Genomic DNA, 57,160 nt, shown 5'->3' on the forward strand with positions numbered 1-57,160 from the left:
CCGGGCCCAAGCTCCCCAGCGGTCTCGAGAACCTAGGTGGCAACGGGCTCGCAGACGGCGCGGGAGGGTCCGCTAGCGGACCCTCCCGCAAACGCGCTTATGCATCATTATCAAGATACAAGGTGGCAGCCCGCCGCCATCAAGCGACTTGCGGGCCGTTGGCCAACAATGGTCTCCAGATGAGGTCGAGCCGCTCGACGGTCGTATCGGTCAATTCGTACATCTCGGAAAGCGAAGCCTCCGTCGCTTTGACCAGATCGCGACCGCCCTCGGTGCCGAGAAAGCGTCCGGAGTGCGTATACTGAAACTTCCACCCAGCTTGCGGAATTGACTCTGCGGCGCGGATCGAAATCCACCAATCACCCCAGACCGTCAGGGCCACGATCTGCCGTTTGCGCACCTTGAATGTAACTTCCACCCGCTCTTCGGTCTTTCCATCGCGAAGCTCGATGAAGCGCTCAATTATCGGAGTTGCGTTACGATGCTTGAGCGCTTTTCCACGGCGTTTAAGGCTATCAAGCACGTCCAATAGGAATGGGCAGTCTGACCTTTCGAGCATCTCGCCTTTTAGCAAAAAAGGTTCAGTGCGCTAGCAGCCAACAGTTAAAGCTCAACACTCCACCACACTGACCGCCAGCCCGCCCTTCGACGTTTCCTTATATTTATCGCGCATGTCGCGGCCGGTCTGCAGCATCGTCGCGATCACCGTATCGAGGCTGACGACATGGGTGCCGTCGCCGATCATCGCGATGCGGCTCGCGTCGATCGCCTTGATCGCGCCCATCGCGTTGCGCTCGATGCACGGGATCTGGACCAGCCCGCCGATCGGATCGCAGGTGAGGCCGAGGTTGTGCTCCATGCCGATCTCAGCGGCATTTTCGACCTGCGCGTTGGTGCCGCCGAGCGCCGCGGTCAGCCCCGCGGCGGCCATCGAGCAGGCGACGCCGACCTCGCCTTGGCAGCCGACCTCGGCGCCCGAGATGCTGGCGTTGCGCTTGTAGAGCGCGCCGACCGCGCCCGCGGCGAGCAGGAAGGTGCGCACCCCCGCCGCGTCGCCGCGATAGCTGCGCCGGTAATAGCGGATCACCGCCGGGATGATCCCCGCCGCGCCATTGGTGGGCGCGGTGACGACCTTGCCGCCCGCGGCATTTTCCTCGTTCACCGCCATCGCCCACAGGTTGATCCAGTCCATCATCGCCATCGGGTCGGACAGGTTCGCTTCGTGCCGTTCGCGGATGTCGGCGGCGATCTGCGGCGCGCGGCGCTTGACCTTGAGGCCGCCGGGCAGCGTGCCGGTGCTGCAACAGCCCGCATCGATCGAGGCGTCCATCGCCGCGGCGATCTGGTCGAGCCCCGCCTCGACCTGTTCGGGGCTGCGGTGCACCAGCTCGTTGTCGAGCATCATTTCGGCGAAACTCTTGCCCGACGCCGCGCCCATGTTGAGGAGGTCGGCGCCCGAGGTGAAGGCGAAAGGCAGCGCCACTTCGTCCTCGGTCCCGCGGCTATTGCGCCCCGCCTCCTCCTCGTCGACGACGAAACCGCCGCCGATCGAGAAATACATGCGCTTGGCCAGTATCTCTCCGTCACCATCGCGCACGGTGAAGCTCAAGGCGTTGCTATGAAAAGGCTGGCGCTGCTTCATCTGGAAATGCAGGTCGCGCGCCGGCTGAAAGCGGACGCGCTGGCGGCCGAGCAGATAAAGAAAGCCCTCATTCTCGGCGCGGTCCCAATGCGCCTTGATCGCGGCGAGGCTGGTTTCGGCCGGGATTTCGCCCGCCAGCCCGGCGACCACTGCGGTATCGGCCGCGTGCCCCTTCCCCGTCAGCGCAAGCGAGCCATAGAGATCGGCCTCGACATGCGCCGCCTTGCCGAGCAGGCCGCGTTCGTCGAGCCAGACGGTGAAGCGCAGCGCCGCAACCATCGGTCCGACAGTATGCGAGCTCGATGGCCCGACACCGATTTTGAAAAGTTCGAAGAGGCTGATCGTCATGCCGCGCCTATAGGCGAGGAAATAGTCTTATGACAGAAGCCAATGCCTTGACGTCTAAAGCCGTGTCCCCCCGCGAAGGCGGGGGTCCATCATCCGTGGGCGAAAAATAGCACCGACCGGAGATGGGTCCCCGCATTCGCGGGGACGCACGGCCTTTTCTTTGACAGGAAATTACGCCGGATAAGTCCAAGCACCGTCGCGCGCCAGATTCTCAGCGGCGAAATCCCAGTTGAGCAGCTCGTCGACCACCGCGTCGACGTAGGCCGGACGCAGATTCTTGCGGTCGATGTAATAGGCATGTTCCCACACGTCGATGACGAGCAGCGGCTTGATACCCGCGGTCACTTCGGTGCCGGCGTCATGCGTGTCGGTGACCGACAGATTGCCGTCCTTGGCGACCAGCCACGCCCAGCCCGAGGCGAAATGGTTGACCGCCGTGTCCTTCAGCTTCTTCTTGAGATCGTCGAGCGACCCAAAGTCGCGGTCGATCGCCGCGGCGAGATCGCCCGACGGGGCGGTCTTGGTCGGTGACAGGCAGTTCCAGTAGAAAGCGTGGTTCCACGACTGGGCGCTGTTGTTGAACAGCCCCTTGTTGCCCGACCCTTCGGCATGGTGGATGATTTCTTCCAGGCTCTTGCCGGCGAGGTCGGTGCCTTCGATCGCGGCATTGGTCTTGTCGACATAGGCCTTGTGATGCTTGCCATGATGCGTCGCGAGCGTGTCGGCCGAAATATGCGGCGCCAGCGCGTCCTCGGCATAGGGCAGCGGCGGAAAAGCGATTGTCATGGCAGTCTCCTTTTTTGGTGTTCGGGGGTGTAACTCGGTATGTTTGACGCGAGTTGCAACCCCGTGACGACGAATTCTGGCGTTATTTTTACGTCACCATGCCGCGCAGCGTCGCGATCCGGTCGGCTTCCTCCGCCGGCTTGTCGCGCCGGATGCGCGCGATGCGCGGGAAACGCATCGCCAGCCCCGATTTGTGGCGCTTCGATGCGTGGATCGAATCGAAGGCGACCTCGAGCACCAGCGTCTTTTCGACCTCGCGGACCGGGCCGAAGCGATCGACCGTGTTGTCGCGCACGAACTTGTCGAGCCACTTCAGCTCCTCGTCGGTGAAGCCCGAATAGGCCTTGCCCACCGGCAGCAATTCGCCCGTCTCGGTCCAGCAGCCGAAGGTATAATCCGAATAGAAGCTGGCGCGGCGCCCGTTGCCGCGCTGCGCATACATCATCACGCAATCGGCGCTCAGCGGATCGCGCTTCCATTTATACCACAGCCCCGCCCGCCGCCCGGCGACATAGGGGGCATCGCGCCGCTTGAGCATCACTCCTTCGATCGCGGCGTCGCGCGCGCCGGCGCGCAGATCGGCGAGCGCATTGAAATCCGCCGCCGCGATCAGCGGCGACAGGTCGAAATGGCTGGCGGCCAGCCGCGGCACGAAGGCCTCCAGTTGGCGCCGCCGTTCGGACCACGGCAGCCCGCGCAGATCGTCGCCGGCAACGGCCAGCAGGTCATAGACGCGCACGAAAGCCGGATAATCGGCGAGCATCTTTTTCGAGACGGTCTTGCGCCCGAGCCGCTGTTGCAGCGCATTGAAACTCGCCGCCCCACCCTGTGTTTCTGGGCCGCCCTGAACCTCGCCGCGCACCAGCAACTCGCCGTCGATCACCGCCTCCCGATCGAAGGCCGCGACCAGTTCGGGGAAAGCACTGCTGATCTCCTCGCCGCCGCGGCTGTAAATACGCGTCGCGCCGGCGGCATGGACGATCTGGACGCGGATGCCGTCCCACTTCCATTCGGCGGCGAAGTCGGCGAGGTCGACAACCTCTTCCTCGAGCGGGTGCGCGAGCATGAAGGGCCGGAAAAAGGCGACGTCGGCAAGGTCGGGACGCGGCGCCCGTCCCTCACCCCAGGCGAACAGCGGCGCATAGGGCGGCGGGATCGCGTGCCATAGCTCCTCGACATCGTCGACCGGCACCCCGAACGCCTGCGCGAACGCCTGCTTCGCGAGCCGCGCCGACACCCCGACGCGCATTCCGCCCAAGGCCAGTTTGAGCAGCGCATAACGCCCGTCGGCGTCGAGCCGGTCGAGCAATGCGGCGACGACCGCGGGCGCATCGCTGCGGCTTGCGGCGGCCAGCGCATCGACGGCTTCGGATATGCTGAGATCCGCACTCTTGCCGGGCGCATCGGGCCACAACAGCGCCGCCGTCTCCGCCGTATCGCCAACAAAATGTCGCGACAGCCGGAACAGCTCTTCATCCACGCGCGTCGCGAGCAGCGTCCGCACCGTCCCCGCCTTCACCGCCGAAAAGTCGAGCGCCTCGGTCAACGCCGCGAGCGCCCAGCCGCGATCGGGATCGGGCGTATGCTTCAGATAATCGACGATCAACGCCAGCTTGCTGTTGCGCGAGCGCGTGTAGATCAGCCGGTCGATCAGGGCGGCGAAGCGCTTCACACTTCCTCCTCCAGGTCGCGGCCGACGAGGTGCAGCGCGCGCGCCTTGCGCTGGGTGAGTTCGCACCAGCGCAAGAGGCCGTCCTCGCTGCCGTGGGTGATCCAGCTCTCCTTGGGGTTCACTTCGGCGATCGTGGCCGTCAGTTCGTCCCAGTCGGCATGGTCGGAGATGACGAGCGGCAGTTCGACCATCCGTTGCCGCGCGCGCTGGCGCACCCGCATCCAGCCCGACGCCATCGCGGTGACGGGATCGGGGAGCCGCCGCGACCAGCGGTCGTTGAGCGCAGACGGCGGGGCAATGACGATCTGCCCCGCCATCGCCGCCTTGTCGGTTTCGGATACCAGCCGCAATTCGCCCAGATCGACGCCGTGCGCAGCATAGAGCGCGCACATACGTTCGAGCGCGCCGTGAATATAGATCGGCGCATCCCAGCCCGCGCCGCGCAGTTCGGCGATCACCCGCTGCGCCTTGCCGAGCGCATAGGCGCCGACGAGTATCGCGCGGTCGGGCTCGGCACGCACCGCGCCGATCAGCTTGGCGATCTCGTCCCCAGTCGGCGGGTGCCGGAACACCGGCAGGCCAAAGGTCGCCTCGGTCACGAAGATATCGCACGGCACCACCTCGAACGGTGCGCAGGTCGGGTCGGCGCGGCGCTTGTAATCGCCGGTGACGACGATCCGCTCGCCGCGATACTCCATCAATATCTGCGCGCTGCCGAGCACATGGCCGGCGGGATGGAAGCTGAACCGCACCCCGCCGCGCTCGAACCCGTCGCCATAGGCAAAGGCCTGATTGTGGGTCGCCTCGGCATCGACGCCATAGCGCAGCACCATGATCGCGAGCGTCTCCGGCGTCGCGAAGACCGCGCCATGCCCGCTGCGCGCATGATCGGCGTGGCCGTGGGTGACCGCTGCGCGCGCAACGGGGCGCGACGGATCGATCCACAAGTCAGCGGGCTTCACATAGATACCGCTCGGGTGCGGCTCGATCCAGCTAGCGCCGGGCATCAGACAGCCAGCTTTCGCGCGCGGATCAGGTCGGCGACGAACATGTCGCGCTCCTTCGCCGCGCGTTCGCGGTCGGGCAGGCGGAGCAGGAACGACGGATGGACCGTCGCGATCAGCTTCGTGCCGTCCTCCAGGTCATGCACCGACCCGCGCATCGACGCGATCGTCGCGCTTCGCCCCGTCACCCCTCGCAGCGCGCTGCCGCCCAGCGTCACGATCACGTCGGGCCGGACCAGCGCGCGCTCCTTGTCGAGCCACCAGCGGCAGATATCGATCTCGGCAGCCGTCGGATTCTGGTGCAGCCTTCGCTTGCCGCGCGGTTCGAATTTGAAATGTTTGACCGCGTTGGTCAGAAACAGCCGCCGCCGGTCCATGCCCGCTTCGTCGAGCGCTTCGTTCAGCACCTGCCCTGCCGGGCCGACGAAGGGCCGTCCCTGCAAATCCTCCTGATCGCCGGGCTGTTCGCCGACCAGCATGATCCGCGCCGTCGCCGGTCCCTCGCCCGCGACCGCCTGCGTCGCGTCGCAATAGAGCGGACAGCGCGTGCAGCGATCGAGCGCACGCGCGATCGTGTCGAGCGTATCAAGGGCTTCGGTCGAGGCGTCGTCGTCGGTCACGCGTTTGCGCCATTTCTCCGTTCGCGCATTCGCAGCCGAAACGGCCACCGCGCGCATCCGTTCCACGCGCGCCTCGGCGCCTGCCAGCAACGGCGCGATATCCTGCGCCTCGGGCAGGTTGTGCCAGTATTTTTTCGGCATTTCGGCGCGCATCGCGGCGATCTTGACGCGCGCGGGGTTGAAGATCGCGCCATAATAGGTGCGCCACTGATCCTCGACCACATCGCTCTCCGGCACTTCGTCCCGCGTCCCGCCGGGACCGTAACGCAGCGCCTCGTCCTCCCAGATCGCACGCGCGTCGGGGGTTACGATCGCCCAGTCCATGCCGGTGAAGCGGCGCTGGAAAAAGGGGGCGGTCAGCCGCAGGATGCGGTGCGCGGGCTCGAACCACGCGGCGAAGCGCTCGCGCTCGCCATCCTCGCCCAGCCGCCGGAACCGCACGAAGGCGTGCATCTTGTGAACATCGCGGCGGATCGCCTTGTCGGCCTTCATCAGCCAGTCGACATCGGCGTCGGTGCGCCGTTCAAGCAGCCGACGGTCTTGCAACGCGCGCCAAAGCACACGGTAAAGACGTGCGGGCACCGCAGCATCGCGGTAACAGATCACCCGCTCGGCGATCGCAACCAGTTCGCGCGGCAGGCTGAGCGCGCCGGACGGCGGTGGTACCGCTGCGGCCTCGCCGAACAGCGATGCGCCCTCGCCGCCGCCGCGCCAGCTGATGTCCTCGGGCGCAATCCCGTCCGCCAGCAGGCTGCGCGCCGCGCGGCGCCATTCGCCGAAATCGCCGGGCGTTTCGAGGACGACCTCCCTCACAGCGCCAGCGTCAGTTGTTCCGCGGGCGGCGCGAAGCGGGCGCGCAGGTCGGCGCTGTCGGTGAGCTTGCCCGGCCGCCAGTCGGGCGTGACGATGAAGGGCAGCAGCTTTTTGACCGACGCCGTCAGCTTGGCGAGGTCGCCGAGCCGCACCTTGCCCAGCCGCCGCGCCGCCACGATGCGGTCGACCGCGCGCGTGCCAAGACCGGGCACGCGGAGCAGCAGTTCGCGCGGCGCCCGGTTGATGTCGACGGGAAAGCTCTCGCGCTGCTGAAGCGCCCACGCAAGCTTGGGATCGATCGCCAGGTCGAGCATGCCGCAGCGCCCGCCCGCCATGATTTCGGCGCGCTCGAAGCCATAGAAGCGCAGCAGCCAGTCCGCCTGATACAGGCGGTGCTCACGCAGCAGCGGCGGGCGCACGGGGGGCAGGTCGCTGCTCGCGTCGGGAATGGGGCTATAGGCCGAATAATAGACGCGGCGCAGCCGATAGCCCGAATAGAGGTTCGTCGCCGCGTGCAGAATGTCGTCGTCGCGCGCGCCGTCGGCGCCGACGATCATCTGCGTCGACTGCCCGGCAGGCGCAAAGCGCGGCGGCGGTGCCTTGCCGATCAGCCGCCCCTTCGCGGCGTCGAGGACGTCGGCCTCGCGCGTGCGCACCGATGCCATCGTCTTGCGGATGACGCCGGGCTTCTTTTCGGGCGCAAAGCTCGCCAGTCCTGCCTCGGTCGGCAGTTCGACATTGGTCGACAGCCGGTCGGCATAGATGCCGGCAAGCGCGATCAGCGCGGGATCGGCGCCCGCGATCGTCTTCAAATGGATATAGCCCTGAAAGCGATGCTCCTCGCGCAGCAGCCGCGCGACCTCGACCAGCTGCTCCATCGTATAATCTTCGGACCGGATGATCCCCGACGACAGGAACAGCCCCTCGATATAGTTGCGCTTGTAGAAATCGAGCGTCAGCCGCACGACCTCCCGCGGATCGAAACGCGCGCGCGCGACATTGCTCGACGCCCGGTTGATGCAGAAGCGGCAGTCATAAACGCAGAAATTGGTCAGCAGGATTTTGAGTAGCGAAATGCAGCGGCCGTCCGGCGCATAGCTGTGGCATATGCCCATGCCTTCGGTCGATCCGATGCCCTTGGTCGCGGTCGAATCGCGCCGCACCGTTCCCGAGGAGGCGCAGGAGGCATCATATTTCGCCGCATCGGCGAGGATCGCGAGCTTTTGCAGAATCGATTTTCCCGACATGCCACCCGTTTAACACGAGAACATTTAAGGAACAAATCGCCTCGTCGCGTTTCAGGCTTCGCGCCATTTGGCGGGCAGCGCGATTTCGACCCGCAGGCCCTCGGGGTTCCAGTGCCGCGTAATCGTGCCCCCCAAATTGTTCCGGACGCTGCGTTCCATCAGCAGCGTGCCAAAGCTGGTGCGATCGGGCGGACCGATCGGCGCATCGCCGCCGCTTTCGGTCCAGTCGAGCCGGAACAGGCGCGGCTCGCTGCCTTCGGGGTCTTGGCTCCAGCTGACATCGACCTGCCCGCGCGCGCCGGTCAACGCGCCATGCTTGACCGCATTGGTTGCCAGCTCGTTGAACAGCAGCGCCATCGCCACCAGCGCATTTTCGGGAAGCAGCAGGTCGGGGCCCGACCAGCGCACGCGCGGAAAGGCAGCTTCGACCTCGCGCATCAGCGCGTGTATCGATCCGGTCATGAAATTTGCGCCGAGCAGGACGTTCTGCGCACGGTTAAGCGCGTCGAGCCGGCTGCTGATCCGCTCGACATAATCGTCAACATCGCGCGCCGAATTTTTGGTGAGCGAAATGATTGCGCCGACCGTCGCGAACAGGTTGCGCATCCGGTGGTGCAGCTCGCGCATCAGCAGCGTCGCATTTTCCTGGCGGCTCTTCTGTTCGGTAATGTCGGCGCTGATCCCGGTCAGAATGGCATCGTCGCGGCGCACATCCCAGTCCCCGCGCGCCGCGATCCAACGCACACCGCGTTCGGGATGGTCGATGCGGTACTCCATCGAATAGGGCGCGCCGCTGTCGACAGAGGCATAGAGCACGCGGCGCACCGCGTCGCGATCCTCGGGATGGACGCGCGCGAAAAACCCCTCGCCGGTCCTCAATGCGGTTTCGAAATCGGCGCCCCATAGCTCGGCGGTGGCCCCGCGCCATTTGAGCTCGTCGGTGCGCGGGTCGAACTGCCAGGTCGCAATGCACGAAAAGTCGAGCGCGCGTTCCAGCATGTGCCGTGCCTCGTCGCGCTCCATCACGGTGCGCCGCAGGTCTGCCTCGGCCATGATGATCGCCGCCAGATCCTCGAGCCGTTCGCGCTCGCGGTCAGCAAAATCGACGCGCGGCCGCCGGTCGATGATGCACAAAGTCCCCAGTACCGCGCCATTATAGGCGCGCAGCGGCACACCGGCATAAAACCGGATCAGCGGCTCGCCGGTGACGAGCGGATTGCTGCGAAATCGGGTGTCCTCCAGCGTGTCGGCGATAATCATCGGCCGCTCGCTCTTCACCACCTTTTCGCAAAAGCTGATCTCGCGCGGCGTTTCGGGGACGTCGAGGCCATAGGAGGATTTGAACCATTGCCGGCAATCGTCGACCAGCGACACGAGCGCGATCGGGGTGTCGAACAAGTCGGCGGCAAGTTTGGTGACGCGGTCGAACGCCGGTTCGGGCGCGGTGTCCAATATCCGGTATTCGCGAAGCGTTTCGAGTCGGCGGCGTTCGCGCTCGCGCATGTCCCTCGAACCCCCTTCGTCGCCCCCGTCGGCCAAAGCCCGCCCTCCGTCTTTTCCCGCCGCGCTCTTCTCCGAAGCGCCCTCGCTCGATGCCGTCGCATCGATTGCCGTGGTGGGGCGCTGTGCCATGAATCTGGTCCCTGCAAAAGCTTGTGAATGAGCGCGCAAGAAAAAGACCATCTTTCTGCTACTTACGCGGCGATCCGGTAGCGTCCCGGCAGACTCTACGCATCAGGCGCGTGGTGGTTGCAGAAAATGGGGGTGCTTTTTTGCCTCAATGCGGGAACCTGCCTCCGCGGGGCGCGTATGATCGGTTCAAAGAGGGAGGTTCCTGCATGAGCTTGGGCGAAGAAATCCGTGGCCATCTGCCGTTCCTGCGCCGCTATGCGCGCGCGCTCACGGGCAGTCAGCAACATGGCGACAATTTCGTCCACACCACGCTGGAAGTCATCGTCGCGGCGCCCCAGGAATTTCGCACCTGTCCCGATACGCGTATCGACCTCTACCGCAGCTTTCACCGCATCTGGGAAAGCGCCTATATCGACGATGGCGAAGGCAGCGACGCCGAACTCGACCCGGTGCTACGCGCCGCGAACGACCGGCTGCGCCGGATCACCCCTCTCGGCCGTCAGATCCTCCTCCTTACCGCGCTCGAAGGCTTCTCGGCCGACGAGGCCGCGGCGATCACCGGCACCGACATCCCCACCGTGGAAACGCTGCTCGCCGAAGCGGTCGGCGACCTCGACCGCGAATCGCGCACCTCGGTCCTGATTATCGAGGACGAGCCGCTGATCGCGATGGAGCTTGAACAGATCGTCCGCGAACTCGGCCACGAGGTCGCCGGAATCGCGACAACGCACGACGATGCGGTCGCGGCGTTCGAACGCACCGAGGCCGGCCTAGTCCTCGCCGACATCCAGCTTGCCGACGGATCGTCGGGGATCGACGCGGTACAGGACATTTTGGCGATCGCCCCCGTCCCGGCGATCTTCATCACCGCCTTTCCCGAACGCCTGCTCACCGGCAACCGCGTCGAGCCGACCTTCCTGATCTCCAAGCCCTTCCGCCAGAACATGGTCCGCGCCGCGATCAGCCAGAGCCTGCTCTTCACCCCCCAACTCGCGGCATAAGGCTTCGTTGGCCTCTGGGTCGGAGGAACGGCTCGAGGGGCGGCGCTCCAGACCGAACCGCCCTCTAAGCCCTTCGCTTCCGATGTGCCGGCAATCCGGCAAACGACCATTCTCGGAAGTTTACCCGCAAGTTGAGGTTCGTCATAAGCTGCAGCTCGTTATGACAATCCACGAGCATATCCCCACCCTGAAAACAGAACATCTCGATCTGCGAGGTCCGAGAAGCGAGGATTTCCCGGTTTATCGTGATTTCTTTGCAGATGCCGCGGCATCGCACTTCTACGGGGGGCCGATGGAAGCGGACCGCGCCTGGCGTGTGCTTGCAACGGACTTGGGCCATTGGTCACTGCGTGGATATGGCCGCTGGTCGGTTGTAGAGCGCGCGAGTGGATTAATGATCGGCGGGTGCGGACTTTGGTGGCCTGAAGGCTATCCGAGATCGGAGCTGACGTGGTGGATTGTTCCATCGGCCCGCCGAAACGGCTATGCGCTGGAGGCTTCGCGTGCAGCCATTGCATTTGGATATGATATGCTGGGTTGGGACTTGGTCGAGACCCACATGAATGATGATAACGTCGCGGCGCGAGCGCTTGTCCAAAAACTTGGTGGCACAAAAATCTTGCGCGAAAAGTTTCCCGACGGACTGGAACGAGACATTTTCGGTCTACCGCGTCCACATTGAGGGCAATTCGCGAGTAAAGTGCGTCGTCCACTCCCAAACCGCCACGCAGGCGCCGTCAATCCGGCGAGGTTCCCCCGCCTGTCAGTTGGTCGACGCTGCCCATGATCGTCGCGAAGGCTTCGCTCGGGGGCAGCGGGTCTTCGCTGCGCAGCGGCATCTCGCCGCCGTCGAGGATCGCCTGCAAGGCGGCCCGGGCGCGCGAGACGCGGCTTTTCATCGTGCCGACCGCGACGCCGCAGATGTCGGCGCCTTCCTCATAGGATAATTGCCCTGCGCCGATAAGGATCAGCGCCTCGCGCTGGTCGACGGGCAGCATCATCAGCGCGCGCTGCACGTCCGACAGGTGCAGGCTGTCGTCCTGATCGTCGGGCGCGACGAGCAGGCGCTCGGCGGCGAGTTCGTCATATTCGGCGGTGAATTTCTTGCGCCGCATCTGCGACAGGAAACAGTTGCGCAGGATGACGAAGGCCCAGCTCTTCATGCTCGACGGCCCCGGAATATAGCTTGCGCGCGCCTTCCATGCCTTCAGCATCGTCTCCTGCACCAGATCGTCGGCCAGGTCGGCGTTGCCGGTCAGGCTGCGGCCGAAGGCGCGCAGATGCGGCAGCATCGCCGCCAGCTCCTGCTTGAAGCTGGCGTCGTCGAGCGGTCGGGGCGTGTCGTCGCTGATAATCGGGCCTTTATCTGGGCAATCTCTCGATGCGTATGACACCGGGCTTAGCGCGTTGAAACGTCGATGGAAAGCGGCGATCCCCGCCGCAATGGCTCAGGCGGGAACCGCGGCCGCCGGCCGGCGACGTCCAAGCGCAATGAAATTGGCCATCATCTGTTCGTCGACGGGGTCGAGCCGGCCGTTGGCGGCCAGCCGCCTCAGACTGTCCTCATGCCCGTCGAAATTGGGTTCGTAGAGCATCGACCAGTCGCCGAATTCGCGGTGGTCGATGTCGCGCCGCCGCACCTCGACCATACCGCTGTGACGGCGGTCGTCGCGGATCGCGGCGAGGCACGCCTCGACCTTGTCGCCCGGACCTTCCAGCAATTGCATGAAATTATGCCCGTTGAAGATCAGGGCGCCGGTCAGCGCGTCGCGAGCATTGTTGCGGCGTGCCGTACCCAGAATATCGGCAATGTCGTCGGGCGTTATCAGCGGGTCCGCAACGCTGACATAAATAATCGATCGCAAGTCACGTGACTCCCGGCTTCCCCATTCAAGGAGCGTTGTGACCCCATCCGCAAACCCCTGCGGGCCTGCCCTGCCTGCTTAGGGCGCGTGTGGCACCTTGGCAACGCATTCGTCGCAAAATCGAAATTGCCGGGAACCAGCGGCGATCTTCCTCGTTGCTTCGGCATGGCTACGCATGGTGACAACAGGATCAACGGCAAGCCGCCCCACCCGGCGGAGGAAGCCGAAGTCGTGCGCCGCACGAATGGCAGCTTTCCGGGGACGGACAGCGACCAGTGGCATCGCACGCTGACCGGTCGGCAGTCGCCCGAGCCGGTGAGTGCGAAGCTGCGCATGATCTATGGCAGCGTCGTCGCCGAAAAGCTTCCCGACCAGATGCTCGATCTTTTGGCCCAACTCGATCAGAAAAGCCCTAAACTCTGATGACCCGCCCTGCTGCTGCGCCGCGTTCGCAGGAAAATCACAGCCTGTCGGACGGCGAATTCAAGGCGCTTCTCGCTGGCGTCATCCCGCATCTGCGCGCTTATGGGCGCAGCCTGTCGGGCAATCCCGATTTGGCCGACGATCTGACGCAAGACACGATGGTCAAGGCGTGGGCGTCGCGTGCGCGCTTCGAACGCGGCACTTCGATCAAGGCGTGGACCTTCGTCATCCTGCGCAACACCTTCCTTTCGCAGATGCGCCGCAACAAATTTCACGGCGAATATGACGAAACAACCGTCGAACGCACGCTGTCGACCCCGGCGTCGCAGGAAGATTCGGGCGAGATGGCGGATCTCCAGCGCGCGCTGATGGAATTGCCGCAGGACCAGCGCGAGGCGCTGATCCTCGTCGGTGCCGGCGGTCTGTCCTATGAGGAAGCGGCGCAGATTTGCGACTGCGCGCTCGGCACGATGAAAAGCCGCGTCTCGCGCGCGCGCACCGCGCTCGAAGAAATCATGGATCGCGGTCAATTCTCGCAGCGCCGCTCGGACGCGGTTCCGGCGAGCGAGGCGATGGATGCGATCATGGACAGCGTCGAGGAAATCACCGCGCGCCGCGAAGCCGCGAACCGCTAACGCGCCGCACATCCTCTCGACTTTTCCGGGCGAGCGCGCCAGACTGGCCGCCCACCTCCCCAGCAAAGCGAGCCTTTTCATGCAGAAAATCCCCGCCCTTGCGCTATCGGCCGCACTGGCCGTCGCCGCCTGTTCGACCGGAACCCCCAGCAACGCGGCCACCGACAGCGCCGCGCTCGACACGTCGGGTGCGCAGCTCGCGACCGCGCTCGCCGATGCGCCCTTCACGGTGCAGGAGGCAGCGGCCTTCAACGAGCCCTGGGCGATGACCTTCCTGCCCGGAACGCGCCTCGCGCTCGTCACCGAAAAGTCGGGCAAACTCAAACTCTGGGAAGAAGGCGGCGCCGCGCGCGATGTCGCGGGGACACCCCCGGTTCTCTACGCCGGTCAGGGCGGGCTCGGCGATGTAATCGTCGCCCCCGATTTCGCGCAGAGCGGTACCATTTACCTGAGCTGGGCCGAAGCCGGCCCCGGCGACACCGCCGGCGCGGTGGTCGGCCGGGCGAAGCTGGTCCAGGGCGCCGCGCCGCGCCTCGACGGGCTGGAAGTGATCTGGAAACAGGACCCCAAAGTGCCCGGCCGCGGCCATTATTCGCACCGCCTCGCCTTCTCGCCCGATGGCCGATATTTGTTCATCGGTTCGGGCGAACGGCAGAAGTTCGATCCGGCGCAGGACATGAAGGCCAATCTCGGCAAGATCCTGCGCCTGAACCCCGACGGCAGCGTCCCCGCCGACAACCCCTTTGCCGCTGAGGGCGGCGTGACCGCGCAAATCTGGTCGCTCGGCCATCGCAACATCCTGGGCCTCGCGTTCGACGGGACGGGCCGGCTCTGGAACCAGGAAATGGGGCCGAAGGGCGGCGACGAGGTCAATCTGGTCGCGGCAAAGGCCAATTACGGCTATCCGATCGTGTCGAACGGCGATCATTATGACGGCCGCGACATTCCCGACCATCCGACCCGCCCCGAATTTGCCGCGCCGAAGCTGTGGTGGAACCCCTCGGTGTCGCCCGCGGGGCTCGTCTGGTACGGCGGCGACGCCTATCCCGGCTGGAAGAACAGCCTGTTGATGGGCGCGCTGTCGGGCGAGGGGCTGATCCGCATGGCGATCGACGGCGACACGCTGCACAAGTCCGATCGCTGGGACTTCGGCGCCCGTATCCGCGAGGTCGAGGTGCGCGACGACGGCAGCGTCTGGCTGCTGACCGACGGCAAGAACGGCAAGCTGCTGAAGCTGGTCCCGAAGGCCTGACTGCCGCGCCGACGATGATCCGCAGCTATCTCTCGAGGCGCGCCCTTTGGCCGGCGCGCGTGCCCGACCCCGAGGCCCCGCCGCGGCTGGCGCTGCTCTGGCGTGAGGCGGGATCGCTGCTGCGCGCGCTCGGCGGACGCGTCCGGCCGATGCCGCCCGAACCCAATCCCGACAGCGCCCACCCGCCGGTGATGGTGCTGCCGGGCTTTCTGTCGGGCGACTGGTCGACGAAGGCGCTGCGCGCCGACCTGCGCCGCGCGGGCTTTCGCTGCTATGCCTGGGGCCTCGGCTTCAACCGCGGCGCGACCGCCGACATCATCGACCGTATCGATGCGCGCGTCGAATGGATCATCGCGCGCACCGGGCGGCCGCCCGCACTCGTCGGCTGGAGCCTCGGCGGCATCTATGCGCGCGAATATGCCAAGCATCACCCACACAAGGTCGCGCGCGTCGTCACGCTCGGTTCGCCCTTTTCAGGCAGCCGCCGCGCCAATCGCGCCTGGCGGCTCTATCATCTGATCGCGCGCCACCCGGTCGACAATCCCCCCATCGACTTCCACCCGGCGCCGCGCCCGGAAATGCCGACCTTTGCCTTATGGTCCAAGCATGACGGCGTCGTCGCGGTGAACAGCGCGCGCGGCCTGCCGCACGAAAGCGACCGGCAGATCGAGGTCGAATGCGCACATATGGGCTTTGCCTATGCCCCGACCTCGGTCGCCGCAATTGCCAAGGCGTTAACCGAAGAGATAGGCTGATGTGTGATAGGCCGGCGACAGAGCTAGCCAAAGGAATGCACCGATGCTGACGATCTTTGCGACACTCGCGCTCGCGATGCAGGGCGCCGCCGCGCCCGCCGCCTGTCCGCCCGCGGTCGTCACGGGCAACGCGCAGAGCGCCCGCGTCGCCGTTTATCGCTCGCCCAGCCTGGCCGCGCGCAAGACCGACCGGCTGCGCGCGGGAACGCGCGTCCTGGTGTGCGGCGAACAGGGCGGCTGGGCGTGGGTCGCCTATGCCAGCCGCCGCAACAGTTGCGTTCCCGCGCGCGGGGCGACCTGCGCTACCGGCTGGGTCGACCGCCGCCGTCTTGCCGCGCTCGGATCCTGATCGAACCGGCCCTCAGCACCCTCAGCACCCTCAGCAAACATCGATCCGCTCGCCCGGCGCCGCGCGCCACACGAACAGCGCGCGCCCGGGGCGCCGTCCCGCGGTCCCCGTCGGTACGAAGCCGACCGCGCGCAGCAAAGCTTCGGACCGCGCATTGCCCGGCCGGCATTCGGCGACGACCGTCGCGCCGCGCCGTGCCGCCGCAATCTCGCGCACCGTCGCACCGACCGCTTCGCGCGCCAGCCCTTGCCCGCGCGCGCGCGCCGCAAGCCAGTATCCGACCTCATATTCGCCCGCGCCGCGGCGGTGGACGCCGATGACCCCGGCGAGCCCCGCCGCGTCGCGCACGGCGTGGAAGACATCGTCGCCGCGCGACCGCGCGATCAGCGCGGCGGCTTCGTCCTTGGTGAAGGGTTCGGGCAGGAAATGGACCTGCGACGTCACCGACGCATCGGTGATCGCCCAGAGGTCGGCGGCATCATCGGCGACCAGCCGGTCGATGCGGCATCGCGGGGTGGTGAGGCGGATCAAAGTCTCTGTCATCGCAAAGCGTCTCTTCTAAAAGGCGCGCCGTGACAGAGGGGGTGCGGTTTCATGATGATGACCATTCGCCTTCCGACACGGCGGCCATGGTCATGATGAATGATGCCATGCCGCTCCTTAGGTAAAGGAGCGCCAATACGCCTTGAATCGAAGGGATCGGTCGTTGGTCATCGCAGCGGTGCCTATCAGGCGCCGGCGCCGCGATCAAGCGCGCGATCAGCCCGCGCGCTGCGCCGCGAGCAGATAGTTCAGCGCTTCGCTGCCGCCGAGCTTGAACCCGCGCGCTGCCGATGGCGCGAGGCCGGTGCGATCGACGACTTCAAGCCCCGCCGCCGCGAGGAGCGCGGTCAATTCTTCGGGCTTCAGAAACTGGCCCCAGTCGTGCGTGCCGCGCGGCACGGCGCCGATCCGCTCGGCCGCCTCGACGAGCAGCAGCTTCGACAGGGCGGTGCGATTGGGGGTCGACAGGATCATCAGTCCGCCGGGCGCCAGGCGCGCGGCAAGTTCGGCGATGAAGGCCGCCGGATCGGCCACATGCTCGACCACCTCCATCGAGGTGACGAGGTCGAAGGTCGCGGGCGGCAGTGCCGCCAGTTCGCCCGCATGATAGTCGATTCCCAGCCCCTGCCCGGCCGCATGCGCGCGCGCCGCGGCGATATTTTCGGGTGCGGCATCAACCCCCGTCACCGCCGCCCCCATCCGCGCAAGCGGTTCTGCAAGCAGGCCCGCACCGCATCCGACGTCGAGCGCGCGCTTGCCGGCGAGCGGCTTCAGATCGCGGCTGTCGGTCAGCCAATGCGCGTCGATCCGGTCGCGAATATAGGACAGGCGCACCGGGTTGAGCTTGTGCAGCATGGCGGACGAGCCGTGCGGATCCCACCAGTCGGCGGCGAGCGCGCCGAAATGGGCGGCTTCGTGCGGATTGATTGTCGTAGCGCTCATAGAGCGCGATTTGGCACCCCGCCCGGCGCGGCACAAGACTTATCGGGATAGAATAATCGTTCGGCGGATACCGGCGCTCCTGTTGCGAACGGACAAGAAAAAATATCCTGATGGTATAATCTGTCGGCCTTGCCATCGCGCTCCCCCTTCCCTAACAGCGCGGTCGCCGCGGAAATCCTTGGAAGTTGCGGCCGAAACCAGTTTGCGAAAAGGCGGGACGAGATGGCACGGATCGTGATGAAATTCGGAGGCACGTCGATGGCGGGCACCGAGCGGATTCGCACCGTCGCGAAACTGGTCGCGCGCGAAGTGGCACAGGGCAACGAGGTGGCCGTCGTCGTCTCGGCGATGGCTGGCGAGACCGACCGGCTCGTCAATTTCTGCCGCGAGGCGAACCCGCGTTACGACCCGGCGGAATATGATGTCGTGGTAGCGGCGGGCGAACAGATCACGTCGGGTCTGCTCGCGCTCACGCTGCAGGCGATGGGCGTTCCCGCGCGCAGCTGGCTCGGCTGGCAGCTCCCCATCCGCACCGAAGAGGCGCATGCCCGCGCCCGCATCCTCGATATCGAAACGGGCGCGCTGCTCGCCGCGATGGGCCGCGGCGAAGTCGCGGTGATCCCGGGCTTTCAGGGGATGATGGACGATGGTCGCATCTCGACCCTGGGGCGCGGCGGATCGGACACCAGCGCTGTCGCGGTCGCCGCGGCGGTCGAGGCCGATCGCTGTGACATCTACACCGATGTCGACGGCGTCTATACCACCGACCCGCGCATCGTCGCGCGCGCCCGGAAGCTCGATTATGTCACCTATGAAGAAATGCTCGAACTCGCGAGCGTCGGCGCCAAGGTGCTCCAGACGCGCTCGGTCGGCCTCGCGATGAAGATGGGCGTGCGCGTGCAGGTGCTTTCCAGCTTCGTCGAGGGCGACGAGGCACCCAAAAGAGGCACGATGATCGTCAGCGACGAGGAAATAGAGGAACATCAGATGGAACGGCAGCTGATCACCGGCATCGCCCACGACAAGAATGAAGCGAAGATCATCGTGACGCGCGTCCCCGACCGTCCGGGCGGCGTCGCCAACATCTTCGGCCCGCTCGCCGCCGCGGGGATCAACGTCGACATGATCATCCAGAACGTCGGCCGCGACAAGGGCGAGACCGACGTGACCTTCACCGTTCCCGCCGCCGACCTCTTGCGGTCGATCGACCTGCTCGAAGCCGCGAAGGACAAGATCGGCTTCAACCGCATCCTGTCGGACGACAAGGTCGCAAAGATCAGCGTCGTCGGCGTCGGCATGAAGAGCCACGCGGGCGTCGCCAGCACGATGTTCCGCGCGCTCGCCGATCGCGGCATCAACATCCAGGCGATCTCGACCAGCGAGATCAAGGTCAGCGTGCTGATCGACGAGGATGAAACCGAACTCGCGGTGCGCGTGCTCCACACCGCCTACGGCCTCGACGCCGACTGATTGCGGCCCGCAGGGGAGGCTTCGGCGGCCGGGCCGGTCAGTCCTTGTCGCCGACCTCGACCAAGCCGTGGCCGACGCTGACGCGTTCGTCGAAGACGAAACAGCTGCCCTGCCAGCGGCTGTCGGCCTCCGGTATCTGCTCCAGATAGGCGAGGATGCCGCCTTTCAGGTGAACGACATCGGCGACGCCTTCGCTTTTCAGGAAGGCGGTCGATTTTTCGCAGCGGATGCCGCCGGTGCAGAACATCGCGACGCGCTTCCCGGCGAAATCGGCGGCATGGTCGCGCCACCAGCCGGGAAAATCGCCGAAGCTTTTCGTCTGCGGGTTCACCGCGCCCGCGAAGCTGCCATAGCCGACCTCGAAATCGTTGCGCGTGTCGATGACGATCGTGTCGGGATCGTCGATCACCGCATTCCAGTCGGCCGGCGCGACATAGGCACCCACCTCGCGCGCCGGGTCGACCCCCGGCACCTTCATCGTCACGATTTCCTTTTTCAGCCGCACCTTCAGCCGCTGAAAGGGCATGGCTGCGGCGGATGAATATTTGACGTCGAGCTCGGCGCAGCCGGGCAGCGCGCGGATATGCGCGATGACTGCAGCGATACCTTCGGCGCTCCCCGCGATCGTCCCGTTCACCCCTTCCCGCGCGAGCAGCAGCGTGCCCTTCACCCCCTGGGCCGCGCAGAGATCAAGTAAGGGCGCGCGCAGCGCGGCGGGGTCGTCGAACGGCGCGAAACGATAGAGAGCGGCAACAGTGAAGGTCATCGGCGCGCCCCATAAACAAAAGCCGCCGTCATTGCGAGGAGACCTTAACCGAACGGATCGTGCCGCGCGGTCGCGTAATGCGCCATCGCCATCGTCGTCCACTGCGCATTGACGCGGATGCAGGTCGGAAAGACGCTGGCGTCGGTGACGATGACATTGGTCGTGCCGTGGACGCGGCAATCGGGATCGACCACGCCTGCGTCGGGATCGACGTTGATCGCATTGCCACCGTGCGGGTGGCTGCTCGACAGCGTCACATCGTCCGATTCGCGGATCGCCGTTTCGAAGAAGCCGTCGATGTCCATGTCGGGGGTCAGCCGCTGCCCCTTGGTCAGCGCCGGATAGCATTCGATCGCTCCGGCGGCGAAATGCACCTTGGTCAGCGTCGCCATCGCGCGGCGCAGCAGCGGCAGGTCGGTATCGCGGTCGAGCTCGAATTTCAGCTTGCCGTCCTTGACCCGTCCGCGCCGGTCGGCGGGGAACAGGATGCCCGCCGAATGGGCGCGGCCATAGTTGCGCATCCGCTCGCTATGGTCGGTGAACCAGCCCGGCATCAGCGACGCCATCGCCATCGGCGGCTGGAAATGGCTTTCGAGCAGGAAATCGCCGCAATCGACGTAGCTCGACATCTGGTCCTCGTCCCAGGCATTGCCGCCGACGCCCTCGGGCATCAGCGCCACGACCGGCGAGGCGATGTTGAGCGACACATTATGCCCGGTGCCGTCGATGTCGCTGCGGTCGAGCAGCTTCGACGAGGCGATGGTGCCCGCCGCGACGACGACGCCGACCCGCGCGCGCACCGTGCGGCGGCTGCCGTCGGGCAGGATCAGCTTCACCCCCTCGGCCTCGCGCCGTCCGTCGATGCTCGTCTGCCAGACGATCCGGTCGACCTTCGTTTCCGGCACGATGCGCGCGCCATGGTCGCGGCACGCATCGGGCAGATAGGTCTGCGCCATGCCGAGCCGCCGGCCATAGGCGCAGCCCGAATTGCAATAGCCGCAATAGGCGCAGGCTTCCGGCGTGTGCGGCGGCCCGAAATTCTTCGCGAACCAGTCGGCGACCGCGCGCTGTTCCTTGGGGTCCGACGATCCGGCGGCATAGGCGTGCCAGCCGTTTATCAGATGGGGGCCATTATGCCGCCCGGCGCGCGCCTCGATTGTCCCGATATGCAGCCGGTCGCGGATCGCGTCATAGCTCGCGTGAAAGGCGTCGGCGTCGATCGGCGCGCCGATGCTCGCCCATCGGGCCAGCACATCGACCGCATCGGGGTGCGTCCGTCCCGCCTCGTTGACGCGCAGGCAGATGCCGTTGTTGATCGTCGACGATCCGCCGACGCAGCGCCCCTGAAAGACGATGAAGTCGCGATTGGTCGAGGTTTGCAGCGCGCCATGCTTGTAAAGCTGGGCCACCATGTCGAGTTCGTGGTGCGTGATGCGCGGCGAGGGATAGAAGGGCCCCGCCTCGACGATCAGCACCTTGTAGCCGCGCGCGGCGACATTGTGCGCAGCGACCCCGCCGCCTGCGCCCGATCCGACGACGACGACGTCATATTCGTCGCCCAGCGTATCCGCATCCAATATATGCGCGGGATCGATCTCGCGCCCCTCGACGCGAGTGATCGCCATGTCGGCGGGGCCGCGCACGCGGAATTTGGGCAGCGTGAAGCCGATCTGCTGGTGCACCGGATTGGCGGCGTTCGCCTGCTGGTCGCCTGCCTCGACCCCCGGCTGCCAATGCCCGTAATAGCAGGCGTAAACGATACCGCGCAGCCGGGCCATGTCCTGAAACAGGTCGATCTGACTGTTCTGCAGCCGGTTGCGGATGCGGTGGGCGCGCGTCTCGACATCGACCGCCGCGAACAGCGGGCCGAGCACCAGTTCGGTCGCGGTCAGCGACAGGCGAATTTCGTCAAGTTTGGTGCCGCCGACCTTCGCGAACAATTCGGTGATGTTCGCCACCACCTGATCGGCGGAGATGACCATCGGCGCGCCGTGGAACAGCGCCTCGGTCAGCGCTTTCAGAAATTTGAGTTGCCCGAAATTGAAAGGTGCCGACATCGCCCGTCCCCCGCTTCAGCCGCTCCGGATCATCCGCCAAAACCCGCCGATGGCAAGCGCCGAATTGCCGCCGCATTAACCCTGCCGCACCCCTGTCAGCGCACCGCCACGGTCAGATGGGCGAGCTGGCGGATATCGGCGAGCCGCGCGCGCAGGTCCGCCGCGCTCATCGCCCCTTCGACCTCGACGATCGCCGCGCAGGCATCGGGGCCGACGCGCCAGACGTGCAGGTCGGTCAGCCGGACGCCCGCCGCCGTGTCGATCCGGCTCCGCAGCGTGGCCGCAATCGTCGCATCGGTCGTATCGAGCAGCACCTCGGCGGTGTCGCGCATCAGCGACCACGACCAGCGCGCGATCACCAGCGCGCCGACGATCCCCATCATCGGGTCCATCCACCCCAGCCCCAGATAGCGCCCGGCCAGCAGCGCCGCGATCGCCAGCACCGACGTCAGCGCATCGGCGAGCACATGGAAATAGGCCGACTTCAGATTATTGTCGGCGCCATGATGCGCATGATGGCCGTGCGCATGATCGTCGTGGGCGTGATGATGATCGTGATGATGATCGTGATGATGATGCCCGCCCATCAGCAGCAGCGCGCTGACGATATTGACGACCAGCCCGATCACCGCGACGAGCGCGGCCGCCGAAAAATCGACCGCCACTGGATCGATCAGCCGCATCGTCGATTCGACCGCGATGCCCAGCGCGAAGATGCCGAGGATCAGCGCCGAGGCAAAGCCCGTCAGATCGCCGACCTTGCCCGTACCGAAGCTGAAGCGCGGGTCGTGCCGGTGCGTGCGCGCATAGCGATAGGCAATCGCCGCCAGCCCCAACGCCCCCGCATGCGTCGCCATGTGAAAGCCGTCGGCGAGCAACGCCATCGACCCGGTAAGATAACCGGCGACGATCTCGCCGACCATCATCACCGCGGTCAACAGCACCACCCACAGCGTGCGCCGAGCATTGGCGTCGTGCGACGCGCCCAGGAAATCGTGATCGTGGCCACCGCCCGGCACGGTATCGGTCACCGTCCCTCTCCTATTTCGCATAGCGCCGGATCACCGCGATCAATTCCTCTGCTCCGGCGCGGCGCTCCGCATCGCTCAGGCCCGGTGCCGCGACATGGCCCGTCAAATGATCTTCGATCACCGCATCGAGCAAGCCATTGACGGCCCCCCGCACGGCCGCAACGCGGTGCAATACCGTGGCGCAGGGCTCGTCCGAAACCAGCGCCTTTTCGATTGCCCCGACCTGCCCCGCCAGCCGCCGCACGCGTGCCAAAAGGCCGCTTCTGTTTTCCGCTACATGTCCCATAGGATACCCCCCTATGGTATAAGCAGGATTAGCGCAAGCCGAAGGGCGCGCGGTTATTCGCTGCAGCCATATTTCTGGAACAGCGCGTTGCGGATCGAACTGACCGCCGAATATTTGAGGCTGGTCGTCCGGCCGTTCCAGTACGCGAGAACAGTGTTGCGCAGTTCGAGCGCGGTCACGCCTTCAGGCGGGCACAGATTGCTGTCGGCCATCTTCGTGTCGCCGTACAATTTGATCGCGTCGTGAACCGCCATGATGAAATAGTCGCACGCCGACACATCGGCGTCATCCTTGGACACGCACAGATCGCGGACCTCCTGCCCGGTCTTGAACACGCCGCTCGACGGCGTGCTGTCGGGCGCGGCGGCAGCCGGCCCTGCTAGTGCCAGTGCAGCGGACGCCAGCAAGGCAGAAACAACAGAATGACGCATGGCAATTTTCCCCCGAAAAAATCGCGACCCGCGGGCTACTTAACCCGCGGGTCGGGGGTTGCCAATCTCAGGCGGCGGCTTTTTTCGCCAGCCGGTATTTGTGCAGCAGCGGCTCGGTATAGCCCGACGGCTGCGTCACGCCTTCGAAGATCAGCGCCCGCGCCGCCTGATAGGCAATGCCCTCGGGCGTCAGCTTCTCATACAGCGGATCGCCCGCATTCTGCGCATCGACCTTCACCGCCATCCGCGCGAGCGCCGCATCGACCTGTTCGGCGGTGCAGACGCCGTGGAGCAGCCAGTTGGCGAGCGCCTGGCTCGAAATGCGCAAGGTCGCGCGGTCTTCCATCAGGCCGACGTCGTCGATGTCAGGCACCTTCGAACAGCCGACGCCCTGGTCGATCCAGCGCACGACATAGCCCAATATGCCCTGGCAATTATTGTCGAGTTCGCGCACGACCTCGGCCTCGCTCCAGTTGCGTCCGGTCGCGACCGGAATCGCCAGCAGCCGGTCGAGCGACGGCACGGCCTCGCCCGCAATGTCCTTCTGCCGCGCGAACACGTCGACCATATGATAATGCAGCGCATGCAGCGTCGCGGCGGTCGGCGACGGCACCCATGCGGTGTTCGCGCCTGATTTCGGATGGCCGATCTTCGCGTCCAACATCGCCTTCATAAGGTCGGGCATCGCCCACATGCCCTTGCCAATCTGCGCCTTGCCCGAAAGCCCGCAGGCGAGCCCGATGCGGACGTTGCGGTCCTCATAAGCGGCGATCCAGTCCGACGCCTTCATTTCGCCCTTCGGGATCATCGGCCCCGCGCGCATGCTGGTATGGATCTCGTCGCCGGTGCGGTCGAGGAAGCCGGTGTTGATGAAGACGATCCGGTCCTTCACCGCTGCGATGCAGGCGGCAAGGTTCGCGCTCGTGCGGCGCTCCTCGTCCATCACGCCGACCTTGATCGTTTGACGCGCGAGGCCGAGCATATCCTCGACCGCGTCGAACAGCCGGTCGGTGAAGCCGCACTCCTCGGGCCCATGCTGCTTGGGCTTGACGATATAGATGCTGCCCGCGCGGCTGTTGGTCCGGCTGCCGAGACCTTTCAGATCGTGCAGCGCGCACAGGCTGGTGATGACCGCATCGCACAGCCCCTCGGGCGCTTCCGATCCATCGGGGAGACGGATCATCGGCGTCGTCATCAGGTGGCCGACATTGCGCACGAACATCACACTGCGCCCGTGTAGCGTGAAGGGCGTGCCATCGGGCGCGCTCCATTCGCGGTCGTCCGCCATGCGGCGCGTCATCGTCTTGCCGCCCTTGTCGAAGCTTTCGGTGAGGTCGCCGCGCATCAGGCCGAGCCAGTTGGTATAGCCGAGCGTCTTGTCCTCGCCATCGACCGCCGCGACGCTGTCCTCAAGGTCGATGATCGTCGTCAGCGCGGCTTCCAGCACCACGTCAGCAATGTCGGCGGGATCGCCGCTGCCGATCGGACTCTTCGAATCGATCACGAGTTCGATGTGCAGCCCGTTGTGGCGGAGCAGCAGCCCGCCCGGCCGGCGCCCCACCAGCTGCGACGGATCGGCCAGCACCGGATCGCCGCCCTGCCAGTCGGTCCAGCTTCCCGACGCCAGCGGCACGGCTTCGTCGAGAAACGCCTTCGCCCGCGCGATCACCGCCGCGCCGCGTTCGGGGTCGTAGCCGCCGGGCTTGGCCGGCGGCGCGTCGAGCGCGTCGGTGCCGTACAGCGCATCGTAAAGGCTGCCCCAGCGCGCATTGGCGGCGTTCAATGCGAAGCGCGCATTGAGCGCCGGCACGACGAGCTGCGGCCCCGCCATCGTCGCGATTTCGGGATCGACATTGACGGTGCCGACCGCAAACGGCGCGGGTTCGGGGACGAGATAGCCGATTTCGCGCAGAAAATCCTGATAGGCTGCGGCGCCATGCGCCTGCCCCTCGCGAGCCCGATGCCAGGCGTCGATCTGTGCCTGTAAATCCTCGCGCTTCGCGAGCAGCGCGGCATTTTCGGGCGCGAAGGTGCCGAGCAACGCCGCGAAATCCGACCAGAATTTGGCGGTATCGACGCCGGTTCCCGGAATCGCCTTTTCCTCGAGGAAGGAGACGAGACGCGAATCGACGGACAGGCCGCTGCGGTCGAGGAAATCAGTCATTCAAGCACCCTTTGGTCAGCGCGATTGCGCGGATGGACCCGGGGAGGAAAGGGCCGCCGCCCTATGGCGCGATTGGGGCGCGATGGCAACCGCCCTTCGCGCCCCAATCGCGCCACAGGGCCGCGTCAGGCAGCGCCCATCGCGGGCAGCGGCGGCAATTCGCCGAGCGCCACACGCACAAGGTTCCGTCCCCCGGCCTTGGCGCTGTAAAGCGCGGCGTCGGCGCGGTGGAGCAGGTCATGCAGCGTGTCGCCGCGCCCCGCCTGCGCGACGCCGAACGACGCGGTGAAACAGCGATCGACGCCGAGCACCGGAAGCCGCTGCGCCGCAAAGCGGCCGCGCACCGTTTCGGCATAGAGCCGCCCGTCGGACAGCAGCGCATCGGGCAGCAGCACCGCAAATTCTTCGCCGCCGACGCGTCCGACGATCGCCCCCTCGGGCGCCGCGTCCAGCAACAGCGCGGCAAAATGCGCGATCACGCCGTCGCCCGCCGCATGGCCGTAACTGTCGTTGATCTGCTTGAAATGATCGAGGTCGGCGGCGACCAGAACGCCGCGTGTACCGCCCGCCAGCGCCGATTCCCCATGTAGTTCGAAGCCGCGCCGGTTGAGCGCGCTCGACAGCGGGTCGGTTTCGGACCGCGCGGTCATCTCGGCGGTCGCATCGCGGATCATCACGAGCAGCAGCACCATTGCCACCGCGACCAGCGTCACCGCGCCCATCGTCTGCGAAATCGCGGCATAGGTTGTCGCCATATAGGCCTGCGGCGCCGCGGCGGTTCCAACCAGCATACCGATCACGGGTTTCACCAGATACAGCAGCGCCGCGACGAACTGCATCCCCATCAGCAGCAGGTCGAGCGCCTGGCGCCGCCCCGACCGCAAGATGACGACCCCGGCCAGCCCCTGCATCAGGCAATAGGAAAATTGATAGATCATGCCGCGCGCGGGCGACCCGTAAGGCAGCGAAAAGGCAAGGGGCGCCAACAGCAGCGCACTCGCCCAGATCGCGATCATCGCGCCGCGCGGCGTCGGCACGCGATAGTGGCGCGAGATGCCGATGAGGCAGAAGCTGAGCGCGAGCAGGAATACCACAAAGATGCTGACCGCCACCGGCGTCGGATCGGTCTGGAAGGGCAGCAGGAATTCCAGCGCGACATCGACGATGCCCAGCGCATAGCCCGCCGCCATGAAGGCGGCGCCGCGGGCCATTCGGTTGGTCGCCGCGATCACGCCGAATGCCACCGCGAAAATCCCGGCGATGCACATGTTGATGACGAGGACGAAGGCGGCTGTCATGGACCCACTCGTTGGCGCGATGCCAAGGCCCTATGCCCAGGCAGACGAAGTTTCGGTTAACGCGTTGCGATTCGGACGCTTTCGCGCGCGACATCGCCTGCCTCGTCCAGCGATGTCAGTGATTTACCGTATCGCGTGAAAGATTGTTTCGCGCCGGGGGTGCCAAAGCCGGGCGCGGGCGGCTATAGGCTGCGCATGACCATCCTGAAGCCAAGCGAAACCGCCACGCTGGAGCGTGCGGCCGATGCGCCGATGCTGGCGCAGGTCGAACGCTGGGCCGCGGTCAACAGCGGCACCGGTAATCTTGCCGGGCTGAAGACCGTCGCCGGCCTGCTCGCCGACGCCTTTTCGGCGCTCCCCGGCACCGTGCGCCTCGTCGCGCCAGATCCTGTCGAAAGCGTCGATGCCGCGGGCCGCGTCCAGACGATCGAGCGCGGCGCGCATCTCCATCTTCGCGTGCGCCCCGAGGCGCCGGTCCAGCTGCTGCTGACCGGCCATATGGACACGGTGTTCGCCGCCGATCACCCTTTCCAGTCGCTCAAATGGCTGGAGCCGGGCGTCCTCAACGGCCCCGGCACCGCCGACATGAAGGGCGGCATCGCCGTCATCCTTGCCGCGCTGTCGGCGCTCGAGGCGTCGCCGCTGGCCGAGCGCGTCGGCTATGACGTGATGATCAACAGCGACGAGGAAACGGGCAGCCACGCCTCCGCCGCGCTGATCGCCGAACTGGCGCGCGGCAAGACCGCGGCGCTTACCTACGAACCCGCACTGCCCGACGGCACGCTCGCCGGCGCGCGCCCGGGCAGTGGCAATTTCTCCGTGCTGATCCACGGCCGCTCGGCGCACGCCGGACGCAACCCGGAGGACGGCCGCAACGCGCTCGTCGCCGCCGCCGACCTCGCACTCCGCCTCAATGCGCTGAAATCTCCCGACCTCAAGGTCAATCCCGCGAAGATCGACGGGGGCGGCCCCAATAATGTTGTCCCAGATCAGGCGATCCTGCGCGTCAACATGCGGCCGATGACCCCCGACGCGATGGCCGCCGCCGAAGCGGCGCTGCGCGACGCCATCGCCGCGATCCAGCGCGACCACGACGTCCATTGCCATCTCTACGGCGGCTTCAACCGTCCGCCCAAGCCGCTCGATGCCGCGGCGACGCGTCTCTTCGAACTGGTCCGCGACTGCGGCGCGGCGCTGGGCCTGTCGATCGGCTGGAACGCGACCGGCGGCGTGTGCGACGGCAACAATATCGCCGCCTGCGGCATTCCCGTCGTCGACACGATGGGCCCGCGCGGCGGCGCCATCCATTCGTCGGACGAATTTCTGATCGTCGACAGTCTCGCTGAACGCGCGCAGCTGTCAGCGCTGACCCTAATGAAAATAGCGGAACGGGGGACTGTGTGAGCTATGTGATCCGCTCGGCGAAACCGAGCGACCTGCAAAGCATCTACGAAATGGCGAAACTGACGGGGGGCGGCTTCACCAATCTGCCGCCCGACCGCAAGGCGCTGCGCGCCAAGCTCGATCGCGCCGAGGCCAGCTTCGCCAGCGACCGCGAGTATCCGTCCGACGAGCTTTATCTGATGATGCTCGAGGACACCGAAACGGGCGAGGTGCGCGGCACCTGCCAGATTTTCGGCCAGGTCGGCCAGCGCTGGCCCTTCTACAGCTATCGCATCGGCACCGACAGCAAGCACAGCGAGCAATTGGGGCGGACCTTCCACGCGCAGGTGCTCATGCTCAGCAACGATCTCAACGGGTCGAGCGAGGTCGGCGGCCTGTTCCTCCATCCCGCGGCGCGCGCCGGCGGGCTTGGCCTGTTGCTCGCACGCTCGCGCTATCTGTTCATCGCGCGGCACCGCGCGCGCTTCGGCGACCGCATCCTGGCCGAGTTGCGCGGGGTGATCGACGAAGCGGGCGGATCGCCCTTCTGGGACGGCGTCGCCGGCAAATTCTTCGGCATGAGCTTTCAGGAAGCCGACCAGTTCAATGCCGTTCACGGCAACCAGTTCATTGCCGACCTGATGCCCAAGCATCCGGTCTATATCGCAATGCTGCCCGAAACCGCGCGCAGCGTGATCGGCGTTCCCCATCCCACTGGCCGCGCCGCCATGCGGATGCTCGAGAATGAGGGCTTCGCCTTCGAAAATTACATCGACATCTTCGACGGCGGCCCGACGATGACCGCGCGCACCGATCAGGTGTCGAGCATCCGCGACGCGCAGCATGTCGAGGTGACGCGGGTCGCCGACCGGTTGGACGATGGCGCGGACGCGCTGATCGCGACGGGCCGCCTTGCCGATTTCCGCTGCTGCTTCGGCAAGGTCGGCGAGGGCGGCAGCATCGATGCCGAGACGGCGCGGCTGCTGCAGATCGGCACCGGCGATACCATCAGTTGGATCGGGCGCTGAGCCATGATCACCGAAATCAACTTCGACGGCATCATCGGCCCGACGCATAATTATGCTGGCCTCAGCCGCGGCAACATGGCTTCCGCCAGCAATGCCGGCGACGTGTCGCAACCGCGCGCCGCGGCGCTGCAGGGCATCGACAAGATGCGCCACAACCTCGCGCTCGGGCTGCCGCAGGGCTTTTTCGCGCCGCTCGACCGCCCCGATGCGGCGTGGCTCGCGGCGCTGGCGACCGATCTCGACAGCGCCGAGGCGCATCTGCGCGCGCAGGCCTGGTCGGCCTCGTCGATGTGGGCCGCCAATGCCGCCACCGTCTCGCCCGCGCCCGACAGCGGCGACGGCAAATGCCATCTGACCGTCGCCAATCTCGTCACCATGCCGCACCGCAGCCATGAGTGGCAGGGCACGCTCGCCCAGCTCCGGCTCGCCTTCGCGCACTCGGCCTTCGCCGTCCACGGTCCGGTCCCCGTGCCGTTCGGCGACGAGGGCGCCGCCAATCACATGCGGCTGTGCGCCGGCCATGACCAGCCGGGGGTCGAGATTTTCGTCTATGGCGTCGGCGGCGGACGCTTCCCGGCGCGCCAGCATCTCGACGCCTCGAAAGCGATCGCGCGCCACCACCGGCTCGATCCCGACCGGACGCTGTTCATCCGGCAATCGGACACCGCGATCCAGGGCGGCGCCTTTCACAACGACGTGGTCGCCGTCGCCAACGAGCGCGTGCTGTTCACGCACGAAACCGCTTTCGAGGACCGCGCGGCGGCGCATGCCCAGATCCGCGCGGCCTTTCCCGAGGTCGAGATCGTCGAAGTCCCAGCGAGCGCAGTCAGCCTGCCCGATGCGATCAAATCCTATCTGTTCAACGCGCAGCTCGTCAGCCTGCCGAACGACGGCGGCATGGGGCTGATCCTCCCCACCGAAGCGCGCGAAACGCCGAGCGTGTGGACCTGGCTCGAGGCGCATGTCGCGGGCAACGGTCCGATCCGGCGGCTGTTTCCGGTCGACGTGCGCCAGTCGATGGCCAATGGCGGCGGCCCCGCCTGCCTGCGCCTGCGCGTCGTCGCCGATCCGGCGACCGTCGATCCGCGGTTTATGGCCGACGAAGCCAAGCTCGAGCGGATCGCCGCCGTCGTCGCGGCGCACTGGCCCGAAGCGATCGCACCCGGCGACCTCGCTTCACCCGCGCTCACCGCCGACGTCCGCCGCGCCCGCGCGCAGTTGCTCGCGGCGCTCGACCTTACCGAACTCGAGTAGGGAGTCTCCACGCCCCTTGCCAAGCCTGCCGCATGGCGCAACAAAGGGACGACAGAAAATTCCAAAGGACATCGCCATGCGCCGTCGCACGCTTCTTGCTGCCGCCCCCGCCGTCGCCCTGTTACCGACCGCCGGGCTTGCCCAGTCCGCGAAGCCGGCGCCAAAAGGCGATCCGGCGCTGCCTCCCGCGTGGGACAAGGACAGCGAACGCTTCCTGCGACCCGACGTGCATGCCGGCGACCGGCCGGTCGGTGCGAGCTTCGCCTCGCGTACCGCCGCTTACGGCCTCAGCGGCGCGGTCGGCACCGCGCATCCCCTCGCGACGCAGGCGGGGATCGACATGCTGAAACGCGGCGGGTCGGCGGTCGACGCCGCCATCGCGACCAACGCCTGCCTCGGCTTGCTCGAACCCACCGCCAATGGCATCGGCGGCGACGCCTATGCGATGATCTGGGATCCGAAGGCAAAGAAGGTCGTCGGGCTGGCGGGGTCGGGCAAAAGCCCCCGCGCGCTTGACCTCGCCACCGTGCGGTCGCGCGCGACGGGCGGCGCGATCCCGGCTTATGGCGCGATCGCGGTGTCGGTGCCGGGGACGGTCGACGCCTGGTGGACGATGCACCAGCGCTACGGCAAGCTGCCGTGGAAGGAGCTTTTCGAACCGGTCATCGCCCATGCCGAGGCGGGCGCGCCGGTCCCCGACATGATCGCTTATTATATCCGCCGCAGCCTCGCCGGTTTTCGCCAGCCGGGGCGCGGGATCGAAGAGGTCGACAATGCGCTGCGCACCTATGGCATGGCCGACGGCAAGGGGCCGCAAGCGGGACAGGTGTTCCGCAACCCCGACCTTGCGCGCACCTTCCGCCTGATCGCCGAGGGCGGCCGCGACGTCTTTTACGATGGCGAGATTGCGCGGACGATCGACGCCTATTTCCGGCGCATCGGGGGCTGGCTGCGCCGCGAGGATCTGGCCGCGCACCGCTCCGAATGGATCGAGCCGCACCGCACATCCTACCGCGGCACCGACGTCTATGCACTCGGCGCCAACACGCAGGGCATCGCGACGCTGCAGATGCTCAACATCCTCGAAAATTTCGACCTGAAGGGCGCGGGGTTCCAGTCGGCGCTGTCGATCCATCTTCAGGCCGAGGCAAAGCGCCTCGCCTATGAGGATCGCGCGCGCTACTACGCCGACCCGCATTTTTCGAACGTGCCGGTCGAATGGCTGATCTCGAAGGACTATGCGGCCGAGCGCGCCCGGCTGATCCGCCCCGACCGCATCCTGACCCCGGTCCATCCGGGGCAGGCGCCGAGCCATGGCGACACCACCTATTTCAGCGTCGCCGACAAGGACGGCATGATGGTGTCGATGATCCAGTCGAACTTCCGCGGCATGGGGTCGGGGCTTGTCGCCGACGGGCTGGGCTTCATGTTCCAGGATCGCGGCCAGTTGTTCAGCCTGCAAGACGGCCACCCGAATATCTATGCCCCCGGCAAGCGCCCGTTCCAGACGATCATCCCCGGTTTCGCCGCGCATGGCGACACGCCGTGGATGAGCTTCGGGGTGATGGGCGGCGACATGCAACCGCAGGGGCAGACGCAGATCATGGTCAACCGCATCGACTACGGCCTTGAAATCCAGGCCGCCGGCGATTCGCCGCGCTGGCATCATGAAGGATCGTCGCAATCGATGGGCGAGGATGCGTCGGGGCTCGGCCCCAAGGGACTTCTGCGGCTCGAAAGCGGCGTTCCCGCCGCGACGCGGGCCCAGCTTGCGGCGCTCGGCTGGACGATCGGCAATCCCGACGGCGGCTTCGGCCGCTACCAGTGCGTCGAACATCGCATGGACGGCGACACGCGCGTCTATGCCGCGGCGAGCGAGATGCGCGCCGACGGCTGCGCCCTCGCCTACTGACCGCGCGGTAACGCCGGGCGCCTCACCGGTCGGCCTGAAAGGGGGCGACGATCGCGTCGGTGACGCGCAGCGGGCGGCCGCTCGCCTTGTCGAGCAGGGCCCAGACGGTGCGCGCGCGGACATGCACCGTGCCATCCGCGCCGGTGAATTCCATGAAGCGGTCGAACTTCGCGCCCTGCGGCTTGTCGGCGACCCAGGTCCGCGCGGTCACCGTCTCGCCGGGGCCGAGCGCGCGCAGATAGTCGATCTCGTGCCGCACCACGACCCAGATATAGGCATCCTTGTGGCTCTGCGGCGCCGCGGCGTCCCAATGCCCCGTCGCAACCTGCTGGATCCACTGGACCCAGACCGCATTGTTGACATGGCCCAGCTCGTCGATGGCGTCGGGCGTGGCGATAAGGGCGAGGGTGAATTCTTTCATCGCGGCACCATAGCAATCCCCTCCCGCAAGCGGGAGGGGCAGTGAGACTTGCGAACTTGTCCGCTAGTCGCAACGGGGTGGGCAAGAACGCGGTGTGGCTGGCCCACCTCGCTGCGGCTAGGCAGCAAGCTGCCAAGCCTCGCCGCCCCTCCCGCTTGCGAGAGGGGAAAAATCAGGCCAGCTCCACCGTCGTGACCATATAGCCCGCATCGCGCAGCGCCGAGACGAGGCTGTCGAGATGCTCCTTGTCGCGCGCCTCGCATTCGATGTCGGTGATCAGGCCCTTGGCGGGCAGCGTCGTGAAGATGCGCTGGTGATAGATTTCGATGATGTTCACCTGCTTTTCGTTGAACACCTCCATCACCTTGAACAGTGCGCCGGGGCGGTCCTGCAACCGGATGCGCAGCCGCGCGATCCGGCCCGATCGCGCAAGGTCGCGCAGCAGCACATTCGCGAGCAGGCGCGTGTCGATATTGCCGCCCGTCAGCACCAGGCCGACCTTGCGCCCGGCGAATTCCTCGGGATGCGCGAGCATCGCCGCGAGGCCCGCGGCGCCCGCGCCTTCGACCACCGTCTTCTCGATCTGGAGCAGCAGGCTGACCGCGCGCTCCAGATGGCGTTCGGCGACGAGCACGATATCGTCGTTGAGTGCGGCGACCAGCTTGCGCGTATAGCTTCCCGGCTCCTTGACCGCGATGCCCTCGGCGAGCGTATCGCCCTCGCACGCCATGTCGACGCCGTTCAGCTCGGCATACATCGACGGGTAAAGTTCGGCCTGCACGCCGACGAGCCGCATGTCATTCTTGATCCCGCGCGCCGCGGTGCCCATGCCGGCGAGCAGACCGCCGCCGCCGATCGGCACGATCAGCGTGTCGAGTTCGGGCACATCCTCGAGCATTTCGAGCGCGACCGTCCCCTGCCCCGCCGCGACGTGCGGATGGTCGAAGGGGTGAACGAAGGTCAGCCCGCGTTCCGCCTCGAGCTCGCGTGCATGGGCGTAGGCATCGTCGAATTTTTCGCCGAACAACACGATCTGCGCGCCGTGACTCGCGGTCTGCGACACTTTCACCTGCGGCGTCGTGCTCGGCATGACGATGGTGACGGGCACGCCGAGCCGCTTGCCATGATAGGCAAGTCCCTGTGCATGATTGCCCGCCGACGCCGCGATCACGCCGCGCGCCTTCGCCTCTTCGCTGAGCAGCAGCAGGGCGTTGAGCGCACCGCGTTCCTTGTAGGCTGCGGTGAATTGAAGATTTTCGAATTTCAGCCACACCTCGGCACCGACCAGCTCGGACAGCGTCTGCGACTTCAGCGTCGGGGTGCGGACAACCGCGCCATCAATTCGTCCCGCCGCCGCCCGCACATCGTCGAGGTTTATCGCCGGAAAATCGGCGGCGGCGGTCAGGATGGATTGATCGGTCATAGCGGCAAGCCCCCTACCCTATCTGGCGCCGCGCGCAAACCATGGTTATGGACCGCGGCATGAGCGAAGAAAAATTGCGCATCGCCTTTATCGGCACCGGCATCATGGGGGGCCCGGTGGCCGGCCATCTTGTCAAGGCCGGTCATGCCGTCACCGTCTATAACCGCACCCGCGCCAAGGCGGACGCCTGGGCGGCGGATTATGGCGGTCAGGCAGCGGACAGCCCCGCCGCCGCCGCCGCGGGCGCCGATGCGGTGTTCGCCTGCGTCGGCAACGACGACGATCTCGCGGCGGTGACGCTCGGCGACGACGGGGCTTTCGGCGCGATGAAGTCTGGCGCGGTCTTCGTCGATCACACGACCGTCTCCGCCCGAATCGCCCGGCGCCTGGCCGAAGAGGCCGATGCGCGCGGCCTGCTGTGCGTCGATGCGCCGGTCTCGGGCGGTCAGGCGGGTGCGCAAAATGGGGCGCTGTCGATCATGTGCGGCGCCAGCGACGCCGCCTTCGCCGCCGCCGAGCCCCTGATGCGCGCCTATGCCGCGCGCATCGTGCATATTGGCGGACCGGGCGCGGGCCAGACGACCAAGATGGTCAACCAGATCGCGATCGCCGGCGTTCTTCAGGGCCTCTCCGAAGCGCTGCGCTTCGCCCAGGCGTCGGACCTCGACACCGACAAGGTGTTCGAGGCAGTGTCGGGCGGTGCCGCGGCAAGCTGGCAGATGCTCAACCGCTGGGGCACGATGGCGAAGGACGAATATGATTTCGGCTTTGCGGTCGACTGGATGCGCAAGGATCTGGGCCTCGCGCTCGACGAAGCCCGCGTCAACGGGGCGACGCTTCCCGTCGCGGCGCTGGTCGATCAATTTTATGCCGAGGTGCAGGGCGCAGGCGGCGGCCGCCTGGACACCAGCTCGCTCGTGACGAGGTTGCCGAAATGAAGCGCCTAGCCCTAACCGTCATCGCCCTCCTGCTCGCTGCACCCGCGCAGGCCGATACGCTCGTCGACAATGTCAACGGTATCACGCTCGACAAGGACGGCAAGGTCGTGCGCTTCACCGGCATGGTGATCGGCACCGACGGCAAGGTGAAGCAGCTCCTCGACCGCAAGGACAAGCGCCCCGAACGCCCCGATTTCAAGGAAGACGGCAAGGGCCGGACGCTGATCCCGGGCATGATCGACGCACACGGCCATCTGATGGGCCTGGGCCTGTCGCTCATGCTGCTCGACCTCTCGGACACGCGCTCGCTGGCCGAGGCACAGGCGGCGATCAAGAAATATGCCGACGAAAACCCAGAACTCCCGTGGATCATCGGGCGCGGGTGGAATCAGGAAAAATGGGGATTGGGCCGCTTCCCGACCGCGGCCGATCTCAACGCGGTCGTGCCCGACCGGCCGGTCTGGCTCGAACGCGTCGACGGCCACGCCGGATGGGCCAACAGCGCTGCAATGGCGGCGGCAAAGATCACCGCCGCGACCAAGGCGCCCGAGGGCGGCCGGATCGAGATGGCGGATGGCAAGCCCGCTGGCGTCTTCGTCGATGCCGCGGTCGCGCTGATCGACAGTGCCAAGCCCAAGCCGCTCGCGCGCGACCTTGACCGCGCCTTCCTCGCCGCGCAGCAGCAGTTGCTCGCCCAGGGGATCACCGCGATCGCCGACATGGGCACGACGATCCAGGAATGGCAGGCCTATCGCCGCGCGGGCGACAAGCACCAGCTCGCGATCCGTATCCTCAGCTACGGCGGCGACATCGACAATATGGCGCTGATCGCGGGTCCGGGGCCCACGCCGTGGCTCTATGACGACAAGCTGCGCATGGTGGGGGTGAAGCTCTATCTCGACGGCGCGCTCGGGTCGCGCGGCGCGTGGCTCAAGGCGCCCTATGCCGACGCGCCGGGCCAGAAGGGCCTGCCGCTGCTGACCCCGGCGCAATTGCGCAACAAGATGGTCCGCGCCTCGATGGACAAGTTTCAGGTCGCGATCCACGCCATCGGCGATGCCGCAAATGCCGAGGCGCTCGACGCAATCACCGATCTCACTGCCGATCTGCCCGGCGAACGGCGCTGGCGGATCGAACATGCGCAGATCGTCGATCCCGCCGACATCCCGCGTTTCGCCAAGCTCGGCGTCATCGCGTCGATGCAGCCGATCCACCAGCCGTCGGACCGGCTGATGGCCGAAGCCCGCCTCGGGCCCGACCGGCTGAAGGGCGCCTATGCGTGGCGCAGCATGGAAAATGCCGGCGTCCGCCTCACCTTCGGGTCGGACGTGCCGGTCGAAAGCGCCAACCCCTTCCCCGGCATCGCCGCCGCCATCTCGCGCACCGATGCACAGAGTCAGCCGTTCGGCGGCTGGCATCCCGAAGAAGCGGTATCGCGCGAGACCGCGCTCGACGGCTTCACGCGCAGCGCCGCCTATGCCGCCTTCGCCGAGGACCGGCTCGGCACGCTGATGCCCGGCATGCGCGCCGACTTCCTGATTGTCGACACCGATCTGCTGCTCGCCAGCCCCGAGGACATCCGCAAGATGGTGCCGCTCGAAACCTGGATCGGCGGCTACCGCTACTACAAAAAGGGCGGCTGATGGATCGGCGGCGTCTGCTCGGCGCGCTCGCCGCGGCGCCCGCCGCGCTGGCGCTCGGCGCGGCGACGAAAGAACCGAAGCGCAAGGATCCGCCGCAGCCGCGCGCATCGAAACGGCGCAAGGGCGTCAAATCGCCCGACAAGCATGTTGATGTCGCGGTCGTCGGCGCCGGCGCGGTCGGGGCATGGACCGCGTGGCATCTCGTCCGTCAGGGCCTCGATGTCCGGCTGTTCGATGCCTATGGCGCCGGGAACGGCCGCGCCGCCTCGAACCTCCCGACCATGCTGTACGATCCCGCACAGGGGGGCGACGCGCTCTACGCCGACCTCGCGCACGACAGCCTGCCGCTGTGGCAGCGCCTGTCCGACAGCGCCAGCCTGCCGATCGTGACCCAGTGCGCAGCGGTCACCACACTGCTGCCGACCGACAGCGCCGACGAGCCGCCGGGGACCGACCGCACGACCGGGCACAAGCTGCGCAGCCGCTTCGGCGCGATCGGCTGGCGCGACGAGGAAGCGGCTCTCGTCGCTGACAAGGCCGCGCTTCTCGCCGGCCGCCGCGCCATTCTCGAAACCATCCTCGACGCACAGGTCGATGTAGAAGACGTCGTCATGCCCGCGCCGCTGTTCGACAAGAAGCGCGACCTTTATATCCTGCCCGACGGCGGTACCGCCCGCAGCATCGTCTATGCGACCGGCGCGTGGCTGACCGAGCTTTTTCCGCAGATATTGACGCCCGCACGGCTGTCGGCGGTGCGCTACCAGCTTTTTCACGTCGGCCCCGGTCAGGGCGATGTCCAGTATCGCCCGCCCGCGATGCCCGCGCTGGTCGACCGCGCATACGGCTTCACCCTGCTCCCCGACATCGAGGGGCGCGGGGTGCGCGTGTGGAAAAGCGCCCCCGATGCAACGGTCGATCCCGACAGCTTCGACCGCCGCGCCGACGATGCCGCGCTGGCCGCGGTGCGCCAGTGGCTCGCGGGCCGCGTCCCGCATCTGGCCGAGGCTCCGGTCGTCGCGAGCGCCGCCGCGCACGACTGCCGCACGATCAGCGGCGAATTGCTGCTCGACCGCCTGCCCGGCCACGCACGCGCCTGGCTCGCCGGCGGCGCGACGGGGCGTGCCTTCGCGCTCGCCCCGGCCATCGGCGCGCGTATCGCGGCGCACATCGCCGACCCCGCGCGCGCGATCGAACCGCGCTGGGCGCTCGCCCGCCTGACTGGAGCGACCACGACATGAAGCTGACCGACTGCCACAATATCGACGATTTCCGCGCGCTGGCGAAGCGGCGGCTGCCCTGGCCGGTGTTCGACTATATCGACGGCGCCGCGGATGATGAGGTGACGCGCCGCCGCAACCGCGCCGCCTTCGACCGGTGCGACCTCATCCCGCGCGTGCTGGCCGGCGTCGAATCGATCGACATGAAGACGACGCTCTTCGGCCGCGAGGTCGCGATGCCGCTTTTCCTGTCACCCACCGCGCTCCAGCGCCTGTTCCACTGGCAGGGCGAGCGCGCGGTGTTGCGCGCTGCCGCCGATGCGGGGACCGTCGCCGGCATATCGAGCCTCGCGACGATCGGCCTCGCCGAAGCGGGCGCGCTAACCGACGGCCCCAAGCTGTTCCAGCTCTATGTCCACAAGGACGAAGGGCTCAACCATGCGATGCTCGAGGCCGCGCGCGCGGCGAAGTTCGATGCCGTCGCGCTCACCGTCGATACGATCGTCGGCGGCAACCGCGAACGCTGCCTGCGCTCGGGCTTTACCTCGCCGCCGCGCTTCACCGCATCGAACATGCTGAGCTATGCGATCAAGCCCGGCTGGGGTCTCAACTATGTCTTGCGCGAAAAATTCAGCCTGCCCAACCTTGCGACGCACGTGTCCGAAGGGTCGAGCGTGCCCAAGTCGGTCGCCGAATATTTCACCACCATGCTCGACCAGAGCCTCGACTGGAAACGTGCCGAGGCGATCCGCAAGGCGTGGGACGGCCCTTTCTGCCTGAAGGGCATCGTCGCGGTCGAGGACGCGCGGCGCGCCGCCGACATTGGCGCGACCGCGATCATGGTGTCGAACCATGGCGGGCGGCAGCTCGACGGCAGCATTGCCCCCTTCGACGCGCTGGCGGCGATCGTCGAGGCGGTCGGCGACCGGGTGGAGGTCATCTGCGACGGTGGCATCACCCGCGGGACGCATGTGCTCAAGGCGCTGTCGGTCGGCGCGAAAGCCTGCTCGGGCGGCCGGCTCTATCTCTATGCGCTCGCCGCGGCGGGCGAAGCGGGGGTGGCGCGCGCCGTCGCGCTGCTCCGCGCCGAGATGGAGCGCGGCATGAAGCTGATGGGCGCAAAAAGCCTCGCCGACCTTGGGCGCGGCAATCTGCGCTGGCATTCCGAATAGAAGAAGAAGGAGGGGGCGGCCTCCCCCCGAAGGCCGCCCCTGCCCGGCATCAGAACGACGCGCCGAGCGAAAAGACCACCGCGCCGTCGGCGCCGATCGCTTCCTTGTAACCGCCGGCCTTGGGCTCGTCGGTGTTCACATAGCTGACGCCGAAGGTCAGCATCTTGTACGAAGCCGTCGCACCGACCGACCAGTCGAACACCTTGCCGTCGAAACCGCCGGGGAAGGCGTCGCTCCATGCTTGGCCCGCATGGGCGTTCAGCGCCAGGGGCGTGCCCGGAATGTCGGCGGCGAGTTCGCCGTGCAGATAGAAGGCCGACGATTTGGCACCGGGCGCGCGGCTTGGGTCCTGCAGATTGCCGAGCGCCGACTGCTTCCACGCATAGTTGACGCCGACCTTCGCATTCACCGGCCCGACATCGGTCGACAGGTTCAGATAGGGTTCGAAGAAGTCGGCGCCCGATCCGCCGTGCTGCGGATAGAGATAGTAAAGCAGACCGCCGTCGATCGTCACGCCGCCGACATCCTTGCTGTAACCCGCGAACAGGTCGACCTCGGTGTTACCGGCAAAGCTGACGCTCGATCCCCAGGTGCCGACGTAAAAGCCGCTTTCGTGGGTCACGGTGATGCCGCCCTGGATGGCCGGGTCTTCGCTGTTCTGGGTGAAACCGCGGAAGCGATAGTCGGATACCAGCGTCACGCTGCCCGAAATGGTGATCGGATCGGAGGGTGCTTCGTTCTGGGCGAAAGCGGTGGCGGGAAGAGCGGAAGCCGCAAGGGCAAGGCCCAGGCACGCGCGGGAGAGAGTCTTCATGGGTTGATCCCCTTAACAAGGTAAAATGGATCGTCCCTGCCTGCCGCAAGACAGCCGAAGTCTTTGCTCCGGTCGGCCGTACGTGGCGCCTCTCTCCGACAATTTGCTGCGGCGCACAAACAAAAAAGCCGCATCGGGCACGATAAGGCGCGGATTGCGACTTTTATGCAACAGGTCGTTGCGCATATCCGGTTTCAACGGAAACAATATTACGCAAACGGGCGCCAACCCTCGGTCGGCGCCCGCGCTTTATCGTCGGCTCGATCTGGCCGCGCTATCAGAAGGCGACGCCGACCTTGAAGACGACGGTCGGGTCATACAGCGTATCGACTTCCTTGATCCCGGTCTTCTTGATGTCAGTATCGACATAATGGACGCCCAGGTTGAAGATGCCCGCCGTAACCGTGGCGCCGACCGTCCAGTCGAGATAGTCGCCGCCGGGCGCCAACGCGCCGAGCGAACCGCTGGTGTAGCCGAGCGACGCGTCGACCGTGACCGGCGTATTCGGAATCCCCGACGACAGGCCGAAGTTCAGATAAATATTGTCATCGCTGCCGAGCGACTTCTGGCTGGGCGCATAGGCAACGGTCCCCGTAGCGGACACGGGTCCGATGTCGTGCGACATCTTGCCGATGATTTCGACATAGTCGACCGGACCGAAGGCATCCTTGCCATCGGGATACCAGTAATAGGTCGCGCCGATATCCACCGACGTGCCGGGCGCGACTTCGCCGCCCCAGCCCGCATAGAGGTCGACCTCGACCTTGCCATATTCATCGGTCTTCGGCAGGCCAGACCCCCAGACGCCTGCATAAAATCCGCTCTCGTGGGTCAGTGTGATCGTCGGCTGGACCTCGACCTTTTCGTTCGACAGCGAAATGCCGCGGAAACGATAGTCGGACACCAGATCGACCCCGCCCGACACGGTGATCGGACCGCTCGGCGCGTCGGTCGCGTCCTGCGCCATGGCTGGCGTCGCCATCGCCGATGTCGCGAGCAGCATGCAAAAGCACGCCTTGGTAAGAAATTTCATTGGGTGAGCCCCCCCCTCTCATCGATATTGAACCGAAACCGTCCATCCTGCGGTCCCCGCCCGATCCTCTCCCGATGCTCTTGCGGCCGGCGCGTGGTCAGGAACGCGCCGAAAATCGCGCAATATGCGGCAGCGCACAATTGAAAACTGCACAAATGTTACATTCGCCGCCACACTGTGTCTTTCCCGCCACAAGCGCGGCCACCGCCCACAGGCTTTGCCAAGGCGGGCGCGGGCGGCTAAAGGAGGCCATCCTCCCTCTCCTCACCGGACCCGTTTCATGAGCGATCACAATCCCGGCCTGCGCCCTTGGCGCGACATTGCGCGGCGCGACTGCCGTCAGATCATGGTCGGCAACGTCCCTGTCGGCGGCGGCGCCCCGATCACGGTGCAGACGATGACCAACACGCCAACGAGCGATCCCGTCGCGACCATCGACCAGATCCGCCGCTGCGAGGATGCAGGCGCCGACCTGATCCGCGTCTCCTGCCCCGATACCGACAGCACCGCCGCGCTCGGCAAGATCGTCCGCGCCGCGCGCGTGCCCGTAATCGCCGACATTCATTTCCACTATAAGCGTGCGCTTGAGGCCGCCGACGCGGGTGCCGCCTGCCTACGCATCAACCCCGGCAATATCGGTTCGTCGGAGCGCGTCGGCGAGGTCGTCCGCGCCGCCAAGGCGAACGGCTGCGCCATCCGCATCGGCGTCAACGCAGGCAGTCTCGAAAAGGATCTGCTCGAAAAATATGGCGAACCCTGCCCCGAGGCGCTGGTCGAAAGCGCGCTCGACCATATCAAGCTGCTTCAGGACCATGACTTCCACGAATATAAGGTCGCGGTAAAGGCGAGCGACGTCTTCCTCGCCGTAGCCTCCTATATGCAGCTCGCCGAAGCGGTCGACTGTCCGCTCCACCTTGGCATCACCGAAGCCGGCGGGCTGATCGGCGGCACCGTCAAATCGGCGCTTGGCATCGGCAACCTCCTCTGGGCGGGGATCGGCGACACGATCCGCGTCAGCCTGTCGGCCGAACCCGAAGAGGAAGTGCGCGTCGGCTATGAAATCCTGAAATCGCTCGGCCTACGAACCCGCGGCGTCCGCGTCGTCTCCTGCCCCAGCTGCGCGCGCCAGGGCTTCGACGTCATCCGCACGGTGCAGGCGCTCGAAGACGCGCTCCAGCACATCAAGACCCCGATGTCGCTCTCAGTATTGGGCTGCGTCGTCAACGGCCCCGGCGAGGCGCGCGAAACCGACATCGGCATCACCGGCGGCGGCAACGGCAAGCATATGGTCTATCTCTCGGGCGTCACCGACCACCATGTCGAAGACGCCGACATGATCGCGCACATCGTCAAGCTGGTCGAAGCCAAAGCCGCCGCGATCGACGCCGGCAGCGCGGTGAGCATGGACGTGACTCATGGCAAGGCGGCGTAACCTGGGCGACAAGCACGCAGTGGTTTCAGAATGAGAGAGGACCGGCGGCCTTTTCTTCTTTCGTCATCGACCAGGGACCGCTTTGGGGTGGGAGCGGACGTTAGTTTATGAGATACAGCACGATTGAAACGGGTACGCTAATTAGGACCGAAATGCTTAAAATTGCGACGATCCAAGCTGCCGCGCGGCCATGGCAGTCGTCCACATGCTCAATGGCCGTTTGCGCAAGATCTACGATCAAGATTTCCATATCGACATTACCGGGGCCAAACATGTCTGCAATCGGTCGTCAGGCGCCGCTCCGAAGCCAAGGCGTCGTTGCAGTAATCTCCGCCATCGCGGCGCCTTCTGTGCCGAACATCCCGGATTGATATCCGGACGACCAGTAGGTCCCGGCGATCTGATCGAACGCTTCAAAACCTCTTCATACTCGAAAAAGCCATCCGTCCGTTTGTAGACGCGCACCTTCCTCTCACTGTTCGGACTGATCATTTCGTGAATTAGGTCCATGCGGACCCTCTTCGCATTGGGGTGTAAGTTCCGCAATCGGTCGTTGGCAGTCATTCGATCCACACCGGCGGTGAACGATTGCCTCATCCGTCCGCTCGTGCGACTTGCTCGCGATGAACAGTTCGCCAGCCATCAGCGCCGCCAAACACTTCTTAAGTGTCGTATGGGATGGCGATCGGCCAGGCGACAAAACGCTCCTCGCTGCGCTGGACGGCTTAGTCGCAGCTTATCACGTAACCCCAGTTGGAGATGTGTCAGATGCTGACGTGGACGCGCCGATGCAAAACGGCGCATCTCTCTACGCCGAAGTAGCGGCACGTTTTCCAACTTATGGCGCTTATCCGGTAGTGGACCCGACTGGATCTTTAGACGACGCGCTGATGGTCGCTGACGCAATCGATGACTTGGCTGACCTTACGTTAGATATGCGCGAGGTCTTATGGCTTGCTGACCATGTCAGTCTCAATGACGCGCATTTCGCCTTCCGGCTTCAATTCTTCCATTGGGGACAGCATGCTCGCGAACTGTCGCTGTATCTGTGCGGCCGGTTGTTTGGCTGAACGCCCACAATCGGTCGTTAGCTGCCAACCTCCCGTCTACCCCGACACCCTCACCGCTCGCGATACGCCGGGGGCCGCTTGCCGAGGAAGGCGGCGAGCGCTTCCTTATGGTCTTCGGTTGCGGAGAGGATGACCTGCTGACGATCCTCGATTGCCATGGCGGCGTCGAGGCTCTGGGCGTCGATGTTGAGGTTGAGTGCCTGCTTCGACAGGCGCAGTCCCCAGGGGCTGGTCGCGAGCATTTCTTCGGCGAGCGCCAGGCCGCGGTCCAGCAATTCGTCCTCGGCGACGATCTCGCTCACCAGTCCCGCCGACAGCGCGCGCTCGGCTTCGATGAAGCGGCCGGTCAGGATCATCTCCGACGCCAGGCTGGCGCCGATGAGACGCGGCAGGAAATAGCTCGATGCCATGTCGCAGCCGCCGAGCCCGATGCGGATGTAGGCGGCGTTGCACCGGAAGCCGGGCGCCGCATAGCGCACGTCGGCGGCAAGCATCAGCGACAGCCCGCCTCCCGCCGCGGCGCCGTGCCCCAGCGCGATGATCGGCTGCGGACAGGCGCGCATCTTGCGATAGATATTGCCGATGCTCGTCTGGGTGCGCAGTGTGCGCAGCACCGGCGTCTCGTCGCTCGACCGGTCCTCCTGAATATCGAGCCCGGCGCAAAATCCGCGCCCCGCCCCGCGCAGGATGACGACGCGTACGTCGGGCCGCGCCGCCAGCCCGCCGAAATAATCGTTCAGCTCCTCGACGAGCCCCTCGCTCAGCGCGTTGAGCCGCGCGGGCCGGTTGAGCGTTGCGATCTCGATCTGGCCGCGCGCCTCGATCAGCAGTTCGCCGCTCACAGCGTCTGGCCGTCGTCGATGGTGATCACCGAACCGGTGATGCCGCGCGCCGCGTCGGAGCACAGCATCAGCAGCGGCGTGTGCAGGTCGCTCGGCGGACGCAGCCGCTGGCGCGGGAAGCTCGCGACGAATTTGGTACCCGCCTCGCTCGCGAACAGTTCGGCGGTCATTTCGGATTCGAAATAGCCCGGCTGGATGACATTGACGCTGATCCCGCGCCGCGCCCATTCGCGGGCAAGCGCCTTGCCCATGTGGCGAACCGCGGCCTTGGTGGCGCCATAGACCGAGGTCGCCGGAAAGATCTTTTCCGCCGTTATCGACCCGATGATGACGATGCGGCCATTTTCCTTGTCGCGACTGCCCGCCGCCTCGAGCCGGCGCGCGCCTTCGGTTGCGGTCAGGAAGACCCCGCGGACATTGGCGGCGAGGAGGAAATCGACATCCTCGACCGACAGGCCGAGCGCCACCTTCTCGGTCGCGACGCCGGCATTGGCGACGATCGTATCGACGGTGCCGAACGCAGCCTCGGCGGCGTCATAGGCGGCCTTGGTCGATGCTTCGTCAGTAACGTCCATACTGACCGCGACCGCTTCGCCTCCCGCTGCGCGGATCGTCTCGACCTGTTCGGCAAGCTTGTCGGCGCGGCGTGCCGCGAGCACCACCTTCGCGCCTGCTGCGGCGAGCGCTTTTGCAAAGCCCGCGCCCAGCCCCGACGACGCCCCGGTCACCAGTGCGACGCGCCCGCTGAGGTCGAATTTCGGTTCGCTAGCCATATTTCTCTCCCTTGTTCTGGCCGCCGGACGGGCGATGCGCGGGCGGCGGCAGGGCCGCACCGTCAGTTAAGTTGACGCTTACGTCAACGGCGAGCGATGGCAAGCCCTTCCGCCCCTGGCTGACGGAAAATCGCCGCACGGGGGGTTGACCGACCATATTTGTTCTCTTATTGTTCTTTTTGTGCACACACAACCTGTTCCCCCGTCGCGGCCGCCAAGCGTGGCGGACGGGGGAAAAAGGGCCTCTGCTCCCCACCCTTAATTAGCATACCAAATCCGCAACTTTACAATGAGGCGCCCCCCACCACTATCGCATCAGCTTTTGCGAATGGGGAACGGGAAATGACGCGCGCCTTGGCGGTGATGAAGGATCAGCATTGGGGCGAATATCCGGATGCGGCCATACCGGCGGACTGCAAAGGCGAATTGAAGCTGAAGAACTGGGCGTTCGCAATTGCCGCGCGCTCGACCATGCGCATGGCGCGGATCGCGCTCGCCCGGCGCCTCGCCATCATCATGCACGCCATGCTCCGAAATGGCACTGAGTTCCAGCCGGCCTGACCTTCGGCCCCAATACAAAGACAGGAGGCCGCACCGAGCTCCCGAGCGGGAGCGAACGCCCGAGGGAGGGAGCAGATGATGGCGCCTATGCTGTAGCATGCGGCCGACCCGTCGACCGACTGCGGTTTCAACCAAGCCACGCTCGCACCCAGCTGACCCCATCAAGTGCCGATATTGAGCACGCAGAGAACGCAGGCACCCAAAGGCATCATCCGCTCAGGACCGAGTAGCCAGACCTTGACCCATTAGAGAACAGCATAGGATGAGCGATGGCGACCGCGCGCCTTGATGCGATCATTCGGTATCGGAAATGGTCGCGATCAAGGCGGACGGGAAGGTCAGCGTAAATGCTGCGCCCCCGTCCGGATGATTGCTCGCCGAAACGGCGATGCCGAGCGCGTCGGCAAAGCCCTTGACGATCGCAAGCCCCAGCCCGCTGCCGCCGTGCCGGTCGCCGCCCTTCCCTTGCTCGAATGTGTCGAAGATTGTGCCTTCCGATCCCGGTTCCAGACCGCCGCCATGGTCGCGCACGGTCAGGGCTACGGCATCGGGCGTTCGGCGGCCAATGATGGCGATGGGCCCGGCGCTGCCGCCATGCTGGATCGCATTGGCGAGCAGATTGAGCAGAATGTGATGGAGCAGCCGCTCATCGACCCGGACAAGCGGAAGACCCGCGGGAACCTGGAAATCGACATGATGTCCGCGCAGCAGATCTTTCAGATCGTGGACCACAGCCGCCACGGCGTCGGTCAGATCGACCGGCGCCACATCCAGGTTGAGACCGCCTGAATCGAGGCGGACCAACTCGACGAGATTGTCGAGAAAACGCCGCAATCGCGACACCTCCGCGCGCGCGAGCGGCAGCGCGGACGCGCCGGGGTGCTCGCTCGCCAGCGCCTCGATCGCGGCGGTCACGCCGGTCAGCGGGGTGCGCAGGTCGTGCCCGATCGACGAGAGCAGCGCGGCGCGGAGGCGGTCGCGTTCCTCGAGGACCGACAGGCTGCGCATCTCGTCCTCCAGATGCAAGCGTTCGTGCGCGAGCGCCGCCTGGCCGACGAGCGTGGCGAGCAGCGCGGCGCGGTCGGGCGAAATCGGGTCGCGGCCGTCCTCGCTCGCGATGCCGAGGATCGCAAGAACCCCGAGCCCGGTCTTGAGCGGATGAAACTGCCAGTCGGACGCAACGAGCGTATTCGTCCCGCGTCCCGCAGGTTCGCCGCTCGTCCAGGCCCATTCGGCCGCCGCCTGATCGATCGGCGAGATCGCCGCATCGACGGGCCGCGCGACCAGCGGTCGCAACAGCCCGCCCTGCTCGGCCAGAATGATGCTGCGCACGCCCAGCAAGCGCGCCGCTTCCTCGCAGGTTACCGCAGCGGTGGTTTCGCGATCGGAGGCGCGCGCAAGCATCTGCGCGAAGGCGGCAAGCGACGCATTTTCCTGCGCGCTGCGAACCCCGATCCGCGCGCGCGTCCGCAGCCGGCCGGCAAGATTGCTGACCACCGCGGCGACGCCGGTAAGGATCAACATGGTGAGGACGCTCTGCGGATCGGCGATCGTGAAGGTATGCCGCGGCTCGAGGAAGAAGAAGTTGAACGCCAGCGCCGCCACGAGGCTCGCGAACAGCCCCGGACGCAAGCCGTAAAGCGTCGCGGCGACAATCACCGGAACGAGATACAGCAGGTCGACGGCCCCGGTCCCGATCCATGGTTCGGCCAGACGCGCGGCGCCCGTCATCAACGCGATGAGCCCCAGTCCGACCGCATAGCTCGACGGGCGCCCCCAGCCGCGTGTCCAGTCGAGACCCCGGCGCGGGGCAGGAGATTCGCGGGGTGACGGGATGACGTGGATGGCAAGGTCGCCCGCGTCGTGGATCAGCGCCTCGACGACCGAACCGTGGCGAAGTTCGAACCACCAGCTACGCTGCGACCTGCCGATGATAAGCTGGGTCGCGCGCATCACCTCGATCTGGCCGCGCAGTCCGGCAATAACGCTCTCCGCAGGAACGGTAGCGATCGTCGCGCCGAGGGTAGCGGCCAGTGCGAGCGACGCGGCTATCCGCCGCCGGGCATCGTCGTCGAAGGCCGCGCTTCGTGCCGTCTCGATATGCACCGCCGTCCATGGGGCGTTCAGCCCGTCGGCAAGGCGCTTTGCGGTGCGCACGAGCATATCGCTGCCTGGCTGTTCGCTGATCGCGACGAGGATCCGCTCGCCGGCCGCGAAGGTGCCCGCTTCGCCCGTCGCATCGAGATCGTGCAACATTTGCCGGTCGACGCTCAAGGCAGCTCGCCGGAGCGCCATTTCGCGCAGCGCCGAAAGGTTCGCCTTCGAAAAGAAATGGCCGAGGGCACGGCTTGCCTCGTGCGGCACATAGACCTTGCCATCGCGCAGCCGGTCGATCAGTTCGTCGGGCGGCAGGTCGACGAGCTTGATTTCGGCTCCTTCGAACACGCTGTCGGGTACCGTCTCGCGAACGCGCACCCGGGTAAAGCTTGCGACGACGTCATTCAGGCTTTCGACATGCTGGACGTTGAGCGTCGTATAGACGTCGATCCCGGCGTTCAGCAGTTCCTCGACATCCTGCCAGCGTTTGGGATGCCGGCTGCCGTCGATATTGGTATGGGCATATTCGTCCACCAGCGCGAGTGTCGGGGCGCGGCGGAGCACGGCATCGATGTCCATCTCGGTCAGTTGGTGGCCGCGATAGGCGACTTCGCAGCGCGGCACGACCTCCATCCCGTCGAGCAGTGCTTCGGTCTCGGCCCGACCGTGCGTTTCCACCACGGCGACGACGACGTCCTGTCCGTCGCGCCGCAACGCGGCACCTTCGCTGAGCATCGCATAGGTTTTGCCCACGCCCGGCGCCGCACCGAGAAAAATCTTCAGCCGCCCGCGCGCCTCGCGCTTTGCCTGCCGCAACAGGGCTTCGGGTGAGGGTCTCTTGGTGGCCGATACCATGCGCCCGCTTACCCCGGTCGCGGACACAGGGCCAAGCGACAATCGGCGATCTTTATGGAATCCTTATGCGCCCGGCGAAAATCGACCGCGAAACTTTACGGCGAAGGGGCGTAGCGGCGTCGCATTCAGTCCGGCTCCCTCGGGAGTCGCCCTTTGCCGGAGACCTATGATGACCGATCTGATGTGGCTCGCCCTTACCGCGCTGCTGTTCGCAGCCACGCTCGGCTACGCGCGCATCTGCGACAAGGCCTGACCATGAGCGCTTCGTCGATGCTCGCTGGCGCCGTCGCTGCGGCGCTGTTCGTCTATCTCGTGGTGGCGCTGCTGCGCCCCGAACGTTTCTGACCGGAGGCAATCCCATGACCTTGTCCGGATGGATGCTCATTTTCACCTTCGTCGCGATCCTTGCCGTCCTTGCCAAACCGATGGGCCTCTGGCTCTTTGCCCTTTACGAAGGGCGCACGACCCCGCTTCATCGCATCCTGGGGCCAGTCGAGCGGGGCTTCTACCGGATGGCCGGGATCGACCCGACCGAAGAGCAGGGCTGGCGGCGCTACGCGCTTCACATGCTGCTGTTCAACCTCGCGCTGCTGCTTTTCACCTATGCGGTGCTGCGATTGCAGGGGGTACTTCCCGTTAATCCGCAAGGCTTCGGCGCGGTCGGCGCCGACGGCGCTTTTAATACGGCGGTCAGCTTTACGACGAACACCAACTGGCAATGGTATTCGGGCGAGACGACGCTGTCGAACCTGTCGCAGATGCTCGGGCTTACGATCCAGAACTTCCTCTCCGCCGCCACCGGTATCGCGATTGCCTTCGCGCTGTTTCGCGGTTTCGCAAGGCGCGAAACGGGAACGATCGGTAATTTCTGGGCCGATACGACGCGCATCACGCTCTATCTGCTGCTTCCCATCTGCACGGTCTACGCGCTGTTCCTGATCGCGAGCGGCGTGCCGCAGACGCTGGCGGGATCGGTCCACGCAACGACGCTCGAAGGCGTGCGACAGACGATCGCGCTCGGTCCGGTCGCAAGCCAGGAAGCGATCAAGATGCTGGGGACCAATGGCGGCGGCTTCTTCAACGCCAACAGCGCGCACCCTTTCGAAAATCCGACCGCGCTCACCAATCTGATCCAGATGGTCTCGATCTTCCTGATCGGCGCCGGGTTGACGTGGTGCTTCGGCAAGGCGGTTGGCGACACGCGCCAAGGCTGGGCAATCCTCGCGGCGATGGGACTTATTTTCATCGCCGGCGCCAGCATTGCCTATTGGCAGGAGGCTGCCGGCAACCCCGCACTTCATTACCTCGGCGTTGGCGGCGGCAATATGGAGGGGAAGGAAGTTCGCTTCGGCATCGCCGCCTCTTCGCTCTTCGCCGTTGTCACCACGGCGGCGTCCTGCGGGGCCGTCAATGCCATGCACGACAGCTTCACCGCAATCGGCGGCCTGATCCCGCTACTCAACATCCAGCTCGGCGAGGTTGTGGTCGGCGGTGTCGGCGCGGGCATCTATGGCTTTTTGCTTTTTGCCATCCTCGCGGTGTTCGTCGCGGGCCTCATGGTGGGGCGCACACCCGAATATGTCGGCAAGAAGATCGAGGCGCGCGAGGTCAAGCTCGCGGTCCTAGCCATTGCGATCCTGCCGCTGGTCATCCTCGGCTTCACCGCCATTGCCAGCGTGCTCCCCGTGGGGCTTGCCGGGCCGCTCAACAAGGGGCCGCACGGCTTCTCGGAGATTCTCTACGCGTTCAGCTCGGGGGCCGGTAACAATGGCTCGGCCTTTGCGGGCCTGAGCGCGGGCACTCCCTTTTACAATGCTATGATCGGGATCGCGATGTGGCTTGGCCGGTTCTTCGTGATCGTGCCGGTGCTCGCCATCGGGGGCAGCCTTGCCGCAAAGCGCCACACCCCCGCTACCAGCGGCTCTTTCCCCACCACCGGGGGGCTGTGGATCGGCCTGCTGATCGGGATCATCCTGATCATGGGCGGCCTCACCTTCCTTCCCAGCCTCGCGCTAGGTCCCGTCGCCGATCATCTCTCGATGATGGCCGGCCAGCGCTTCTGAGGGATCAGCAACATGACGACTCCAACCTCGATGTTCAGCCCCGCACTGGTCGTTCCGGCGATGCGTGATGCGGTAAGGAAGCTCAATCCGCGCGAGCTGATGCGCAACCCGGTGATGTTCACCACCGCCTGCGTTGCCCTGCTCCTGACGGTGCTGCTCGCGCTCGGCGACCCCGGCCTGTCGCTGGGTTTCGAAATCCAGCTCGTCGCCTGGCTCTGGCTCACCGTGCTTTTCGGCACCTTTGCCGAAGCCCTGGCCGAGGGACGCGGGCGTGCCCAGGCGGCCTCGCTTCGCGCAACGAAAGCCGAGTTGCGCGCCAAGCTGATGCTCGGCGTCGGCGAGACTTATGAAATCGTCGCCGCAAGCCAGCTCGAAAAGGGCGAGATCGTGCTGGTCGAGACGGGCGACCTCATCCCCGCCGACGGCGAGGTGATCGAAGGCGTCGCATCGGTCAACGAAGCGGCGATCACCGGCGAAAGCGCCCCCGTGATCCGCGAGGCCGGCGGCGATCGTAGCGCCGTGACAGCCGGCACGCGCGTCATCTCCGACCGCGTCAAGGTGCGCGTCACTGCCGAGCCGGGCCAGGGTTTTCTCGACCGCATGATCGCACTCGTCGAAGGCGCCGAGCGGCGCAAGACGCCCAACGAGATTGCGCTGACGATCCTGCTCGTCGGGCTGACCATCATCTTCCTGATCGCCGTCGCGACCATTCCGGGCTTCGCGTCCTATGCCGACGGATCGATCCCGGTCGCGTTGCTCGCGGCCCTGCTCATCACGCTGATCCCGACGACCATTGCGGCACTGCTCTCCGCCATCGGGATTGCCGGAATGGACCGCCTTGTGCGCTTCAACGTGCTGGCCAAGTCGGGCCGGGCCGTCGAGGCCGCAGGCGATGTCGATGTTCTCCTGCTCGACAAGACCGGCACGATCACGATCGGCGACCGCCAGGCCAGCGAGTTCCGCGCGCTGGCGGGCGTCGATGACGAGACTCTGGCGGAGGCCGCACTACTCGCCAGCCTGGCCGACGAAACCCCCGAGGGCCGTTCGATCGTGACGCTTGCGCGCGAACGCTATGCGATCCGCGTGGTGGCGCTTCCGGTCGGGTCCGACGTCATCCCCTTCACCGCGCAAACGCGCCTTTCGGGGGTCACGGTCGCCGAGGTGACGATCCACAAGGGCGCGGTCGATTCGATCTTCAAGGCTCACCCCGACACCGTATCCTCGCCTGCCGCGCAGGAGTTGCGCCGCATAACGGACGAAGTTGCGCGCGCCGGCGGCACGCCGCTCGCGGTGGTCAGGGACGGACGTCTGCTCGGCGCCATCCACCTGAAGGACGTCGTGAAGGCGGGCGTTCGCGAACGCTTCGGCGAATTGCGCAAAATGGGAATCCGCACCGTCATGATTACGGGCGACAACCCGCTGACGGCCGCGGCGATCGCCGCCGAAGCCGGGGTGGACGATTTCCTGGCCGAAGCGACGCCCGAGGACAAGCTTGCCCTCATTCGCCGCGAGCAGGCCGAGGGACGGCTCGTTGCCATGTGCGGCGACGGCACCAACGACGCCCCCGCGCTGGCGCAGGCCGATGTCGGCGTCGCGATGAACACCGGCACGCAGGCGGCGCGCGAGGCGGGCAATATGGTCGATCTCGACAGTGATCCGACCAAGCTGATCGAGGTTGTGGGCCTGGGCAAGCAATTGCTGATGACGCGCGGCGCGCTGACGACCTTTTCGGTCGCTAACGATGTCGCCAAATATTTTGCGATCATCCCGGCGATCTTCGTCTTTCTCTATCCTGAGCTCGGCGTTCTCAACGTCATGCGCCTTGCCACGCCCGAAAGCGCGGTACTGTCGGCGATCATCTTCAACGCCTTGATCATTCCGTGCCTCGTCCCGCTTGCGCTCAAGGGCGTGCGCTACCGGCCGATGCCTGCCGGCCCGTTGCTCGCGCGCAATCTTTCGATCTTCGGCCTAGGCGGACTGGTCGCGCCATTCGTCGGCATCAAGCTGATCGACCTCGCCGTGTCCGGCCTCCAGCTTGCGTAAGGACAATTCCATGCTTTCCGAACTCAAATCCGCCCTTCGTCCCGCGCTCGTGCTGACCGCGCTTTTCGCTCTCCTCCTCGGGCTGGCCTATCCGCTTGCGCTGACGGCTATGGGCCAGCTCGTCTTTCCGGAGCAAGCCAATGGCAGCCTCGTCCGCGACGGTTCAAAGATCGTGGGGTCGAAGCTGATCGGCCAGCGATTCCTGGCCGACGCCTATTTCCACGGGCGCCCCTCGGCCGCCGGCGCCGTTGGTTATGATGCCGCCGCTTCCTCGGGGTCGAATCTCGGTCCGGCGAGCAAAGCGCTTGCGGATCGCGTCGCCGCCGACGTCAAGGCGCTCACTGCAACGGCACCGGGCCGCCCTGTCCCGCCCGACCTGGTGACGACCTCCGCCTCGGGGCTGGACCCCCACATCAGCCCCGAGGCGGCTTTTTTCCAGATTGCGCGCGTGGCGAAAGCGCGCGGCATCGACGACGCCAGCCTCCGGTCACTGGTCGAGGCATCTGTCGAACACCCGCTCGCAGGCATCCTTGGCGAAAGGCGCGTCAACGTGCTGATGCTCAATCGGGCACTCGACGCGCGCTTCCCGACGAAATAGGCTGGCCGGATGGTGCCCCCGGCAAAAATCCTGATCATCGAGGACGATGCCCATATCCGGCGGCTGCTGCAGGCCACGCTGCAGCGCGCCGGTCATCAGGTGATCGAAGCCGACAGCGCCAGGCAGGCGATCGCCCTGTTCGACATCGAACGGCCCGATGTCGTGCTGCTCGATCTCGGCCTGCCCGATCGTGACGGGCTGGAATTGATCGAGCCGCTGCGGCTGCGCTCGAACGCCACGCTGATCGTCGTATCGGCGCGCGAAAACAGTGTCGAGAAGGTGACGGCGCTGGATCTGGGCGCCGACGACTATGTCACCAAGCCCTTCGATACCGAGGAATTGCTCGCCCGGATCCGCACGGCGCTGCGCCACCAGCGCGCGTCCGCGTCCGGCGAGGAACCCACCGTTGTCGAGGCGGGCGCGCTGCGAATAGACCTTGCGCACCGCCGCGTCTTTCGCGGCGCCGAGGAGGTTCATCTGACCCCGAAGGAATATGGCGTCCTGGCCGAACTTGCGCGCCGCCCCGACCGCGTCCTGAGCCACACCCAATTGCTGACCTCGGTGTGGGGTCCGGCCCAGGCCGATCGCGTGGAATATCTGCGGATCGTCGTCCGCGGACTGCGCCAGAAACTGGAAGAAGATCCGTCGCAACCGAAGCGGATCGTCAACGAACTGGCCGTGGGGTACCGGCTGCGGACCTAGTTTGGCCGATTTCGGACAGTCAGCTTTTGCCCCGGCAAATGCGATGCCGTCATGCCGGCCGCCGAGCATAGTGGCCGAAGGCAGCGATGACGGCATAGCAAGCGGCGGGAAGGAGCAGCGCGAGCCCAAGATGCCCGGTGAGGTCCGCGATTGCACCGGTCGCGAGCGGGACCACGGCACCTCCAAAGATCGCGATATTGATGATCCCTGACCCGTCGGCAGCGCGGGGACCGAGCTTTTCGGAAGCGAGGCTGAAGATCGTCGGGAACATGATCGCGTTCATCAGGCCTATGGCAAGCAGGCTGTAGCCCGACAGAGCACCGGTCGTGCTGGTGGAGACAAGGATCAGCGCGATCGCGCCGACCGCGACCCAGGCGAGCAGCTTGCCCGGACTGATGACGCGCATCACTGCCGATCCGATGAAACGCCCAGCCATCGCGCCGCCCCAATAGAGTCCGATGAGCTTGCCCGCCGCCTGTTCCTGCAGGGCCAGGACGTGCCCCTGCATCAGGTAGCTGACTATCAACGACCCGATCGACACTTCAGCGCCAACATATAGGAAGATGCAGAGAGCGCCGAAGCCGAAACGCGGACGCCTTAGCAGGTCAAAACCCGCAAGCGCGGCACTCGCCTCATGCCGCTCGCCCTTCAGGCGCTTGCGGAACATCCACACGGTCGCCGCCACGACCGCAAGCGCGACCGCAATGCCGAGATAGCCATGCACAATCGCGAGGCTTTCGGAAGTGCGATAGGCGTCGAGCTCGGCGCCCGATAGCTGATCGGCGCTCACTTTTGCCAGACCGCCGAGGATAAGCGTCGACCCTGCGACCGGGAACAGCGTGGTACCCAGCGAGTTGAACGCCTGTGCGAAGGTCAGGCGGCTGTGCGCTGTCTCAGGCTTACCAAGCAGCGAGATCAGCGGATTGGCAACGACCTGCACGATAACCACCCCGCTCGCGAGGACAAACAGCGCAAGCAGGAACAGGCCATAGGTCGCATTCTGCGATGCCGGAATGAACAGGAGACAGCCTACCATCATCGTAAGCAGGCCCGCGACCGCACCGCGCATATAGCCGATCTTCTTGACAAGCTTCGCCCCCGGTATCCCGATGAGCAAATAGGCGGTGAAGAAGCAGAACTGTACGAGCATTGCCTGCGTGTAGTTGAGAGTGAATAGCTCCTTCAGCTTCGGAATGATCACGTCGTTCAGAGACGTGATCCCCCCGAAGATGAAGAACAGCCCCATCACGAACAGCCGCAGCTCCGGTGCGTCGACATAAGCTTCCGTTCCTGCATCCCCGGCGCTGGTCGGGGCGGGCGTATGGGCCATCCTGCTTCTCCAAAATAGTCCTATCGACGATAGGTGATGTCGTTATCGCGATCCGTAGGGTCGGCCATAATCAGGACGCGTATCATTTACCCGCGGCAAGGCGCATGGCGGCGCCGCCGCCGGGCGCGAGCCACAGGGTATAGCTATCACCCTTTTTCACCTTGATCCTGTCGTATGCGATGCTGTGCCGCGCATCGGTCAGATAAGTGGCGCCGTCGCCGTCCTTATAAATCGTCGCGACGTAGGTTCTGCCCGGTTCCAGAAAGTCGAAGCGCAGCGTCAACGTCCGCGCCGTCGCATCGTTGACGCCGCCAACATACCAGTCAGCACTGTTGCGGTCCTTGCGCGCGAAAATAGCATAATCCCCGACCTCGCCCGCGATCAGGTGGCTTTCCGACCAGTCGGCCGGCACTGTCGAGATGAAATCGAGCTCGCGCGGAAACTTCTCCAGCGTTTCGGGGAAATCGGCCGCCATCTGGATCGGCGAATAGATGGCGAGATAGAGGCCGAGCTGCTTCGCCAGCGTCGAAGCCAGCGGCGCATGGTTCGCACCCTCGAGACTGAGGACCCCTGGCGTGAAGTCCATCGGCCCCGACAGCATCCGCGTATAGACGAGCGTCGGTTCGTGATCGGGGCCGTTTGCGAAGGCGCCCCAGGCATTATATTCCATGCCCCGGGCGCCTTCGCGTGCGACCCAGTTGGGATAGGTGCGGCGAAGGCCGGTGTCCTTCACCGGCTCGTGCGGATCGACCGCCACATGATATTTGGCGGCGGTCTGGACGACCTTCAGATGATGCTGCACTTGGCGCTGGCCGTCGTGCCACTCCATCGCAACGCTGTCGGCGGTGTCGCCCGGCGCGATGATGCCGCCCGCGTCGGCGACATAGCCGGTCTTGACCGTCCCGACGCCGAGCCGGCCGTACAGCTTCATCGCATCGTCGAGCTGCGCCTCGTAAACCTTGATATTCCCGCCGGTTTCATGGTGTCCGATCAGCTGGACATGCTTAGCGCGGGCATAGTCGGTAACCGCCTTCAGGTCGAAATCGGGAGTCGCCTCGGTAAAGCTGAACTCGTCGCCGTGGCCGAACCAGTTGCCGTTCCAGCCCTTGTTCCAGCCCTCGACCAGCACGCCGCCGAAGCCGTGCTTGGCTGCGAAATCGATCGTCGCTTTCGTGCGCTCGGTTGTCGCGCCATGCTTCGGCCCCTCGGCCCAGGTCCAATCGCCGCGGATCATGCCCCACCAGATGCCGACATATTTCATCGGCTTGAACCAGCTGACATCGCCCAGCTTGTTCGGTTCGTTGAGATTGAGCTCGAGGTCGCTTTCGACCAGCCCCGCCGCGCTGTCCGCAATGCGGATCGTGCGCCATGGCGTCGCGAACGGCAGGTCGCGCACGACGCGCGGCCCCTTCGACGAGGGTGCCAGCGTGGCGCGGAATTTCTGCCCTTCGGCGCGCTTCAGCCACATCCCCGAATAGTCGACGAGCGCTGCCTCGTGGAACGACAGATGCGTCCCGTCGTCGA

Annotated in this window: 51 protein-coding genes and 1 pseudogene (1 of these 52 cut by a window edge); 24 read left to right on the forward strand and 28 right to left on the reverse strand. The window is 65.9% G+C overall.

What is annotated here, in order from left to right; all coding sequences use genetic code 11:
* Positions 1–139: 139 nt before the first annotated feature.
* The 8 genes from P1IM2_RS00005 to P1IM2_RS00040 form a co-directional block, all read right to left on the reverse strand.
* Positions 140–523: a hypothetical protein gene (locus tag P1IM2_RS00005; protein ID WP_186401025.1), complete on the reverse strand. Its 384-nt coding sequence runs from the start codon at positions 521–523 to the stop codon at positions 140–142.
* 87 nt (positions 524–610) lie between these two features.
* Complete coding sequence (locus tag P1IM2_RS00010) at positions 611–1,990, reverse strand: L-serine ammonia-lyase (RefSeq protein WP_186401026.1); 1,380 nt, start codon at positions 1,988–1,990, stop codon at positions 611–613.
* A 171-nt stretch (positions 1,991–2,161) separates the two neighbouring features.
* Entirely contained in the window at positions 2,162–2,776 is a 615-nt protein-coding gene (locus P1IM2_RS00015; RefSeq protein ID WP_186401027.1) for a superoxide dismutase, read from the reverse strand.
* Between the two features lie 88 nt (positions 2,777–2,864).
* On the reverse strand, positions 2,865–4,448 hold the full coding sequence (locus P1IM2_RS00020) for a cisplatin damage response ATP-dependent DNA ligase (protein ID WP_062900867.1): 1,584 nt from the start codon (positions 4,446–4,448) through the stop codon (positions 2,865–2,867).
* Positions 4,445–5,455, reverse strand: coding sequence for a ligase-associated DNA damage response exonuclease (locus P1IM2_RS00025; protein ID WP_186401028.1), 1,011 nt, complete (start codon positions 5,453–5,455; stop codon positions 4,445–4,447). Before P1IM2_RS00025 ends, P1IM2_RS00020 begins: the two co-directional genes overlap by 4 nt.
* A complete protein-coding gene (locus P1IM2_RS00030; RefSeq protein ID WP_186401029.1) occupies positions 5,455–6,885 on the reverse strand; it encodes a UdgX family uracil-DNA binding protein in 1,431 nt (476 codons plus the stop codon). The genes P1IM2_RS00025 and P1IM2_RS00030 overlap by 1 nt, the downstream gene beginning before the upstream one ends.
* Complete coding sequence (locus P1IM2_RS00035; protein WP_062900870.1) at positions 6,882–8,132, reverse strand: putative DNA modification/repair radical SAM protein; 1,251 nt, start codon at positions 8,130–8,132, stop codon at positions 6,882–6,884. The genes P1IM2_RS00030 and P1IM2_RS00035 overlap by 4 nt, the downstream gene beginning before the upstream one ends.
* A gap of 51 nt (positions 8,133–8,183) precedes the next feature.
* The gene (locus P1IM2_RS00040; RefSeq protein WP_254535819.1) at positions 8,184–9,764 is read right to left on the reverse strand and encodes a GAF domain-containing protein; all 1,581 of its coding nucleotides are present in this window, start codon (positions 9,762–9,764) and stop codon (positions 8,184–8,186) included.
* A gap of 206 nt (positions 9,765–9,970) precedes the next feature.
* Between P1IM2_RS00040 and P1IM2_RS00045 the strand changes: the two genes are divergently transcribed.
* Both P1IM2_RS00045 and P1IM2_RS00050 read left to right on the forward strand, forming a co-directional pair.
* Positions 9,971–10,765, forward strand: a complete 795-nt coding sequence (locus P1IM2_RS00045; protein ID WP_003052571.1) for a response regulator — start codon at positions 9,971–9,973, stop codon at positions 10,763–10,765.
* Positions 10,766–10,925: 160 nt separating this feature from the next.
* Positions 10,926–11,447: a GNAT family N-acetyltransferase gene (locus P1IM2_RS00050; RefSeq protein ID WP_082819813.1), complete on the forward strand. Its 522-nt coding sequence runs from the start codon at positions 10,926–10,928 to the stop codon at positions 11,445–11,447.
* 55 nt (positions 11,448–11,502) lie between these two features.
* On the opposite strand, the gene P1IM2_RS00055 is transcribed toward P1IM2_RS00050, so the two are convergent.
* Positions 11,503–12,117, reverse strand: a complete 615-nt coding sequence (locus tag P1IM2_RS00055) for a sigma-70 family RNA polymerase sigma factor (RefSeq protein WP_409574525.1) — start codon at positions 12,115–12,117, stop codon at positions 11,503–11,505.
* 96 nt (positions 12,118–12,213) lie between these two features.
* Positions 12,214–12,630, reverse strand: a complete 417-nt coding sequence (locus tag P1IM2_RS00060; RefSeq protein ID WP_003038631.1) for a BLUF domain-containing protein — start codon at positions 12,628–12,630, stop codon at positions 12,214–12,216.
* Between the two features lie 165 nt (positions 12,631–12,795).
* Here P1IM2_RS00060 and P1IM2_RS00065 point away from each other — a divergent pair, with 165 nt between their 5' ends.
* The 5 genes from P1IM2_RS00065 to P1IM2_RS00085 all read left to right on the forward strand — a co-directional run bounded on the left by P1IM2_RS00065 (position 12,796) and on the right by P1IM2_RS00085 (position 16,044).
* The gene (locus P1IM2_RS00065; protein ID WP_058812440.1) at positions 12,796–13,053 is read left to right on the forward strand and encodes a NepR family anti-sigma factor; all 258 of its coding nucleotides are present in this window, start codon (positions 12,796–12,798) and stop codon (positions 13,051–13,053) included.
* Positions 13,053–13,688: a sigma-70 family RNA polymerase sigma factor gene (locus P1IM2_RS00070; protein ID WP_062900873.1), complete on the forward strand. Its 636-nt coding sequence runs from the start codon at positions 13,053–13,055 to the stop codon at positions 13,686–13,688. The genes P1IM2_RS00065 and P1IM2_RS00070 overlap by 1 nt, the downstream gene beginning before the upstream one ends.
* A gap of 79 nt (positions 13,689–13,767) precedes the next feature.
* Complete coding sequence (locus P1IM2_RS00075; protein ID WP_186401030.1) at positions 13,768–14,940, forward strand: PQQ-dependent sugar dehydrogenase; 1,173 nt, start codon at positions 13,768–13,770, stop codon at positions 14,938–14,940.
* Between the two features lie 59 nt (positions 14,941–14,999).
* Entirely contained in the window at positions 15,000–15,695 is a 696-nt protein-coding gene (locus P1IM2_RS00080; RefSeq protein WP_254535818.1) for an esterase/lipase family protein, read from the forward strand.
* A 43-nt stretch (positions 15,696–15,738) separates the two neighbouring features.
* Positions 15,739–16,044 (forward strand): hypothetical protein, encoded by a 306-nt coding sequence (locus P1IM2_RS00085; protein ID WP_186401032.1) that lies wholly within the window; start codon positions 15,739–15,741, stop codon positions 16,042–16,044.
* A gap of 30 nt (positions 16,045–16,074) precedes the next feature.
* On the opposite strand, the gene P1IM2_RS00090 is transcribed toward P1IM2_RS00085, so the two are convergent.
* Together P1IM2_RS00090 and ubiG are read right to left on the reverse strand one after the other, a co-directional pair.
* Positions 16,075–16,587, reverse strand: coding sequence for a GNAT family N-acetyltransferase (locus tag P1IM2_RS00090; RefSeq protein ID WP_186401033.1), 513 nt, complete (start codon positions 16,585–16,587; stop codon positions 16,075–16,077).
* 216 nt (positions 16,588–16,803) lie between these two features.
* Positions 16,804–17,529, reverse strand: a complete 726-nt coding sequence (gene ubiG / locus P1IM2_RS00095) for a bifunctional 2-polyprenyl-6-hydroxyphenol methylase/3-demethylubiquinol 3-O-methyltransferase UbiG (protein WP_186401034.1) — start codon at positions 17,527–17,529, stop codon at positions 16,804–16,806.
* A gap of 222 nt (positions 17,530–17,751) precedes the next feature.
* Here ubiG and P1IM2_RS00100 point away from each other — a divergent pair, with 222 nt between their 5' ends.
* Complete coding sequence (locus tag P1IM2_RS00100; RefSeq protein ID WP_003038658.1) at positions 17,752–18,999, forward strand: aspartate kinase; 1,248 nt, start codon at positions 17,752–17,754, stop codon at positions 18,997–18,999.
* Between the two features lie 37 nt (positions 19,000–19,036).
* Here P1IM2_RS00100 and P1IM2_RS00105 read toward each other — a convergent pair whose 3' ends face one another.
* From P1IM2_RS00105 to P1IM2_RS00135, 7 genes are all read right to left on the reverse strand, one after another.
* Positions 19,037–19,765 carry a rhodanese-related sulfurtransferase gene (locus P1IM2_RS00105; protein WP_186401035.1) on the reverse strand — a complete coding sequence of 243 codons (729 nt, stop codon included), beginning with the start codon at positions 19,763–19,765 and terminating at the stop codon, positions 19,037–19,039.
* A 44-nt stretch (positions 19,766–19,809) separates the two neighbouring features.
* Entirely contained in the window at positions 19,810–21,822 is a 2,013-nt protein-coding gene (locus P1IM2_RS00110; protein ID WP_186401036.1) for a GMC family oxidoreductase N-terminal domain-containing protein, read from the reverse strand.
* A gap of 95 nt (positions 21,823–21,917) precedes the next feature.
* On the reverse strand, positions 21,918–22,853 hold the full coding sequence (gene dmeF, locus P1IM2_RS00115; protein ID WP_260833876.1) for a CDF family Co(II)/Ni(II) efflux transporter DmeF: 936 nt from the start codon (positions 22,851–22,853) through the stop codon (positions 21,918–21,920).
* A gap of 10 nt (positions 22,854–22,863) precedes the next feature.
* A complete protein-coding gene (locus P1IM2_RS00120; RefSeq protein WP_186401038.1) occupies positions 22,864–23,139 on the reverse strand; it encodes a metal/formaldehyde-sensitive transcriptional repressor in 276 nt (91 codons plus the stop codon).
* A gap of 53 nt (positions 23,140–23,192) precedes the next feature.
* A complete protein-coding gene (locus P1IM2_RS00125; protein ID WP_186401039.1) occupies positions 23,193–23,570 on the reverse strand; it encodes a Rap1a/Tai family immunity protein in 378 nt (125 codons plus the stop codon).
* Positions 23,571–23,637: 67 nt separating this feature from the next.
* On the reverse strand, positions 23,638–25,734 hold the full coding sequence (locus tag P1IM2_RS00130; protein WP_186401040.1) for a malate synthase G: 2,097 nt from the start codon (positions 25,732–25,734) through the stop codon (positions 23,638–23,640).
* 125 nt (positions 25,735–25,859) lie between these two features.
* Positions 25,860–27,032: a GGDEF domain-containing protein gene (locus P1IM2_RS00135; protein WP_186401041.1), complete on the reverse strand. Its 1,173-nt coding sequence runs from the start codon at positions 27,030–27,032 to the stop codon at positions 25,860–25,862.
* A 195-nt stretch (positions 27,033–27,227) separates the two neighbouring features.
* Between P1IM2_RS00135 and P1IM2_RS00140 the strand changes: the two genes are divergently transcribed.
* The 4 genes from P1IM2_RS00140 to P1IM2_RS00155 all read left to right on the forward strand — a co-directional run bounded on the left by P1IM2_RS00140 (position 27,228) and on the right by P1IM2_RS00155 (position 32,609).
* Positions 27,228–28,436, forward strand: coding sequence for a hydrolase (locus tag P1IM2_RS00140; RefSeq protein WP_186401042.1), 1,209 nt, complete (start codon positions 27,228–27,230; stop codon positions 28,434–28,436).
* On the forward strand, positions 28,433–29,443 hold the full coding sequence (locus P1IM2_RS00145) for an arginine N-succinyltransferase (protein ID WP_062900884.1): 1,011 nt from the start codon (positions 28,433–28,435) through the stop codon (positions 29,441–29,443). Before P1IM2_RS00140 ends, P1IM2_RS00145 begins: the two co-directional genes overlap by 4 nt.
* Positions 29,444–29,446: 3 nt before the next feature.
* The gene (locus P1IM2_RS00150; protein ID WP_186401043.1) at positions 29,447–30,697 is read left to right on the forward strand and encodes an N-succinylarginine dihydrolase; all 1,251 of its coding nucleotides are present in this window, start codon (positions 29,447–29,449) and stop codon (positions 30,695–30,697) included.
* A gap of 76 nt (positions 30,698–30,773) precedes the next feature.
* The gene (locus P1IM2_RS00155; RefSeq protein ID WP_062900886.1) at positions 30,774–32,609 is read left to right on the forward strand and encodes a gamma-glutamyltransferase family protein; all 1,836 of its coding nucleotides are present in this window, start codon (positions 30,774–30,776) and stop codon (positions 32,607–32,609) included.
* Positions 32,610–32,631: 22 nt separating this feature from the next.
* Here the strand turns inward: P1IM2_RS00155 and P1IM2_RS00160 are convergent, their stop codons facing one another.
* Together P1IM2_RS00160 and P1IM2_RS00165 are read right to left on the reverse strand one after the other, a co-directional pair.
* Entirely contained in the window at positions 32,632–33,030 is a 399-nt protein-coding gene (locus tag P1IM2_RS00160) for an acyl-CoA thioesterase (protein WP_062900887.1), read from the reverse strand.
* A gap of 172 nt (positions 33,031–33,202) precedes the next feature.
* A complete protein-coding gene (locus tag P1IM2_RS00165; protein ID WP_062900888.1) occupies positions 33,203–34,453 on the reverse strand; it encodes a threonine ammonia-lyase in 1,251 nt (416 codons plus the stop codon).
* A gap of 59 nt (positions 34,454–34,512) precedes the next feature.
* On the opposite strand from P1IM2_RS00165, the gene P1IM2_RS00170 reads away from it, so the two are divergent.
* From P1IM2_RS00170 to P1IM2_RS00185, 4 genes are read left to right on the forward strand one after another with little or no spacing between them, the layout of a single operon-like run.
* The gene (locus P1IM2_RS00170) at positions 34,513–35,391 is read left to right on the forward strand and encodes an NAD(P)-dependent oxidoreductase (protein WP_254535816.1); all 879 of its coding nucleotides are present in this window, start codon (positions 34,513–34,515) and stop codon (positions 35,389–35,391) included.
* Positions 35,388–37,034, forward strand: coding sequence for an amidohydrolase (locus P1IM2_RS00175; protein WP_186401044.1), 1,647 nt, complete (start codon positions 35,388–35,390; stop codon positions 37,032–37,034). The genes P1IM2_RS00170 and P1IM2_RS00175 overlap by 4 nt, the downstream gene beginning before the upstream one ends.
* Positions 37,034–38,272 (forward strand): FAD-binding oxidoreductase, encoded by a 1,239-nt coding sequence (locus P1IM2_RS00180; protein ID WP_186401045.1) that lies wholly within the window; start codon positions 37,034–37,036, stop codon positions 38,270–38,272. The genes P1IM2_RS00175 and P1IM2_RS00180 overlap by 1 nt, the downstream gene beginning before the upstream one ends.
* Complete coding sequence (locus P1IM2_RS00185) at positions 38,269–39,423, forward strand: alpha-hydroxy acid oxidase (protein ID WP_186401046.1); 1,155 nt, start codon at positions 38,269–38,271, stop codon at positions 39,421–39,423. The genes P1IM2_RS00180 and P1IM2_RS00185 overlap by 4 nt, the downstream gene beginning before the upstream one ends.
* A 49-nt stretch (positions 39,424–39,472) precedes the next feature.
* Here the strand turns inward: P1IM2_RS00185 and P1IM2_RS00190 are convergent, their stop codons facing one another.
* On the reverse strand, positions 39,473–40,237 hold the full coding sequence (locus P1IM2_RS00190) for a TorF family putative porin (protein ID WP_186401047.1): 765 nt from the start codon (positions 40,235–40,237) through the stop codon (positions 39,473–39,475).
* Between the two features lie 277 nt (positions 40,238–40,514).
* The gene (locus tag P1IM2_RS00195) at positions 40,515–41,270 is read right to left on the reverse strand and encodes a TorF family putative porin (RefSeq protein WP_062900894.1); all 756 of its coding nucleotides are present in this window, start codon (positions 41,268–41,270) and stop codon (positions 40,515–40,517) included.
* A gap of 280 nt (positions 41,271–41,550) precedes the next feature.
* On the opposite strand from P1IM2_RS00195, the gene ispG reads away from it, so the two are divergent.
* Together ispG and P1IM2_RS00205 are read left to right on the forward strand one after the other, a co-directional pair.
* Positions 41,551–42,702: a flavodoxin-dependent (E)-4-hydroxy-3-methylbut-2-enyl-diphosphate synthase gene (gene ispG, locus P1IM2_RS00200; protein WP_186401048.1), complete on the forward strand. Its 1,152-nt coding sequence runs from the start codon at positions 41,551–41,553 to the stop codon at positions 42,700–42,702.
* A gap of 623 nt (positions 42,703–43,325) precedes the next feature.
* On the forward strand, positions 43,326–43,772 hold the full coding sequence (locus tag P1IM2_RS00205) for a hypothetical protein (protein ID WP_186401049.1): 447 nt from the start codon (positions 43,326–43,328) through the stop codon (positions 43,770–43,772).
* Positions 43,773–43,822: 50 nt separating this feature from the next.
* Here the strand turns inward: P1IM2_RS00205 and P1IM2_RS00210 are convergent, their stop codons facing one another.
* On the reverse strand, positions 43,823–44,614 hold the full coding sequence (locus P1IM2_RS00210) for an enoyl-CoA hydratase/isomerase family protein (protein ID WP_186401050.1): 792 nt from the start codon (positions 44,612–44,614) through the stop codon (positions 43,823–43,825).
* On the reverse strand, positions 44,611–45,387 hold the full coding sequence (locus P1IM2_RS00215; RefSeq protein WP_062900898.1) for an SDR family NAD(P)-dependent oxidoreductase: 777 nt from the start codon (positions 45,385–45,387) through the stop codon (positions 44,611–44,613). Before P1IM2_RS00215 ends, P1IM2_RS00210 begins: the two co-directional genes overlap by 4 nt.
* 414 nt (positions 45,388–45,801) lie before the next feature.
* Between P1IM2_RS00215 and P1IM2_RS00220 the strand changes: the two are divergent.
* A pseudogene (locus P1IM2_RS00220) lies at positions 45,802–45,948 on the forward strand (IS110 family transposase); the annotation flags it as partial.
* A gap of 294 nt (positions 45,949–46,242) precedes the next feature.
* Here P1IM2_RS00220 and P1IM2_RS00225 read toward each other — a convergent pair.
* The gene (locus P1IM2_RS00225; protein WP_186401051.1) at positions 46,243–48,900 is read right to left on the reverse strand and encodes a sensor histidine kinase; all 2,658 of its coding nucleotides are present in this window, start codon (positions 48,898–48,900) and stop codon (positions 46,243–46,245) included.
* A gap of 255 nt (positions 48,901–49,155) precedes the next feature.
* Here P1IM2_RS00225 and kdpF point away from each other — a divergent pair, with 255 nt between their 5' ends.
* The 5 genes from kdpF to P1IM2_RS00250 are packed head-to-tail and all read left to right on the forward strand — an operon-like array spanning position 49,156 to position 54,306.
* Entirely contained in the window at positions 49,156–49,245 is a 90-nt protein-coding gene (kdpF, locus tag P1IM2_RS00230; RefSeq protein ID WP_040590286.1) for a K(+)-transporting ATPase subunit F, read from the forward strand.
* Positions 49,246–49,259: 14 nt separating this feature from the next.
* Positions 49,260–50,963 (forward strand): potassium-transporting ATPase subunit KdpA, encoded by a 1,704-nt coding sequence (gene kdpA, locus P1IM2_RS00235; RefSeq protein ID WP_186401052.1) that lies wholly within the window; start codon positions 49,260–49,262, stop codon positions 50,961–50,963.
* A 12-nt stretch (positions 50,964–50,975) separates the two neighbouring features.
* Positions 50,976–53,006, forward strand: coding sequence for a potassium-transporting ATPase subunit KdpB (gene kdpB, locus P1IM2_RS00240; RefSeq protein ID WP_186401053.1), 2,031 nt, complete (start codon positions 50,976–50,978; stop codon positions 53,004–53,006).
* 10 nt (positions 53,007–53,016) lie between these two features.
* Positions 53,017–53,604, forward strand: a complete 588-nt coding sequence (gene kdpC / locus P1IM2_RS00245; protein WP_186401054.1) for a potassium-transporting ATPase subunit KdpC — start codon at positions 53,017–53,019, stop codon at positions 53,602–53,604.
* 9 nt (positions 53,605–53,613) lie between these two features.
* Complete coding sequence (locus tag P1IM2_RS00250) at positions 53,614–54,306, forward strand: response regulator (protein ID WP_186401055.1); 693 nt, start codon at positions 53,614–53,616, stop codon at positions 54,304–54,306.
* Between the two features lie 49 nt (positions 54,307–54,355).
* On the opposite strand, the gene P1IM2_RS00255 is transcribed toward P1IM2_RS00250, so the two are convergent.
* Positions 54,356–55,636, reverse strand: a complete 1,281-nt coding sequence (locus P1IM2_RS00255; protein WP_186401056.1) for a sugar MFS transporter — start codon at positions 55,634–55,636, stop codon at positions 54,356–54,358.
* An 82-nt stretch (positions 55,637–55,718) separates the two neighbouring features.
* Positions 55,719–57,160: the 3' portion of a glycoside hydrolase family 97 protein gene (locus P1IM2_RS00260; protein WP_186401057.1), read on the reverse strand. It continues 601 nt past the right edge of the window; the window shows 1,442 of its 2,043 coding nt (coding positions 602–2,043); its start codon lies beyond the right edge, outside the window — the gene reads right to left on this strand; its stop codon occupies positions 55,719–55,721.

It is taken from the genome of Sphingopyxis sp. P1IMeth2 (assembly GCF_900185685.1).
In the GTDB taxonomy this organism is placed as follows: domain Bacteria; phylum Pseudomonadota; class Alphaproteobacteria; order Sphingomonadales; family Sphingomonadaceae; genus Sphingopyxis; species Sphingopyxis terrae_A.

Coding starts and splice junctions, on each gene's coding strand:
- P1IM2_RS00010 (WP_186401026.1), bottom strand. CDS start 1,990: ATGACGATCAGCCTCTTCGAACTTTTCAAAATCGGTGTCGGGCCATCG.
- P1IM2_RS00015 (WP_186401027.1), bottom strand. CDS start 2,776: ATGACAATCGCTTTTCCGCCGCTGCCCTATGCCGAGGACGCGCTGGCG.
- P1IM2_RS00025 (WP_186401028.1), bottom strand. CDS start 5,455: ATGCCCGGCGCTAGCTGGATCGAGCCGCACCCGAGCGGTATCTATGTG.
- P1IM2_RS00035 (WP_062900870.1), bottom strand. CDS start 8,132: ATGTCGGGAAAATCGATTCTGCAAAAGCTCGCGATCCTCGCCGATGCG.
- P1IM2_RS00040 (WP_254535819.1), bottom strand. CDS start 9,764: ATGGCACAGCGCCCCACCACGGCAATCGATGCGACGGCATCGAGCGAG.
- P1IM2_RS00045 (WP_003052571.1), top strand. CDS start 9,971: ATGAGCTTGGGCGAAGAAATCCGTGGCCATCTGCCGTTCCTGCGCCGC.
- P1IM2_RS00050 (WP_082819813.1), top strand. CDS start 10,926: ATGACAATCCACGAGCATATCCCCACCCTGAAAACAGAACATCTCGAT.
- P1IM2_RS00065 (WP_058812440.1), top strand. CDS start 12,796: ATGGCTACGCATGGTGACAACAGGATCAACGGCAAGCCGCCCCACCCG.
- P1IM2_RS00070 (WP_062900873.1), top strand. CDS start 13,053: ATGACCCGCCCTGCTGCTGCGCCGCGTTCGCAGGAAAATCACAGCCTG.
- P1IM2_RS00075 (WP_186401030.1), top strand. CDS start 13,768: ATGCAGAAAATCCCCGCCCTTGCGCTATCGGCCGCACTGGCCGTCGCC.
- P1IM2_RS00085 (WP_186401032.1), top strand. CDS start 15,739: ATGCTGACGATCTTTGCGACACTCGCGCTCGCGATGCAGGGCGCCGCC.
- P1IM2_RS00090 (WP_186401033.1), bottom strand. CDS start 16,587: ATGACAGAGACTTTGATCCGCCTCACCACCCCGCGATGCCGCATCGAC.
- ubiG (WP_186401034.1), bottom strand. CDS start 17,529: ATGAGCGCTACGACAATCAATCCGCACGAAGCCGCCCATTTCGGCGCG.
- P1IM2_RS00100 (WP_003038658.1), top strand. CDS start 17,752: ATGGCACGGATCGTGATGAAATTCGGAGGCACGTCGATGGCGGGCACC.
- P1IM2_RS00105 (WP_186401035.1), bottom strand. CDS start 19,765: ATGACCTTCACTGTTGCCGCTCTCTATCGTTTCGCGCCGTTCGACGAC.
- P1IM2_RS00110 (WP_186401036.1), bottom strand. CDS start 21,822: ATGTCGGCACCTTTCAATTTCGGGCAACTCAAATTTCTGAAAGCGCTG.
- P1IM2_RS00120 (WP_186401038.1), bottom strand. CDS start 23,139: ATGGGACATGTAGCGGAAAACAGAAGCGGCCTTTTGGCACGCGTGCGG.
- P1IM2_RS00125 (WP_186401039.1), bottom strand. CDS start 23,570: ATGCGTCATTCTGTTGTTTCTGCCTTGCTGGCGTCCGCTGCACTGGCA.
- P1IM2_RS00130 (WP_186401040.1), bottom strand. CDS start 25,734: ATGACTGATTTCCTCGACCGCAGCGGCCTGTCCGTCGATTCGCGTCTC.
- P1IM2_RS00135 (WP_186401041.1), bottom strand. CDS start 27,032: ATGACAGCCGCCTTCGTCCTCGTCATCAACATGTGCATCGCCGGGATT.
- P1IM2_RS00140 (WP_186401042.1), top strand. CDS start 27,228: ATGACCATCCTGAAGCCAAGCGAAACCGCCACGCTGGAGCGTGCGGCC.
- P1IM2_RS00150 (WP_186401043.1), top strand. CDS start 29,447: ATGATCACCGAAATCAACTTCGACGGCATCATCGGCCCGACGCATAAT.
- P1IM2_RS00155 (WP_062900886.1), top strand. CDS start 30,774: ATGCGCCGTCGCACGCTTCTTGCTGCCGCCCCCGCCGTCGCCCTGTTA.
- P1IM2_RS00160 (WP_062900887.1), bottom strand. CDS start 33,030: ATGAAAGAATTCACCCTCGCCCTTATCGCCACGCCCGACGCCATCGAC.
- P1IM2_RS00165 (WP_062900888.1), bottom strand. CDS start 34,453: ATGACCGATCAATCCATCCTGACCGCCGCCGCCGATTTTCCGGCGATA.
- P1IM2_RS00170 (WP_254535816.1), top strand. CDS start 34,513: ATGAGCGAAGAAAAATTGCGCATCGCCTTTATCGGCACCGGCATCATG.
- P1IM2_RS00175 (WP_186401044.1), top strand. CDS start 35,388: ATGAAGCGCCTAGCCCTAACCGTCATCGCCCTCCTGCTCGCTGCACCC.
- P1IM2_RS00180 (WP_186401045.1), top strand. CDS start 37,034: ATGGATCGGCGGCGTCTGCTCGGCGCGCTCGCCGCGGCGCCCGCCGCG.
- P1IM2_RS00185 (WP_186401046.1), top strand. CDS start 38,269: ATGAAGCTGACCGACTGCCACAATATCGACGATTTCCGCGCGCTGGCG.
- P1IM2_RS00190 (WP_186401047.1), bottom strand. CDS start 40,237: ATGAAGACTCTCTCCCGCGCGTGCCTGGGCCTTGCCCTTGCGGCTTCC.
- P1IM2_RS00195 (WP_062900894.1), bottom strand. CDS start 41,270: ATGAAATTTCTTACCAAGGCGTGCTTTTGCATGCTGCTCGCGACATCG.
- ispG (WP_186401048.1), top strand. CDS start 41,551: ATGAGCGATCACAATCCCGGCCTGCGCCCTTGGCGCGACATTGCGCGG.
- P1IM2_RS00205 (WP_186401049.1), top strand. CDS start 43,326: ATGAACAGTTCGCCAGCCATCAGCGCCGCCAAACACTTCTTAAGTGTC.
- P1IM2_RS00215 (WP_062900898.1), bottom strand. CDS start 45,387: ATGGCTAGCGAACCGAAATTCGACCTCAGCGGGCGCGTCGCACTGGTG.
- P1IM2_RS00225 (WP_186401051.1), bottom strand. CDS start 48,900: ATGGTATCGGCCACCAAGAGACCCTCACCCGAAGCCCTGTTGCGGCAG.
- kdpF (WP_040590286.1), top strand. CDS start 49,156: ATGAGCGCTTCGTCGATGCTCGCTGGCGCCGTCGCTGCGGCGCTGTTC.
- kdpA (WP_186401052.1), top strand. CDS start 49,260: ATGACCTTGTCCGGATGGATGCTCATTTTCACCTTCGTCGCGATCCTT.
- kdpB (WP_186401053.1), top strand. CDS start 50,976: ATGACGACTCCAACCTCGATGTTCAGCCCCGCACTGGTCGTTCCGGCG.
- kdpC (WP_186401054.1), top strand. CDS start 53,017: ATGCTTTCCGAACTCAAATCCGCCCTTCGTCCCGCGCTCGTGCTGACC.
- P1IM2_RS00250 (WP_186401055.1), top strand. CDS start 53,614: ATGGTGCCCCCGGCAAAAATCCTGATCATCGAGGACGATGCCCATATC.
- P1IM2_RS00255 (WP_186401056.1), bottom strand. CDS start 55,636: ATGGCCCATACGCCCGCCCCGACCAGCGCCGGGGATGCAGGAACGGAA.